General features: G+C 59.3%; 55 protein-coding genes and 3 pseudogenes (1 of these 58 cut by a window edge). 29 read left to right on the top strand and 29 right to left on the bottom strand.

All coding sequences use genetic code 11. The features are described 5' to 3' along the window. On the bottom strand, positions 1-391 hold the start of the coding sequence (locus ABLU50_RS14375; protein WP_087832841.1) for an NAD(P)/FAD-dependent oxidoreductase. The gene continues 866 nt to the left of window position 1, outside the view; only the first 391 of its 1257 coding nucleotides appear in the window; its start codon is at positions 389-391; the stop codon falls past the left edge of the window. A 171-nt stretch (positions 392-562) separates the two neighbouring features. Next, positions 563-1477, bottom strand: coding sequence for a LysR substrate-binding domain-containing protein (locus ABLU50_RS14370; RefSeq protein ID WP_087832840.1), 915 nt, complete (start codon positions 1475-1477; stop codon positions 563-565). Between the two features lie 488 nt (positions 1478-1965). On the opposite strand from ABLU50_RS14370, the gene ABLU50_RS14365 reads away from it, so the two are divergent. The 4 genes from ABLU50_RS14365 to ABLU50_RS14350 are packed head-to-tail and all read left to right on the top strand — an operon-like array spanning position 1966 to position 5976. After that, positions 1966-3486 carry an amino acid ABC transporter permease/ATP-binding protein gene (locus ABLU50_RS14365; protein WP_023318097.1) on the top strand — a complete coding sequence of 507 codons (1521 nt, stop codon included), beginning with the start codon at positions 1966-1968 and terminating at the stop codon, positions 3484-3486. 26 nt (positions 3487-3512) lie between these two features. Continuing rightward, on the top strand, positions 3513-4385 hold the full coding sequence (locus ABLU50_RS14360; RefSeq protein WP_017898740.1) for a phytanoyl-CoA dioxygenase family protein: 873 nt from the start codon (positions 3513-3515) through the stop codon (positions 4383-4385). A gap of 23 nt (positions 4386-4408) precedes the next feature. Beyond that, entirely contained in the window at positions 4409-5239 is an 831-nt protein-coding gene (locus ABLU50_RS14355) for an ABC transporter substrate-binding protein (protein ID WP_087832839.1), read from the top strand. 5 nt (positions 5240-5244) lie between these two features. Continuing rightward, positions 5245-5976: a class II aldolase and adducin N-terminal domain-containing protein gene (locus tag ABLU50_RS14350; RefSeq protein WP_017898742.1), complete on the top strand. Its 732-nt coding sequence runs from the start codon at positions 5245-5247 to the stop codon at positions 5974-5976. Between the two features lie 18 nt (positions 5977-5994). Here ABLU50_RS14350 and ABLU50_RS14345 read toward each other — a convergent pair whose 3' ends face one another. Then, positions 5995-6885: an oxidoreductase gene (locus ABLU50_RS14345; RefSeq protein WP_032455923.1), complete on the bottom strand. Its 891-nt coding sequence runs from the start codon at positions 6883-6885 to the stop codon at positions 5995-5997. A 123-nt stretch (positions 6886-7008) separates the two neighbouring features. Then, complete coding sequence (locus tag ABLU50_RS14340) at positions 7009-8508, bottom strand: aldehyde dehydrogenase family protein (RefSeq protein WP_048294657.1); 1500 nt, start codon at positions 8506-8508, stop codon at positions 7009-7011. Between the two features lie 235 nt (positions 8509-8743). On the opposite strand from ABLU50_RS14340, the gene feaR reads away from it, so the two are divergent. Next, on the top strand, positions 8744-9646 hold the full coding sequence (feaR, locus tag ABLU50_RS14335) for a transcriptional regulator FeaR (protein WP_087832838.1): 903 nt from the start codon (positions 8744-8746) through the stop codon (positions 9644-9646). On the opposite strand, the gene ABLU50_RS14330 is transcribed toward feaR, so the two are convergent. Genes ABLU50_RS14330 through ABLU50_RS14320 form a run of 3 tightly spaced genes read right to left on the bottom strand, consistent with a single transcriptional unit; the run spans position 9647 to position 12799 of the window. Continuing rightward, entirely contained in the window at positions 9647-9970 is a 324-nt protein-coding gene (locus ABLU50_RS14330; RefSeq protein ID WP_004204018.1) for a YdbL family protein, read from the bottom strand. A 7-nt stretch (positions 9971-9977) separates the two neighbouring features. Continuing rightward, positions 9978-10163 carry a YnbE family lipoprotein gene (locus tag ABLU50_RS14325; protein WP_049093723.1) on the bottom strand — a complete coding sequence of 62 codons (186 nt, stop codon included), beginning with the start codon at positions 10161-10163 and terminating at the stop codon, positions 9978-9980. Continuing rightward, positions 10160-12799 (bottom strand): YdbH family protein, encoded by a 2640-nt coding sequence (locus tag ABLU50_RS14320; protein ID WP_087832837.1) that lies wholly within the window; start codon positions 12797-12799, stop codon positions 10160-10162. The genes ABLU50_RS14325 and ABLU50_RS14320 overlap by 4 nt, the downstream gene beginning before the upstream one ends. Positions 12800-13005: 206 nt before the next feature. Here ABLU50_RS14320 and ABLU50_RS14315 point away from each other — a divergent pair, with 206 nt between their 5' ends. The 3 genes from ABLU50_RS14315 (at position 13006) to hslJ (ending at position 15208) form a co-directional block, all read left to right on the top strand. Next, on the top strand, positions 13006-13506 hold the full coding sequence (locus ABLU50_RS14315; RefSeq protein ID WP_004204015.1) for a DedA family protein: 501 nt from the start codon (positions 13006-13008) through the stop codon (positions 13504-13506). Positions 13507-13654: 148 nt separating this feature from the next. Further along, the gene (locus tag ABLU50_RS14310; RefSeq protein WP_004204014.1) at positions 13655-14644 is read left to right on the top strand and encodes a 2-hydroxyacid dehydrogenase; all 990 of its coding nucleotides are present in this window, start codon (positions 13655-13657) and stop codon (positions 14642-14644) included. A gap of 123 nt (positions 14645-14767) precedes the next feature. Then, complete coding sequence (hslJ, locus tag ABLU50_RS14305) at positions 14768-15208, top strand: heat shock protein HslJ (protein WP_004204013.1); 441 nt, start codon at positions 14768-14770, stop codon at positions 15206-15208. 31 nt (positions 15209-15239) lie between these two features. Here the strand turns inward: hslJ and ABLU50_RS14300 are convergent, their stop codons facing one another. Beyond that, positions 15240-15503, bottom strand: a complete 264-nt coding sequence (locus tag ABLU50_RS14300; RefSeq protein ID WP_004140155.1) for a DUF333 domain-containing protein — start codon at positions 15501-15503, stop codon at positions 15240-15242. A 361-nt stretch (positions 15504-15864) separates the two neighbouring features. Between ABLU50_RS14300 and nifJ the strand changes: the two genes are divergently transcribed. Continuing rightward, positions 15865-19392, top strand: coding sequence for a pyruvate:ferredoxin (flavodoxin) oxidoreductase (gene nifJ, locus ABLU50_RS14295; RefSeq protein ID WP_087832836.1), 3528 nt, complete (start codon positions 15865-15867; stop codon positions 19390-19392). A gap of 357 nt (positions 19393-19749) precedes the next feature. Next, the gene (ompK37, locus tag ABLU50_RS14290) at positions 19750-20874 is read left to right on the top strand and encodes a porin OmpK37 (protein WP_087832835.1); all 1125 of its coding nucleotides are present in this window, start codon (positions 19750-19752) and stop codon (positions 20872-20874) included. Here ompK37 and ABLU50_RS14285 read toward each other — a convergent pair. Next, complete coding sequence (locus ABLU50_RS14285; RefSeq protein WP_160326403.1) at positions 20862-21020, bottom strand: hypothetical protein; 159 nt, start codon at positions 21018-21020, stop codon at positions 20862-20864. The genes ompK37 and ABLU50_RS14285 overlap by 13 nt on opposite strands. Between ABLU50_RS14285 and ABLU50_RS14280 the strand changes: the two genes are divergently transcribed. From ABLU50_RS14280 to ttcA, 3 genes are all read left to right on the top strand, one after another. After that, positions 21019-21231 carry a KTSC domain-containing protein gene (locus ABLU50_RS14280; protein ID WP_048294652.1) on the top strand — a complete coding sequence of 71 codons (213 nt, stop codon included), beginning with the start codon at positions 21019-21021 and terminating at the stop codon, positions 21229-21231. The two genes, ABLU50_RS14285 and ABLU50_RS14280, sit on opposite strands and share 2 nt — an antisense overlap. 81 nt (positions 21232-21312) lie before the next feature. Next, entirely contained in the window at positions 21313-21747 is a 435-nt protein-coding gene (gene uspF / locus ABLU50_RS14275) for a universal stress protein UspF (RefSeq protein WP_017898748.1), read from the top strand. Between the two features lie 233 nt (positions 21748-21980). Further along, positions 21981-22916 carry a tRNA 2-thiocytidine(32) synthetase TtcA gene (gene ttcA / locus ABLU50_RS14270; protein WP_069603594.1) on the top strand — a complete coding sequence of 312 codons (936 nt, stop codon included), beginning with the start codon at positions 21981-21983 and terminating at the stop codon, positions 22914-22916. Positions 22917-22961: 45 nt separating this feature from the next. On the opposite strand, the gene dbpA is transcribed toward ttcA, so the two are convergent. From dbpA to zntB, 3 genes are all read right to left on the bottom strand, one after another. Continuing rightward, on the bottom strand, positions 22962-24335 hold the full coding sequence (gene dbpA, locus ABLU50_RS14265; RefSeq protein WP_087832834.1) for an ATP-dependent RNA helicase DbpA: 1374 nt from the start codon (positions 24333-24335) through the stop codon (positions 22962-22964). Positions 24336-24349: 14 nt separating this feature from the next. Beyond that, positions 24350-24544, bottom strand: coding sequence for a hypothetical protein (locus tag ABLU50_RS14260; RefSeq protein WP_071592553.1), 195 nt, complete (start codon positions 24542-24544; stop codon positions 24350-24352). Positions 24545-24861: 317 nt separating this feature from the next. Continuing rightward, positions 24862-25845, bottom strand: coding sequence for a zinc transporter ZntB (gene zntB, locus ABLU50_RS14255; RefSeq protein ID WP_004203984.1), 984 nt, complete (start codon positions 25843-25845; stop codon positions 24862-24864). 278 nt (positions 25846-26123) lie between these two features. Between zntB and ABLU50_RS14250 the strand changes: the two are divergent. From ABLU50_RS14250 to ABLU50_RS14240, 3 genes and pseudogenes are all read left to right on the top strand, one after another. Then, positions 26124-26867, top strand: a pseudogene (locus ABLU50_RS14250) (DeoR/GlpR family DNA-binding transcription regulator). Further along, positions 26830-27948, top strand: coding sequence for an oxidoreductase (locus ABLU50_RS14245; RefSeq protein WP_117434977.1), 1119 nt, complete (start codon positions 26830-26832; stop codon positions 27946-27948). Before ABLU50_RS14250 ends, ABLU50_RS14245 begins: the two are co-directional and overlap by 38 nt. A 236-nt stretch (positions 27949-28184) precedes the next feature. Continuing rightward, on the top strand, positions 28185-28379 hold the full coding sequence (locus tag ABLU50_RS14240; protein ID WP_004203980.1) for a hypothetical protein: 195 nt from the start codon (positions 28185-28187) through the stop codon (positions 28377-28379). Positions 28380-28491: 112 nt separating this feature from the next. Here ABLU50_RS14240 and ABLU50_RS14235 read toward each other — a convergent pair whose 3' ends face one another. Next, positions 28492-29241: a hypothetical protein gene (locus tag ABLU50_RS14235; protein ID WP_087832833.1), complete on the bottom strand. Its 750-nt coding sequence runs from the start codon at positions 29239-29241 to the stop codon at positions 28492-28494. 250 nt (positions 29242-29491) lie between these two features. Beyond that, on the bottom strand, positions 29492-30871 hold the full coding sequence (locus tag ABLU50_RS14230; protein WP_087832832.1) for an amino acid permease: 1380 nt from the start codon (positions 30869-30871) through the stop codon (positions 29492-29494). Between the two features lie 334 nt (positions 30872-31205). On the opposite strand from ABLU50_RS14230, the gene ABLU50_RS14225 reads away from it, so the two are divergent. The 3 genes from ABLU50_RS14225 (at position 31206) to ABLU50_RS14215 (ending at position 33789) form a co-directional block, all read left to right on the top strand. Beyond that, positions 31206-31685, top strand: coding sequence for an Lrp/AsnC family transcriptional regulator (locus ABLU50_RS14225; protein WP_023318081.1), 480 nt, complete (start codon positions 31206-31208; stop codon positions 31683-31685). A gap of 251 nt (positions 31686-31936) precedes the next feature. Further along, positions 31937-32551, top strand: coding sequence for a YitT family protein (locus ABLU50_RS14220; protein ID WP_004176405.1), 615 nt, complete (start codon positions 31937-31939; stop codon positions 32549-32551). Positions 32552-32589: 38 nt separating this feature from the next. Next, positions 32590-33789 (top strand): amino acid aminotransferase, encoded by a 1200-nt coding sequence (locus tag ABLU50_RS14215; RefSeq protein ID WP_087832831.1) that lies wholly within the window; start codon positions 32590-32592, stop codon positions 33787-33789. Positions 33790-33817: 28 nt separating this feature from the next. On the opposite strand, the gene ABLU50_RS14210 is transcribed toward ABLU50_RS14215, so the two are convergent. Genes ABLU50_RS14210 through ABLU50_RS14200 form a run of 3 tightly spaced genes read right to left on the bottom strand, consistent with a single transcriptional unit; the run spans position 33818 to position 36304 of the window. Continuing rightward, positions 33818-34486 (bottom strand): methionine ABC transporter permease, encoded by a 669-nt coding sequence (locus ABLU50_RS14210; RefSeq protein ID WP_004203975.1) that lies wholly within the window; start codon positions 34484-34486, stop codon positions 33818-33820. Beyond that, the gene (locus ABLU50_RS14205; RefSeq protein WP_048294638.1) at positions 34479-35492 is read right to left on the bottom strand and encodes an ATP-binding cassette domain-containing protein; all 1014 of its coding nucleotides are present in this window, start codon (positions 35490-35492) and stop codon (positions 34479-34481) included. The genes ABLU50_RS14210 and ABLU50_RS14205 overlap by 8 nt, the downstream gene beginning before the upstream one ends. Before the next feature lie 8 nt (positions 35493-35500). Next, on the bottom strand, positions 35501-36304 hold the full coding sequence (locus ABLU50_RS14200; protein WP_004203972.1) for a MetQ/NlpA family ABC transporter substrate-binding protein: 804 nt from the start codon (positions 36302-36304) through the stop codon (positions 35501-35503). A gap of 220 nt (positions 36305-36524) precedes the next feature. On the opposite strand from ABLU50_RS14200, the gene ABLU50_RS14195 reads away from it, so the two are divergent. Then, a complete protein-coding gene (locus ABLU50_RS14195; protein ID WP_087832830.1) occupies positions 36525-37700 on the top strand; it encodes an aminotransferase class I/II-fold pyridoxal phosphate-dependent enzyme in 1176 nt (391 codons plus the stop codon). Positions 37701-37719: 19 nt separating this feature from the next. On the opposite strand, the gene ABLU50_RS14190 is transcribed toward ABLU50_RS14195, so the two are convergent. From ABLU50_RS14190 to ABLU50_RS14180, 3 genes are all read right to left on the bottom strand, one after another. Then, on the bottom strand, positions 37720-38079 hold the full coding sequence (locus ABLU50_RS14190) for a hypothetical protein (protein WP_023318077.1): 360 nt from the start codon (positions 38077-38079) through the stop codon (positions 37720-37722). A gap of 205 nt (positions 38080-38284) precedes the next feature. After that, positions 38285-39196, bottom strand: a complete 912-nt coding sequence (locus tag ABLU50_RS14185; protein ID WP_087832829.1) for an NmrA/HSCARG family protein — start codon at positions 39194-39196, stop codon at positions 38285-38287. Then, positions 39196-40059 (bottom strand): MBL fold metallo-hydrolase, encoded by an 864-nt coding sequence (locus tag ABLU50_RS14180; protein ID WP_176391542.1) that lies wholly within the window; start codon positions 40057-40059, stop codon positions 39196-39198. Before ABLU50_RS14180 ends, ABLU50_RS14185 begins: the two co-directional genes overlap by 1 nt. An 87-nt stretch (positions 40060-40146) precedes the next feature. Here ABLU50_RS14180 and ABLU50_RS14175 point away from each other — a divergent pair, with 87 nt between their 5' ends. Next, positions 40147-41070, top strand: coding sequence for a LysR family transcriptional regulator (locus ABLU50_RS14175; RefSeq protein ID WP_087832827.1), 924 nt, complete (start codon positions 40147-40149; stop codon positions 41068-41070). Between the two features lie 21 nt (positions 41071-41091). On the opposite strand, the gene ABLU50_RS14170 is transcribed toward ABLU50_RS14175, so the two are convergent. Next, positions 41092-41997, bottom strand: coding sequence for a LysR family transcriptional regulator (locus ABLU50_RS14170; protein WP_087832826.1), 906 nt, complete (start codon positions 41995-41997; stop codon positions 41092-41094). Between the two features lie 138 nt (positions 41998-42135). On the opposite strand from ABLU50_RS14170, the gene ABLU50_RS14165 reads away from it, so the two are divergent. Together ABLU50_RS14165 and ABLU50_RS14160 are read left to right on the top strand one after the other, a co-directional pair. After that, positions 42136-43065 carry an aromatic alcohol reductase gene (locus tag ABLU50_RS14165; protein ID WP_087832825.1) on the top strand — a complete coding sequence of 310 codons (930 nt, stop codon included), beginning with the start codon at positions 42136-42138 and terminating at the stop codon, positions 43063-43065. Positions 43066-43096: 31 nt separating this feature from the next. After that, on the top strand, positions 43097-43303 hold the full coding sequence (locus ABLU50_RS14160; protein ID WP_060655790.1) for a DUF1471 domain-containing protein: 207 nt from the start codon (positions 43097-43099) through the stop codon (positions 43301-43303). Positions 43304-43353: 50 nt separating this feature from the next. On the opposite strand, the gene ABLU50_RS14155 is transcribed toward ABLU50_RS14160, so the two are convergent. After that, entirely contained in the window at positions 43354-44232 is an 879-nt protein-coding gene (locus tag ABLU50_RS14155; RefSeq protein WP_323084165.1) for an AraC family transcriptional regulator, read from the bottom strand. Between the two features lie 158 nt (positions 44233-44390). Here ABLU50_RS14155 and ABLU50_RS14150 point away from each other — a divergent pair, with 158 nt between their 5' ends. Continuing rightward, positions 44391-45146, top strand: a complete 756-nt coding sequence (locus ABLU50_RS14150) for an SDR family oxidoreductase (RefSeq protein ID WP_087832824.1) — start codon at positions 44391-44393, stop codon at positions 45144-45146. A 4-nt stretch (positions 45147-45150) separates the two neighbouring features. Here ABLU50_RS14150 and ABLU50_RS14145 read toward each other — a convergent pair whose 3' ends face one another. Continuing rightward, a complete protein-coding gene (locus tag ABLU50_RS14145) occupies positions 45151-45744 on the bottom strand; it encodes a TetR/AcrR family transcriptional regulator (protein WP_087832823.1) in 594 nt (197 codons plus the stop codon). A 73-nt stretch (positions 45745-45817) separates the two neighbouring features. Here ABLU50_RS14145 and bdcA point away from each other — a divergent pair, with 73 nt between their 5' ends. Beyond that, positions 45818-46531 (top strand): SDR family oxidoreductase, encoded by a 714-nt coding sequence (bdcA, locus tag ABLU50_RS14140; protein WP_004203956.1) that lies wholly within the window; start codon positions 45818-45820, stop codon positions 46529-46531. Between the two features lie 492 nt (positions 46532-47023). After that, positions 47024-47590, top strand: coding sequence for a DJ-1/PfpI family protein (locus ABLU50_RS14135; RefSeq protein WP_087832822.1), 567 nt, complete (start codon positions 47024-47026; stop codon positions 47588-47590). 141 nt (positions 47591-47731) lie between these two features. Here the strand turns inward: ABLU50_RS14135 and ABLU50_RS14130 are convergent, their stop codons facing one another. Then, entirely contained in the window at positions 47732-48493 is a 762-nt protein-coding gene (locus ABLU50_RS14130; protein ID WP_087832821.1) for an SDR family oxidoreductase, read from the bottom strand. A gap of 108 nt (positions 48494-48601) precedes the next feature. On the opposite strand from ABLU50_RS14130, the pseudogene ABLU50_RS14125 reads away from it, so the two are divergent. Both ABLU50_RS14125 and ABLU50_RS14120 read left to right on the top strand, forming a co-directional pair. Further along, positions 48602-49515: pseudogene (locus tag ABLU50_RS14125) on the top strand (LysR family transcriptional regulator). A 302-nt stretch (positions 49516-49817) separates the two neighbouring features. After that, entirely contained in the window at positions 49818-50006 is a 189-nt protein-coding gene (locus ABLU50_RS14120) for a hypothetical protein (protein ID WP_004183775.1), read from the top strand. Between the two features lie 71 nt (positions 50007-50077). Here ABLU50_RS14120 and ABLU50_RS14115 read toward each other — a convergent pair whose 3' ends face one another. From ABLU50_RS14115 to opgC, 5 genes are read right to left on the bottom strand one after another with little or no spacing between them, the layout of a single operon-like run. Then, entirely contained in the window at positions 50078-50521 is a 444-nt protein-coding gene (locus ABLU50_RS14115) for an ATP-binding protein (RefSeq protein ID WP_087832885.1), read from the bottom strand. 19 nt (positions 50522-50540) lie between these two features. Continuing rightward, positions 50541-50879, bottom strand: coding sequence for an STAS domain-containing protein (locus tag ABLU50_RS14110; protein ID WP_023289382.1), 339 nt, complete (start codon positions 50877-50879; stop codon positions 50541-50543). Continuing rightward, positions 50869-52083, bottom strand: coding sequence for a SpoIIE family protein phosphatase (locus ABLU50_RS14105; protein WP_069135675.1), 1215 nt, complete (start codon positions 52081-52083; stop codon positions 50869-50871). Before ABLU50_RS14105 ends, ABLU50_RS14110 begins: the two co-directional genes overlap by 11 nt. A gap of 8 nt (positions 52084-52091) precedes the next feature. After that, positions 52092-52991, bottom strand: coding sequence for a hypothetical protein (locus ABLU50_RS14100; RefSeq protein ID WP_048294582.1), 900 nt, complete (start codon positions 52989-52991; stop codon positions 52092-52094). A 10-nt stretch (positions 52992-53001) separates the two neighbouring features. Next, positions 53002-54219, bottom strand: coding sequence for an OpgC domain-containing protein (gene opgC, locus ABLU50_RS14095; RefSeq protein ID WP_087832820.1), 1218 nt, complete (start codon positions 54217-54219; stop codon positions 53002-53004). A gap of 276 nt (positions 54220-54495) precedes the next feature. On the opposite strand from opgC, the pseudogene ABLU50_RS14090 reads away from it, so the two are divergent. Next, positions 54496-54840 (top strand): annotated as a pseudogene (locus ABLU50_RS14090) (cellulose synthase); the annotation flags it as partial. Positions 54841-54889: the final 49 nt, after the last annotated feature.

Here is a 54889-nt window from a genome sequence, read left to right as displayed (position 1 = left end):
CGATCCGCTGCGCCTCAATCACCCCCTGGGAGGTGTCGACACGAAAGCCCGGTCGCCCGGCGAGGCGTTCGGCGCTGTACACCTCCACCCCGGTACGGATCGGCGCATTGAAGCTGCGGGCATAGGCGGCAAAATAGTCCGCAACCTGCTCTTTGCCGACAAAGCTATCCGGCGGGCAGTCCGGGAACACCATCCCCGGAAACCGATCGTGCCAGGCCGGGCCGTTGGCCACCAGCGAATCCCAGCGCCCGCTGCGCCAGGCCTGGGCAATACCCTGTTTCTCCAGCACCAGGTGGGGAATATCCAGCCGGGTCAGATGCTCGCTCATGGCGACGCCCGCCTGCCCCGCGCCGACCACCAGGGTATCGATCTCGGTTATCTGTTCAGTCATTTCTCTATCCTTCAAGCTCAGTTGCCGACGAGGTCGCCGGAATTGACGGCTTTCAGGTTATTTAACTGTGACGAATTGGTAAAATATTATAAAACGATCGACTGAATAGAATTTTACGAGGCTGAGTGACGACAAAAAAAAATAACGCCTGCCGGATCGACAGGCGTTATTTCAGCCGTGAGAGGGGGTTAATTCGATACTGCGGCAATAATCCATAAACAGTTGCGTTGGCCGCGTCGGCTCATTATTAGCGAGATGCGCCATAATTAAGGTTGAGGCGGGCATATCGTCGGCAATATCCCGCTGCACCACCCTTTCACCATCGTAGGTCATATCGCAACAAGGCCGGGTGACCAGCACCGAAAAACCGAGCCCCTGACCGACCATACAGCGCACCATTTCGATAGAGGGTGAGCTGTAAGCTACTTCCGGGTGATAGCCTTTTTCCTTAAAGATGGAGATGAAATAATTTTTGCTCGGGACCGCATCAAGGAGGATCATCGGCTCGCGGCTCAGCTCCTGCAGCGTCACCTGCGCCTTTTGCGCCAGCGGATGCGTGGCGGGCAGCAGCGCGTAGGGTTTATGCGGGGCGTTAAGCCGTTCTTTATTGATCGAGTGGCCAAGCTCCAGATCGTAGACCAGCGCCAGGTCAAAGCGGCCGCGGTGCAGGCCATGCATCAGCTCATGCTGTTCGCCGTCATACAGATGCAGCGTAATTTCCGGATAGCATTTCTTAAATCCAGCCACCAGCTTCGGCATATACAGCGGAGCTACCGATTCAAAGCAACCGATGGAGATCATGCCAGAAACCAGCTCTTTATCCGCCCGCGAATTCTGCTCAAATTCCCACGACAGGCGCAGCAGCTCCTTCGCTTTATCGTAGATCCGCCGACCGCTGGAGGTGAGCGAGACGCCCTGCGCGTGGTGGCGAATAAACAGCTGCTGGTCGAAGGTGCTCTCCAGATTCTTAATGGCAATGGAAATCGACGGCTGCGCAATGTGCAGCTGGCGGGAGGCCTCGGCGATACTCTCCGTCTCCACCACGGTGACGAAATATTTGAGCTGCTTCAGGGTAAATCGGTTCATAGCATCACCATTGATAAAATATGGTCCGGCGCACGCAGGAAATAGTTTTCCCCTAAGTCCCAAGCAATCCGCGTGCCACCCGCGAAAAATGGCGGCGCATTGCCCGCCAGGGGGCGATATTATTTATTCTCCTCCCTCGCCGGCACGGTTTATTTCCGCTTTTGCACCATCATGCAACACGCTGCACATTGAGCAGGCAGCGGTCGCCCCAGTTTCGCGCAAAATAACCTGCCTGCATAAAATATCGTTATTCAATTGCAGCTATTGTTTTTAAATTGTTTACGCAAAGTATCCTGATAATCACTTTAAATTCCATATCGTTAATAACGCTGTATAGTTTTTTTAAACTTAAAGACCAAAAATTTACTAATTGCCTCTGAAAGCATCCTGCCAGCATAGTGTATTCGCACGATGAACACCGGCGGCTCCCCATTAATGCACAGCCGAGCCGCTTTCATTTAGGTTAATTATGACGAGTGAAATAGCCCATGACGTTTAACTGGAACTACATGTTAAGCCTGCTCAGCGATGCCGATTTTTGGTGGGCCACCTGGACCGTCATTAAATTAAGTCTGCTGACCTGGGGCTGCAGTATTGTGCTCGGATTTATTCTGGCGCTGGCTAAACAGTCGCCGCGCGGTTGGTTATCCACCCCTGCCCGGCTGTATATCTGGTTATTTCGCAGTATGCCGCTGCTGGTCCTGCTGATTTTTGTCTACAACATGCCGCAGGCGCTGCCCTCCTTCGCGCCGGTGCTGAACGACCCCTTCTGGGCCGGCCTGCTGGCGATGGTCCTCAGCGAAGCGGCCTATATCGCCGAGATCCATCGCGGCGGGCTGCTCTCCATCCCCCGCGGGCAGAGTGAAGCCGCGCGGGCCCTGGGTTTACGCTACGCCGGGATCCAGTGGCGGGTGATCATTCCCCAGGCGCTGCGCGTCGCCCTGCCGGCGCTGGCCAATGAGTATATCGCCATCGTGAAGCTCAGTTCGCTGGTGTCGGTGATCTCCCTGACCGAAATATTGATGGTCGGCCAGCAGCTCTACTCGCAGAACTTTCTGGTCATGGAGACCATGACCGCCGTGGCGTTTTATTACATCTTTATCGTCACGGTGTTCGATTTTCTGCTGAAACGGCTGGAGAACTACCTCGATGTCACCCGACGCGACACCGCCCGGCCGGTGGATGCCGAGATGCAGCAGTTGGCGACCGCCCGTCGCCCGGCGATGGCGCGCAGCGTCTCCCAGGGCCAGGAGCCGGCGCTGCAGGCCTCTAAGCTGCATAAGGCCTACAACAATGTCGAAGTGCTGGGGGCGGTGAGCCTGCAGATCCAGCCCGGCGAAGTGGTCTCGGTTATCGGCCCGTCGGGCTCGGGGAAAACCACCCTCATTCGCCTGCTAAACGGTCTTGAGCAGATCGATAACGGCGAAATTCAGATTAACGGCCAGCCCTTTATTCATCTCGACCGTCAGGGGCAGCAGAAGCCGCGCTTTATGGAGAATGCCGAACACCGTTTGAATATCGGCATGGTGTTCCAGAGCTTCAACCTGTTCCCGCATCTGACCGTGTTCGGCAATCTACTGCTGGCCCCGCGCTATCACCATCTGGCAAGCGATGCGGAGCTGCGCCAGCACGCCTGCGAGCTGCTGCACAAGGTGGGCATGCTGGAACACGCCTGGAAGTATCCGCACCAGCTCTCCGGCGGTCAGCAGCAGCGGGTGGCGATCGCCCGCGCCCTGATGATGCGTCCGCAGATCATGCTGTTCGATGAGCCCACCTCGGCGCTGGATCCGGAAAAAGTGAATGAGGTGCTGCAGGTTATCGAATCCCTGGCCCACGAAGGCATCACGATGGTCATCGTCACCCACGAGATGAACTTCGCCTTCAAAGTGTCTGACAGGATCGTGTTTATGGAGAAAGGCCGGGTGGTGTGCGATGACACGCCGCAGGCGATGCGCAGCGGGCAACACCCGCGGGTCGAGGCCTTTCTGAAAGATGTTTCTCTGGCTTAACTACCGGGACGTGAAGAGGAAAAACTATGATTGCGCAGTGGCAAATTGAGCAGTTTCATCAGCAGGGTTATCTGGTGGTCGAAGGGGTGCTTTCCGCCGCCGACATCGCCACGCTGCAGAGCGATTTCGACGGCTGGGTTGAGGAGAGCCGCCGTCACGCGACGGCGTGGGGAGAAACCCTCGACGGGCGGCCGCGTTTCGATATCGAACGCGACCATGCTCCCGACCATCCGTCGCTGCGCCGGGTCGCCTCCCCGACGGAGATCTCCGAGGCCTATCGCCATACTGCGCTGAATTCGCGGATGGCGACCATTGCCGCGCAGCTGATCGGCGGCAACGGCACCCGTTTTCACCACAGCAAAATTAACTCCAAGCTGCCGCACACCGCCACCGAGGTGAAATGGCATCAGGATTTCCTCTTCACCCCGCACAGCAATGACGACATTATCACCGCCCTGCTGATGGTCAGCGAGGTGACGCCGGAAAATGGCCCGCTCAATGTGGTGCCGGGCAGCCATCAGGGGCCGCTGTGGTCCCACTGGCAGGAGGGTCGCTTCACCGGGGCGGTGGATGACGAGGTGGTGACGGCTCACTGCCAGCAGCCGCAGGCCTGTTTTGGCCCGGCGGGCTCAGTCTGCTTTATGCATACCCGCCTGCTGCACGCCTCCAGCCCCAACGAAACCGCCCTGCCGCGCACCCTGTTCATCAGCGTCTACGCCGCCGAGGATGCGCTGCCCTTCGGCGAAAACCCGCTGCCGAGCCGCCATGCCGGCCAGCTGGTGGCCGGGGAAGAGAGCGGTCTGGTGCGCAGCACCAATAACCAGCTTCGCCTGCCGCAGAAGCCGCGCGGCGCTTCGTTTTTTGTTCAGCAGGCCGGTGCCGATCGCGCCAGCATGTAATTCGCCCACACTCCGGAGGTTTTATGACACGCTATTTAGCACCACGCCCGCTGGCTCTGCTGCTCTGCGCAGCGGGGGCTCTGACATCCCTGAACGCGCTGGCCTTCCAGCAAAGCGGCAAGATCACCGCCGGTTCGGACATGACCTTTTTCCCTTACGAGTACATGGAGAACAACAAACCGGCGGGGTTTGATATTGAACTGCTCGACGGTCTGGCGAAGAGCATGGGCCGCGAGGCGGTGAATATCGACACCCGCTTCCCCAACCTGATCCCCGGACTGCAGGGCGGGCGCTTCGATATCACCAACTCGTCGATGTACATTACCGCCGAGCGCCTGAAGGTGATCGACATGGTGCCGTACCTGAAAAGCGGGGAAGCGATCCTCGCCCGCAAAGGGAGCGACTACCAGCCCAAGACGCCGGAAGACTTCTGCGGGCATAAAATCGGCTCGATGGGCGCCACCTCGTGGCTGGCGCAGTTGCAGAAGCTTTCCGCCGACTACTGCGTGAAGAAAGGGCTGAAGCCAATTGCGCTGAGCGTCTATACCACCGACCCGCAGACCACCCAGGCGCTGCTGTCCCGCGCAGTGGATGCGCAGATCACCGACGCCGCCGTGGCGCGCGGGGTGGTGGAAAAGCTGGGCGACCGGGTGGCGATCTCCTCTGACACCCTGATCTATCCGGTGCTGAACGGCTTTGGCGTTAAAAAAGGCAACACGGAGGTGAAAACCGCCCTCGAACAGGCGCTGAAAAAATACAGCGCGACGCCGGAATATGCCGCCTTGCTGAAGAAATATCACTTCCAGGCGCCGACGGCAGAGGATCTGCAGACCCTGATGCCGAAAGCGGAGTAATGCCCATGCGCGATTCCGATGAAGAGCAGATCCGCATCGACCTGGCGGCCACCTTTCGCATCATTGCCCATCTCGGCATGCATGAGGCGGTGGCCAACCATTTCAGCGCCGCGCTCTCCGCTGACGGGAAAACGTTTTTACTCAACCCGAAGTGGAAACACTTTTCGCGCATCCGCGCCAGCGATCTGCTGGTGCTGCACGCCGATGATGAACGTTGCGCCGCGCGACCTGACGTCGATGCCACCGCGTGGGCCATTCACGGGCAGATCCATCAGCGACTGCCCGACGTGCGGGTGGTGCTGCATCTGCACCCGGTGTACACCACCAGCCTCGCCTGTCTGGCGACGCCGCAGATCCTACCCATCGACCAGAACACGGCCCGCTATTTTAAGCGGGTCGCCGTCGATACCCTGTACGGCGGGATGGCGGACACCGCGGCAGAAGGCGCACGGCTGGCAGGGCTGCTGACGGATAAACGCCGTCTGCTGATGGGCAACCATGGGGTGCTGGTGACCGCTCCGACTATCGGCGAAGCGTTCGACGATATCTGGACCCTGGAGCGCGCCTGTCAGATCCTGATCACCGCCTGGTCAACCGGCCAGCCGCTGAAGGTGCTGTCGGACGCGGTGGCGGAAAAAACCGCCCAGGACTGGGAGAAAATTGCCGATTTCTCCCGGCAGCACTTTGCCGAGATGAAGCAGTTGATGATCGACCTCGATCCCTCCCTGGTGGATTAACCCCGCGCCAGCCCGGGGTCAGCCCGGGCCGTCGCTGGCCGCCGCCAGCAGCGGCACGATGATATCGCTGAGCGGCGTCGGTATACCGTGTTGACGCCCGCGACGCTGTACCACCCCGTTACGAATATCCCACTCCAGCGGTCGGCCATGCAGGCGATCGATCAGAATAGAGGTGCTTAAGTCGGCAGGCGCCCGATGAAAGCCGGCGATGATCTCCTCCGGCACACTGTCGCTCAGGACGGCCCCTTCCGCCCGCGCCACCTGCAGGCATTCGCGCAGATAGGCCAGTCCGAGGGCGGTGATCTCCTCCCGGGCGAACATCCCGGCGCGTCGTCCGGTCAGCACCATCAGTCCGGCGACGGCGTTCTGCAGCAGTTTACGCCAGGCGACGCTGGTAAAATCCGCCGCCAGCTCCACCGCGCAGTGGGTTCCCGCCAGCGCCTGCTGCACCCGCTCCGCCCCCGGCAGATCCGGCAGCGTCAGTCGCGGCGCGGCGCGCAGCCAGACCGAAGCATCGGCGTCGCGCTGCGCCGGAAACCAGACCACCGACGGCAGCACCGTCGCGCCGCCGGTCAAAGGGGCAAACTGCTGGCGCTGCTCGACGCCGTTTTGCAGCACGCACACCACGGTGTCTGGCGAACACAGGGCCGCCAGCCACGGGGCGATGGCCTCCGTCTGGGTGGCCTTCACCGCGACAAACACCAGGTCGAAGGGGGCGGCTATCGCCGTCGGGTCGGTGAGCACCGGGCCGGGCACCACGATCTCACCCTCATCAGTGCGCAGCACCAGCGACGAATGGGCAGTGCGCCCGCAGACCACCGGCGCCCTCCCCACCGCAAACAGGGCGGCGGCGATCGTGGTGCCGATGGCGCCGGGACCAATTAGTGCAACTTCAGGAAATGCAGTCATGCCGAAGTCCTCCTCATCATTCTCCGCCCTGCGCGGGCAAAGATTGCCCTTCACAGTAGCGAGAAAGAGCGGAGGTCGGCAAGCGGGACGTCGGGAAAGCGATGCGCCTTCCCCGACGGAGGGCTAGTAACGCACGCAGACGGATTTAGTTTCGCACCAGCCGTCGAGCCAGTCCGGGCCGAAATCGCGACCGGTGCCGGACTGCTTCATGCCGCCGAACGGCAGGTTGGCGTCAATCAGGGTATGACTGTTGACCCATACCGTCCCGGCCTGCAGGCGATCGGTATAGTTGAGAGCCTGGGTCAGGTCGCGGGTCCAGACGCTGGCGGTCAGGCCAAAATCGCTGTCATTGGCCAGGCGCAGCGCCTCCTCGCCGTCGGCCACCCGCACCAGGTTCACCACCGGGCCAAACACCTCCTCGCGGGTAAGGCGCAGCCCGGCGTCCGGGTTGACCACCAGCGTCGGCGGAATATAGTACCCCCCGGCATCCGGCCCGGCGCTGCCGCTGATAAGCTCCGCCTTCTGCTGTCGGGCCTCTTCAAGGTAGGCCGCCACCTTGTCGCAGTGGGCCCGGGAGACCACCGGGTTGATCTGCGCCGTCTCCAGCATCCCCGGCCCTACCTGCAGTGATTTCACCGCCTGCTCGAAGCCGCTGACCAGGGTGTCAAACAGCGGCGCTTCAATGTAGATCCGCGAGCTGGCGGCGCAGACCTGCCCCTGGTTAAGGAAGCTGCCGGTCATCAGCCCCTCAATGACCCACTGGGGATCGGCGTCTTTAAGCACAATCGCCGGGTTCTTGCCGCCCAGCTCCAGCGTCACGCGGGTCAGGCGGTCGGCGGCCACCCGCGCAATCTGTTTCCCGGTGGCCGTCGAGCCGGTAAAGCTCACCTTCGCCACCTGCGGATGGGCGGTCAGCGCCGCACCGCAGCCGGCACCGCTGCCGGTGACCACGTTGAACACCCCGTCAGGAATGCCCGCCTGGGTCGCCAGCTCCGCCACCCGCAGCAGGGTCAGCGGGGTGGTTTCTGAGGGTTTAATGACGATCGAACAACCCGCCGCCAGCGCCGGCATCACCTTCCACATACCGATCATCAGCGGGAAATTCCACGGAACGATGCCCGCCACTACCCCCACCGGCTCTTTTTTGGTCCACGCCTGATAACGCGCCCCTTGCGGGAACGGGATCGAGACGTCCAGCGTCCGGCCGCTGATTTTGGTAGTCAGCCCGGCGGTGTAGCGCATCCAGTTCAGGGTGCAGCCGACCTCGAAGGCGCGGGAGATGGCGATGGATTTACCCTGTTCAAGGGTTTCCAGCTGCGCCAGCTCCTCGCCGTGCTGCTCCACCAGATCGGCAAAGCGCAGCAGGATGCGCTCGCGGTCGGCCGGGGTGCGCCCGGCCCAGCGGCGGTCGACGAAGGCACGCCAGGCGGACATCACCGCCCGGTCAACATCCGCCGGGCTGGCGTCGGCGGTGGTGGCGATTGCCTGCCCGGTGGCCGGATCCCAGACGGTTAACCGGTTTTCGCTCTGCGCGGCGCAGGGGGCGCCGTCGATATACAGGCCATGCTGACGGTCTAAAAACTGCTGGACGCTGGCAAGCAGCGCTATCTGAGAGGTGGACATACCCTTTCCTTATTCTTCGCGGATAGTGCTTTCAGTCTATGTCCGGTTGGCGGCTGGCGCTTTTTTCTCTGTGACATTCGTTTGCGCCGCTGTGACAGTCGCCGCAATTCCGTCGCCTGCCCTGACAGAAATGTGCCGCAGGTAATAGTTCTTTCATATACCCGTCATCGCGCCCTTGCCTGAGGCGGCATAAATGCAACAATGCAGAAACATTATTATTACAGGAGAAGGGCGAATGATGACCACGGCTGAGGGGGGGCTGGCGTACCAGCGCTGGCTGGCGACGATCAATCAGGTCTGCGGCCATTTCGCCGCCCGGCCGGTGGAGGGCCGCTTTCACGGCGAGATTGACGCCCGCTACGCCGGCAGCCTCAAGGTCAGCACGGTCACCGCCGCCGGCGTCAATCTCTACCGCACGCGCAATGAGATAAAACGCGATAACGACGCCTGGTTCTATACCGTGTTTCAGCTCGCAGGCGAAGCGGTGATCGAACAGGACGATCGCCAGGTGACCCTGGCGGCGGGGGATATCACGTTGATCGATGCCGCCCGCCCGTGCTCTATCGTCTGGCAGCAGACCTCGCGTCAGGCTTCGCTGCTGCTGCCGCGCCAGCGGGTGGCGCCGACGGGCGAGATAGTTACCGCCTGCCGGCTGGATAAGTCTCTGCCGATGGTACAGCTCAGCCAGCGACTGCTGCTGGAGAGTATGGGCGGCACGGCGCTCTCCGCCAGCGAAAGTGAAGCGGCGCTGGAGGCGATCGCCTGCCTGTTGCGCCCGGTGCTGCGCCAGCGTGAGCCGACCCCGTCCCGGCGGGACAAGCAGTTTCAGAAGATAATAGCGTTAATCGACGCATCCATTCAGTCGGAGCATCTGCGGCCGGAGTGGCTGGCCAGCGAGATGGGAATGTCGGTGCGCAGCCTCTATCGGCTGTTTGCCGACAAAGGGCTGGTGGTGGCGCAGTATATTAAGAACCGGCGGCTGGATCTGTGCGCCCGGGCGTTACAGAACGTCCACGATGACGAAAAGCTGGCGGGGATCGGCTACCGCTGGGGATTCAGCGACCATAGCCATTTCTCCACCGCCTTTAAGCAGCGCTTTGGCGTCTCGCCGGGCGAATACCGCAAGCGCTGCCGCTAATTATTTGCGCAGCCACTGGCCGTTTAGCCCCTGAACGTACTCGCCGGGTTGAGCGCGGGCCACCAGCTTCTGTCCGGCCATTTTCGCTACCTCATCCACCGGCAGATTGTTGTCATCCGCCAGCTGCTGGTAGCTTTCACTGCGCGCGGCGTTGATCTGTTTCACCAGCGCCAGCGTCTCTTTATCCTGACGCAGCGGCGCCAGATAGCCGTTCAGCGTCTCCCCCACCCGCCCCTGCTGGCGCGCTTCGCTCAGGGTTAACGCCAGCGCGGGCGCGCTGAGCAGAGTCAGCGCCAGCGCCGCGGTTAACAGTCGTTTTCTCATCGTCGCCTCAGAACAAATCGCTGCGGGATTTCAGCAGGTTTTCCACATCCTTATCGACCTTGATATGGATCTCATGCTCAATTTTGACATTCATATTGATGGTGATGGGCTCTTTCGACGCCGCAATTTCGATACGCGGCGTACAGCCGGCGAGCAGCATCGACGCCACCACGGCCAGTAACAGCTTCTTCATTTAAGTTCCTTACATGTCTTACCGTCCGTACAGTGCCGCACGGGCAGCGTGGCATTCTGCTCAAGCCACGCCTGTAAATTGTCGCCAAAGCGTAAACTGCGCCACAGATCGAAAATATTCTCCTCATGAGCGTAGTTTAAATGCACGGTACTGCTTTTCCCGTCCACCCGGCTGGTGCCGTTGATGGCGGCCTTAAGCGTCAGCACGCCCAGATTGTTCAGGTTAATCTGCGTCGATGAACGGGAGATCTCCATATAGCGCAGCCAGTTGATCGCCGCCCCGGCGGAGACGTTGTCCGCCACCAGCGCATCGGCGGTGTCTTTATCCAGCCGCAGGGTCATCGGTCCGTCATTGCGCAGCCAGCCGTCGTGGATAATCCATTGATTGTTCTCCAGCCACAACGGCAGCGCGCCGCTCACCGCCCCGGACATGGCGAACTGCTTCACCTTGACCGCGCTGGTCAGTTCGCTGCTGGAGATGTGCTGCAGACGGATCAGCGCCGGGTCGCGCTGCGGCATGCGCAGCTGCAGCAGGGTCAGCTTGCCGCCTAACAGGTCGACGCTGACGTCGCTAAGCTGCAGTGGATTGGCCTCGCTCCACGGCCAGGTGCCCTGCAGGTCCGCCGTCAGGTTGCGCGCGGTGACCTGGTTGACGATTTCGCCAATGCGTAAGGAGACCGGACGGCGGGTGCCCAGCTGCCAGTGGCCGTCGCTGAAGCGGAACGGCAGGACGAAGTCGACGCCGTTGATCTGGTTATCCGGCATCCAGGCGCTGCCGCCCTTCAGGACGCCATGGCCGCCTGCCTCAAATCCCTGCCCGGCTGCCGCCGAGAAGGCCACCTGCGCATAGAGTGTGCCTTCGCGCAGGTTCATCTTCCAGTCCGGCGGCACCAGCGGCTGGAATACCGTCAGCGACTGTTTTGGCCACCACGCCTGGCCGCGCAGCCGTTCGCCATCCCAGCGCCCGGTCAACCGCACCGGGCCAATGGTATCGGCGTGCAGCGCGCCGGTGAACTGGAACCACGTCGGGTCCCGGCCGTCGAGGGCGAATTTCAGCGTCGATGCCGGAAGATAGCTGCCGCCGGTGAAGGTAGTTTTTGCCGCATCCAGCGACAGCGCGCCGGTCAACCGAGGATGCTCAGCATCGCGCAGCCAGCGGATCGGCTGCTCGAGGGTCAGACGCGGCGTGCTGACCCGCATCGTGCCGTACTCGAGCTTGTCGAAGCCAGTGGAGAGGCTGCTCAGCGTAATGGCATTGTCCCGCCACTCACCGCTGCCCTTCACATCCCAGCGCGCCTGCATCGGGGTGAAATGCCCCTCGCCCCAGTAGCGCCACTGCCAGCGGCCGCTGTCGGGCAGAAAATCGTTCGCCAGACCGTCCAGATGCAACGTAAAGTCGCCCATCTGCTGCTCATGGGCGCGGAGGATCGCCTGCAGGCGGCCATCGACGCCCTGCTGCGTGACCTTTACCCCGGCCAGCGGCCAGCGAATTTCGTCAATGTTCAGCGCGTCGATCACCCGCCCGCGCGAACGCAGCAGCGCCCCGGGGTGAAACGCCAGCTGCGGGCTGACCAGCGACCCGCTGAGCTGGGCCGGCAGCGCGGCGTAAAAGATCATCTCCCCCAGCTTGGCCTCGCCGGTGAGTCGCAGCGGCAGGTCGCTGTTATCCATGCTCAGCTTGCCCGGGCCGATATTCAGCACCGCGTTGCCTTTTCCGGCATGCCCCTCGGTGAGAACATTCAAGCGACCGCTGACGATCATCTGTTCCGTACCCTGCTGCCAGTTACCCACCGACAGCGCCACGCGGCCGCTCAGCGGATACGCCTCGTAGCGGGTGCGCCAGCGGCCGTCGCTGATGGTGATCCGCTCCGGAGTGATCTCCCACGGCAGGTCGAGAATGGGCTCCACCTCGCCGCGCGGGGTGACCAGCAGCTGGCCGCGATTATGCTGCCACGTCAGCTCGGCATCGATCCATTCCGCAGTCTGCGGGAATTCGAAGGTGCCCTGCATCTGGCCATCGACCGGCAGGCCATCCGGCACCAGTGGCAGATGGAAGGTCCCCACCAGCTTCACCGGCGGCTGATCGTCAGCCAGCCGGGCGCTGAACTGGCTGACGGTAAGCGCCTGGCCGCGCAAGCGCGCCTGCAGGCTCAAATCGTTACCGGCAAAGCCGATATCCTGCTGCGCAGGGGTCAGTGACATCACCAGCCGCCCCTGCCATTTTTCCCACGGCGACAGCCGCAGGTTATCAATAGTTAACCAGCTGTAGGGCAGCATCGATTGCCATTCGGCAAGGGTGCGCGGCGATCCGGGCGTGGGATCGCTGGCCGGGAGTTTGCTCAGGCAGGCGCTGTTGATGTCCAGTTGGCCAATATGCAGCCGCCAGCGGCTGGGGCGCGAGAGACGGGCATCGGTCACCCTGGCGAGTTCACACTCGCCCACCAGATAGCGCAGATCGGGGATCAGCAGGGCGGAACGCGTAAGACGCGGGCTCTCCTGCATAGCGATATGAGTGCCCACGGGCAGCCAGATGCCCGCCAGCGTCGGCACCCAGTGGGTCAGCGTCAACAGCAGGGTTAGCGGCAGTAACACCAGCGCTAACACCAGCGCGATGGCGGCTTTATATTTACCCTTCATGGGCAGTTAATATCCTGATTCAACATAAGTAAAAGCCGAAAGGCGCCCATTGTGACACGTTCGACCAGTGAGTGAAAGTTTGCGACCTGTTAAAGCATAGTTGCCAGGCGCTATCGCGGCGCGGCGATCGGCCGTCACCATTTAACTTTTGTTTAAGCACCCCCTGCCACACTCCAGAAAGATAGGTATTGCTTGCGGGAGAGACGGTGTCGTTAATTATCTCGCTCATTGAGAGCGCACAGGGCCACTATCCATTGGTATTACTGATGGTTTTCTTGCTCACTTTCACTAAATCCTGCGCGCTGGTGTCGCTGGCCATCCCGGGCACCTCCGGCCTGCTGCTGCTGGGGACATTCGCTTCCGCCAGCCTCGGTCATTTCCTGCTAATGTGGTCCAGCGCCAGCCTCGGCGCCATCGGCGGATTCTGGCTCTCGTGGTGGTTGGGCGTTCGCTATCGTCACCGCCTTACGCAGTTACGCTGGCTGACCGCCGAGCGGCTGGCCCGCAGCCGACTCTTTTTTCAGCGCCGCGGGCTGTGGGCGGTCTTTTTCAGCCGCTTTCTCTCTCCCCTGCGCGCCACCCTGCCCCTGGTCAGCGGCGCCAGCGGCCTGCCGCTGTGGTCGTTTCAGCTGGCTAACGTCAGCTCCGGTCTGCTGTGGCCGTTTCTGCTGCTCTCCCCCGGCGCTTTAAGCCTGAGTTTGTGGTAAAAAAAACTTTGTCTTTCAAAGAGATTCCTCAAATCCGCGATATGCTCTAGAATTAGGATAAGCACCTGCCATTTAAACTATTTTTTAATAATTGTACGATTATTTTAAATATGCTACCGTGACGTTATAATCACTGGAGAAAAGTCTTATGAAAATCGCGGTTTACAGTACGAAGCAGTACGATAAAAAGTACCTGCAGCACGTGAATGATACCTACGGCTTTGAACTGGAATTCTTCGACTTCCTGCTGACAGAGAAAACCGCCAAAACCGCCAACGGTTGCGAAGCGGTATGCATCTTCGTCAATGATGACGGCAGCCGTCCGGTGCTGGAGGAGCTGAAGGCCCACGGCGTGAAGTATATCGCCCTGCGCTGCGCCGGGTTTAACAACGTCGACCTCGAGGCGGCGAAAGAGCTTGGCCTGCGCGTCGTGCGCGTCCCGGCCTACTCGCCGGAAGCGGTGGCTGAGCATGCGATCGGCATGATGATGTCGCTTAACCGCCGCATCCACCGCGCCTACCAGCGTACCCGTGATGCTAATTTCTCCCTGGAAGGCCTCACCGGTTTCACCATGTATGGCAAAACCGCCGGGGTGATCGGCACCGGGAAAATTGGTGTGGCGATGCTGCGGATCCTCAAAGGTTTTGGCATGCGTCTGCTGGCGTTCGACCCGTACCCAAGCGCCGCCGCGCTGGAGTTGGGGGTGGAATATGTCGACCTCGCCACGCTGTACAAGGAGTCGGACGTGATCTCCCTGCACTGCCCGCTGACCGACGAAAACTACCATCTGCTCAATCGCGGGGCATTCGATCAGATGAAGGACGGAGTGATGGTGATTAACACCAGCCGCGGCGCGCTGATCGACTCCCAGGCGGCCATCGATGCCCTGAAGCACCAAAAAATTGGCGCGCTGGGGCTGGACGTTTATGAGAACGAACGCGATCTGTTCTTCGAAGACAAATCCAACGACGTGATCCAGGATGACGTCTTCCGTCGCCTCTCCGCCTGCCACAACGTGCTGTTCACCGGCCATCAGGCGTTCCTCACCGCCGAGGCGCTGATCAGCATTTCGGAGACCACCCTGGGCAATCTGCAGCAGGTCGCCAACGGTGAAACCTGCCCGAACGCTATCGTCTGATTCCTTTCCCTTTTGTGCTCCTCTCCCCGGGGGGAGCACATTCAGATAATCCCCACAGATCCCCGCTGCGATACCGTTACACTGGCTTTGTTTTATTAGTAATGTGAATGTTTTGGAGTGAAAATGAACAAATTTGCGGCATTACTGGCGGCAGGGTTGCTGCTGTCCGGCTGTGTCTATAACAGTAAGGTGTCCACCGGCGCGGAACAGCTACAGCATCATCGTTTCGTGCTGACCAGCGTCAACGGCCAGGCGGTAAACGCTGGCGACCGGCCGCTGGAGCTGAGCTTCGGCGAGAAGATGGCTATCACCGGCAATATGTATGTTTCGGGCAATATGTGCAACGGCTTCAGCGGGGAAGGTAAGGTGTCGGACGGCGAGCTGAAGGTCAAATCGCTGGCGATGACCCGGATGCTGTGCCACGATGCCCAGCTTAATACCCTTGATGCGACCATTGGTAAGATGCTGCGCGAGGGCGCGCAGGTCGATCTGACGGAAAACCAGTTGACGCTGGCGACCGCCGACCAGACGCTGGTCTATAAGCTCGCCGACCTGATGCACTAGTCGGCGTTTTGAGCCCGCTGCGGGGCTGCCATTAATAGCCGCAGCTTCCGCCCGCCAGCGCCTGCTCGCTGCAGCGTTTACCGTTCGGCAGCGCGCACATGCCAATCGCTGAACCATCGAGCTGACGAGCCACCGATAACGAGCCGCCTATCATGGCGCAGTTGGCCTGACCGGCGTCGCTCATCGCCGCCCGCATTCCTGGCGTGACGTGCGCCGCCGTGGCCTGCTGAACGGGTTCACTACTGCACGCCGACAGCAACAGCGCCGCACACCCCACTAACATCGCAGCTCGCATTTTCTCTCCCCTCAGAAACGTCTTAAAAAGCAAACCCAAGAATAATAGGCAGCGTGGCGCGCGGCGTCGAGAGGTGAAGTACGTATTTATGCGTCTCATTAACATTTTCTAGCAAATTTCTGCGTAAAGGTTGATCTGCACCGGGATAGTCACCGGGCGATGGCTCGCCTTCACGTCCAGAAAAGCTATTTTCTCCGCGAACTGCGCAAAATATTGATCTGGTCACGGGTAGCCGTCGTATTGAGGACACAAATGCAAAAATGGCGGCGCCAACGGTTTGCTAAACTACCTCTTATATAATTACAGGGCGCGTCGCGGTTTCACGCGTCCATTCTTTTGCGCAATGTAAGGGTGTCTTCATATGATTACGATTGATGGTAATGGCGCGGTCGCTTCCGTCGCGTTTCGCACCAGTGAAGTTATCGCCATCTACCCGATCACGCCCAGTTCAACGATGGCGGAACAGGCTGACGCCTGGGCCGGCAATGGGCTGAAAAACGTTTGGGGCGATGTGCCACGCGTGGTCGAAATGCAGTCGGAGGCAGGCGCCATTGGCGCCGTACATGGCGCGCTGCAGACTGGCGCCCTCTCCACGTCCTTTACCTCATCGCAGGGCCTGCTGCTGATGATCCCCACGCTGTACAAACTGGCCGGCCAGCTGATGCCGTTTGTCCTGCACGTCGCCGCCCGCACTGTCGCCACCCACGCGCTGTCGATCTTCGGCGACCATTCCGATGTGATGGCCGTGCGTCAGACCGGGTGCGCCATGCTGTGCGCCAGCAGCGTTCAGGAAGCGCAGGATTTCGCGCTGATATCGCATATCGCCACGCTGCAAAGCCGGGTGCCGTTTATTCATTTCTTTGATGGTTTCCGCACTTCGCACGAAATCAACAAAATCGCCCCGCTGGCGGATGACACGATTCGCGCCCTGCTGCCGCAGGAGAAAATCGCTGAGCATCGCCAGCGCGCGCTTAATCCGGAACACCCGGTGATCCGCGGGACCTCCGCTAACCCTGACACCTACTTCCAGTCGCGGGAGGCCACCAACCCGTGGTACGACGCGGTTTATGATCATGTCGAGAAAGCGATGGATGACTTCGCCGCCGCCACCGGCCGCCAGTACAAACCGTTTGAGTTTTACGGCCATCCGCAGGCGGAACGCGTGATCGTCATTATGGGCTCGGCCATCGGCACCTGCGAAGAGGTGGTCGATGAACTGCTGAGCCGCGGCGAGAAAGTCGGCGTCCTGAAAGTGCGCCTCTATCGCCCATTCTCCGCCGCCCACCTGCTGGCAGCGCTGCCGGAGAGCGCCCGGGCGGTGGCGGTGCTGGATCGCACCAAAGAACCTGGCGCGCACGCGGAGCCACTGTATCTCGACGTGATGACCGCCCTGGCGGAAGCCTTTAACCGCGGCGAGCGCGAGACGCTGCCGCAGACCATCGGCGGCCGCTACGGTCTCTCTTCCAAGGAGTTCGGTCCGGAATGCGTGCTGGCGATATTCCATGAGCTGCAGGCCGCCCAGCCGAAGCCGCGCTTTACCGTCGGTATCTATGACGACGTGACCAACCTGTCGCTGCCGCTGGGCGAAAATACTCTGCCGGCAGAGGCCAAGCTCGAAGCGCTGTTCTACGGCCTCGGCAGCGACGGCAGCGTGTCGGCCACCAAAAACAATATCAAAATCATCGGCAATTCCACCCCGTGGTTCTCCCAGGGGTACTTTGTCTATGACTCGAAGAAGGCGGGCGGCCTGACCGTCTCCCATCTGCGGGTCAGCGAAAAGCCGATTCGTTCTTCGTATCTGATTTCGCAGGCCGATTTCGTTGGCTGCCACCAGCTGCAGTTTATCGATAAATACCAGATGGCTGAGCGGCTGAAGCACGGCGGCATTTTCCTGCTCAACACGCCGTACAGCGCCGATGAAGTCTGGTCCCGCCTGCCGCAGGAAGTGCAGGCCACCCTGAATCAGAAAAAAGCGCGTTTTTACGTGGTCAACGCGGCGAAGATCGCCCGCGAATGTAGCCTCGGGGCGCGCATTAATACCGTGATGCAGATGGCTTTCTTCCATCTGACTCACATCCTGCCTGGCGACAGCGCGCTGGCGGAACTGCAGGCGGCCATCGCCAAAAGCTACAGCAGCAAAGGCCAGGAGCTGGTGGAACGCAACTGGCAGGCGCTGGCCCTGGCCCGCGAGTCGCTGGCGGAAGTGCCGCTGCAACCGGTGAATGCCAACAGTCCGAACCGCCCGCCGGTGGTCTCCGACGCCGCGCCGGATTTCGTCAAAACGGTCACCGCCGCGATGCTGGCCGGTCTCGGCGATGCGCTGCCGGTCTCCGCCCTGCCGCCGGACGGCACCTGGCCCATGGGCACCACGCGCTGGGAGAAACGCAACATCGCCGAAGAGATCCCCATCTGGAAGGAAGCGCTATGTACCCAGTGCAACCACTGCGTCGCCGCCTGCCCGCACTCGGCGATCCGCGCCAAAGTGGTCGCACCGGAAGAGATGGAGAACGCCCCTGCCAGTCTGCACTCGCTGGACGTCAAGTCCCGCGATATGCGCGGGCAGAAATACGTACTGCAGGTCGCCCCGGAAGACTGCACCGGCTGCAACCTGTGCGTGGAAGTGTGCCCGGCAAAAGATCGCCAGAATCCGGAGATCAAGGCCATCAATATGATGTCCCGCCTGGAGCATGTGGAAGAGGAGAAAGTGAATTACGATTACTTCCTCAACCTGCCGGAAATCGACCGCAGCAAACTGGAGCGTATTGATATCCGCACTTCGCAGCTGATCAGCCCGCTGTTTGAATACTCCGGCGCCTGCTCCGGCTGTGGCGAAACGCCGTATATCAAACTGCTGACCCAGCTGTATGGCGACCGGATGCTGATTGCCAATGCCACCGGCTGCTCATCCATTTACGGCGGCAACCTGCCCTCGACCCCGTACACGACCGACGCCAACGGCCGCGGCCCGGCGTGGGCCAACTCGCTGTTTGAGGATAACGCTGAATTCGGGCTCGGCTTCCGCTTAACCGTCGATCAACATCGCCAGCGCGTGATGCGCCTGCTGAGCGAATTCGCCGACCAGCTGCCGGCAGAGCTGAACGCGGCGCTGCATGCCGAGGCGACGCCGGAAGCGCGCCGTGAACAGGTGGCGGCCCTGCGCCAGGCGCTGACCGGCGTGCAAGGCGCTGAAGAGCTGCTGACCGATGCCGACGCGCTGGTGGAGAAATCCGTCTGGCTGATCGGCGGCGACGGCTGGGCCTACGATATCGGCTTCGGCGGCCTGGATCATGTGCTGAGCCTGACGGAAAACGTCAACATTCTGGTGCTGGATACCCAGTGTTACTCCAACACCGGCGGCCAGGCGTCAAAAGCCACCCCGCTGGGGGCGGTCACTAAGTTTGGCGAGCACGGTAAACGCAAGGCGCGCAAAGATCTTGGCGTCAGCATGATGATGTACGGTCATGTCTATGTGGCGCAGATTTCGCTGGGCGCGCAGCTGAACCAGACGGTGAAAGCGATTCAGGAAGCGGAAGCCTATCCGGGGCCGTCGCTGATCATCGCCTACAGTCCTTGCGAAGAGCATGGCTACGATCTGGCGCTCAGCCACGATCAAATGCGTCAGCTGACCGCCACCGGCTTCTGGCCGCTCTACCGCTTCGACCCACGTCGGGCGGAAGAAGGCAAGATCCCGCTGGCGCTGGACTCTCGCCCACCGTCAGACGCCCTGGCTGAGACGCTGCTCAATGAGCAACGCTTCCGTCGCCTGAATGCGCAGCAGCCGGAAGTGGCGGAGCAGCTGTGGAAAGATGCTGCCGCCGACCTGCAGAAACGCTACGACTTCCTCGCCCAGCTGGCTGGCAAAGCGGAGAAATCACCGAGCGAGAGCTAAGGTTATTTTCCATCCCGCAGCCATAAAAAAAGCCCGAACATGAAGTTCGGGCTTGTCGTTTTACCGATAACAAAATCATTCCGCAGAATGCGACGGCAAATAAAAATGCTTGGCATGACAATAAAGGCATATAACGCTCGAATAATACGCGATCAAACTAACCATGTATAATTTTTATTTTGTATATTAGTTGAAGATGTATTCACCATAATTATCACCATTACTTCAGTATTATTTTATTTAGAATTTACTTATATCGTAACAATTGAGTCTTACCATATCTCAGACCGCTCCTTTAGCATGAGTTCACTTCCTTCCCGGAAGCTAAAACATAAAAACAGTTAAAGGAATTTCTTCATGAAAAGAAAAGTACTGGCCCTCGTTATTCCGGCTTTATTAGCCGCTGGCGCCGCACATGCGGCGGAAATTTATAATAAAGACGGAAATAAATTAGATGTCTATGGCAAGGTAGACGGTCTGCACTATTTCTCCAGCGACTCGAAAAAAGACGGCGACCAAACTTACGTTCGCTTTGGCTTTAAAGGCGAAACCCAGATCAACGATATGCTCACCGGTTACGGCCAGTGGGAATACAACGTTCAGGCCAACAATACCGAAAGCGCCGGCGATCAGGCGTGGACCCGTCTGGCCTTCGCCGGTATCAAAGTGGGCGATTACGGTTCCTTCGACTACGGTCGTAACTACGGCGTGCTGTACGACGTCGAAGGCTGGACCGATATGCTGCCGGAGTTCGGCGGCGACTCCTACACCTATGCGGATAACTTTATGGCAGGCCGCGCCAACGGCGTCGCGACCTACCGTAACAGCGACTTCTTCGGTCTGGTAGACGGTCTGAACTTCGCCCTGCAGTATCAGGGTAAAAACGAAGGCCAGAACGCCCAGGACATCAACGTCGGCACCAACAACCGCAGCAGCAACAGCGATGTTCGCTTTGACAACGGCGACGGTTTCGGTCTCTCTACCTCCTATAACTTCGGCATGGGCATCAGCGCGGCAGCGGCCTACACCTCATCTGACCGTACTAACGACCAGATGACCCAGACCAACGCCCGTGGCGATAAAGCTGAAGCCTGGACCGCTGGCCTGAAGTACGACGCCAACAATATCTACCTGGCGACCATGTACTCTGAAACCCGCAACATGACCCCTTACGGCAACGACGGCGTGGCCAACAAAACGCAAAACTTCGAAGCCACCGCTCAGTATCAGTTCGACTTTGGTCTGCGTCCGGCTATCTCCTATCTGCAGTCCAAAGGCAAAGATCTCTATAATACCGGCAGCTACGCCGATAAAGATCTGGTCAAATATATGGACGTCGGCGCCACCTATTACTTCAACCGTAATATGTCCACCTACGTTGATTACAAAATCAATCTGCTGGATGACAACGACAGCTTCTACAAAGACAACGGTATCTCTACCGACAACATCGTCGCGTTGGGCCTGGTTTACCAGTTCTGATGCGCCAGCCCGCCGGTTCCGGCGGGCTTTCTCTCTCTTTGCATCGCACCAGCTAAAACAAAACAATATATCCCACCGCTTAAAATAAGCGTCCGTTTAGTGATATAGTCGTGCTCAGTCAGTGCCTGCCCGAGGACGTCCATCATGCATCATCACCCGGTAAAATCTTCCCGAATTATCTCTGTCGCCTATGATGACGCCTCCGCCACGCTGGAAATTTGTTTTTATCACCAGCCGCCGTTGCAATATACCGGCGTTCCACCGCGTATTTTTCGTGACTTTTTACAGGTGGTGTCAAAAGGTCGCTTTTATGACGGCGTGATAAAGGGAAAATTTCCCGAACACAAGCCACGTTAATGTCAAAGTGTGACTGCGGTCATGATACAAAACGTGCCATAATGCCATACAATATGAGGGGATACTTAAACAGGAGGTTTTATGAGCAGAATGATTCTTGTCCCCATCGATATCTCTGATAAAGAATTTACTGAACGCATTATCAGTCACGTTGAATCGGAAGCGCGGATTGACGACGCGGAGGTCCATTTCCTCTCCGTTATCCCTTCCCTGCCTTATTATGCCTCACTGGGAATGGCCTATACCGCCGAACTGCCTGGTATGGATGAGCTGCGTGAAGGAACGGAAACGCAGCTTAAAGAACTCGCGAAACAGTTCTCTATCCCGGAAGATCGGAAACATTTTCACGTTGCCGAAGGATCGCCAAAAGATAAGATCCTGGCCCTCGCCAAGTCGCTACCCGCCGACCTGGTGATCATCGCTTCGCACCGGCCGGATATCACCACCTATCTGCTGGGCTCCAACGCCGCCGCGGTGGTCCGCCACGCCGAGTGCTCGGTGCTGGTCGTCCGCTAGCGCCATAGCCCGCCGCCCGGCGGGCTGTTTATTTTTACTTCTGCTCCACCAGCTTGCCTGCCCGCAGCGGAAAGTGCCGGAAAGATGCTGACATTCCGCCCCTGAATCCGTACCATACACGCCACGGTTGTCTGTCAGACCTCATTAATTGCTACGCGCCAGCGCCACGTTGCCCAGCGGCTGGCACAACGCGTGCTCTTCTGATGCCACACTATGAATTGAGCCACTATTACATGCTGCAAAATCAAGAAATTAGTAAAAAAGAAAAATACAACATCGATAAGCTGCAGAAACGTCTGCGCCGCAACGTCGGTGAGGCGATCGCCGACTTCAATATGATTGAAGATGGCGACCGCATTATGGTTTGTCTGTCAGGCGGCAAGGACAGCTATACCATGCTGGAGATCCTGCGTAACCTGCAGAAAAGCGCGCCCATCTCCTTCTCGCTGGTGGCGGTGAACCTCGACCAGAAACAGCCTGGGTTCCCGGAGCATATTCTGCCGGCGTATCTTGAGCAGCTGGGCGTTGAATATAAGATTGTTGAAGAGAACACCTACGGCATCGTCAAAGAGAAGATCCCGGAAGGGAAAACCACCTGCTCGCTGTGCTCTCGCCTGCGTCGCGGCATTCTCTACCGTACCGCCACCGAACTTGGCGCCACCAAGATTGCCCTCGGCCATCATCGCGACGACATCCTGCAGACGCTGTTCCTGAATATGTTCTACGGCGGCAAAATGAAAGGAATGCCGCCGAAGCTGATGAGCGACGACGGCAAACACATCGTTATCCGCCCGCTGGCCTACTGCCGCGAAAAGGACATCGAGCGCTTCTCCCAGGCCAAGGGCTTCCCGATCATTCCTTGCAACCTGTGCGGTTCGCAGCCTAACCTGCAGCGCCAGGTGATCGCCGATATGCTTCGCGACTGGGATAAGCGTTATCCGGGACGCATTGAAACCATGTTTAGCGCAATGCAGAACGTGGTGCCTTCGCACTTGAGCGACGTTAATCTGTTTGATTTTAAAGGCATCACCCACGGCTCCGAGGTAGTGGACGGCGGCGATTTAGCGTTTGACAGGGAAGAGATTCCCCTGCAGCCTGCCGGCTGGCAGCCGGAGGAAGAGGACGCCCGGTTGGATGAGCTGCGTCTGAACGTAGTGGAAGTGAAGTAACCTGCAAGCGTCTCAGGCCGCCGCCTGAGACGCGCTATTCTGCCCTTACTTCAGCAGTCGTACGCGGCAGGCTTTGCCTTTGATCTTGCCGTTTTGTAACTGCTTATACGCCTTCTGCACCATATTCTGGCGGATCGCCACATAGACGTGGGCCGGGTGGACGTTAATTTTGCCGATATCGGCGCCATCAAATCCCATATCACCGGTCAACGCCCCCAGCACATCCCCCGGGCGCATTTTCGCCTTTTTTCCGCCGTCGATGCACAGCGTCGCCATCTCCGCCGTCAGCGGCGTAATAGCGTTGCCCGCCGGCGCCGGCAGCCAGTTGAGGGATAACTGCAGCATGTCGGCCAGAATGGTGGCGCGCTGCGCCTCTTCCGGCGCGCAAAAGCTGATAGCCAGACCTTGTTCGCCGGCGCGGGCGGTACGGCCGATGCGGTGCACATGCACTTCCGGATCCCAGGCCAGCTCGAAGTTCACCACCAGCGCGAGAGATTTGATGTCCAGGCCGCGGGCAGCGACATCGGTCGCCACCAGAACCCGGACGCTGCCGTTCGCGAAGCGCACCAGCGTTTGATCGCGGTCGCGCTGCTCGAGGTCACCGTGCAGCGATAATGCGCTCTGCCCGGCGGCGTTGAGCGCATCGCAGACCGCCTGGCAATCGCGCTTGGTATTGCAGAACACCACGCAGGACGCCGGCTGATGCTGGCTGAGCAGACGCTGGAGCAGCGCAATCTTATCGTGGCGGGAAACCTCAAAGAACTGCTGTTCTATAGCCGGTAACGCATCGACGCTGTCAATCTCAATCGTTTCCGGATGACGCTGCACCCGGCCGCTGATCGCCGCGATTGCCGCAGGCCAGGTGGCGGAAAACAGCAGCGTCTGCCGGTCAGCCGGCGCGAAGCGGATCACCTCGTCGATGGCGTCGCTGAAGCCCATGTCAAGCATGCGGTCCGCTTCATCCATCACCAGGGTCTGCAGCGCGTCGAGAGAGACCGTCCCCTTCTGCAGATGATCGAGCAGACGGCCCGGAGTGGCGACGATAATATGCGGGGCGTGCTGCAGTGAATCGCGCTGGGCGCCAAACGGCTGCCCGCCGCAGAGCATCAAAATCTTGATGTTCGGCAGGCAGCGCGCCAGACGGCGCAGCTCGCCGGCAACCTGATCGGCCAGTTCCCGGGTCGGACACAGCACCAGCGACTGGGTCTCAAAGCGCGACGGATCGATATGATGCAACAGACCCAGCCCGAAGGCGGCCGTTTTTCCGCTGCCGGTTTTTGCCTGCACGCGCACATCTTTCCCCGCGAGGATCGCCGGCAGGGCGGCGGCCTGAACCGGCGTCATCGACAGATAACCCAGCTCGTTAAGGTTGGCTAATTGGGCGGCAGGTAAAACAGTCAGGGTAGAAAAAGCGGTCACAATGTATTCTCGTATTAAAGGACAGACGATCTGCAGGCGCGTATCCTCGCAGATCTCCGCGCCTGATGCGACAATTTAATCGGCTCTTCATCAGGCGGCGGATCGGGCTGCGGCTGCGGACGCGGTCGTGGATCGGGTAAAGGAACCGGATCGTTCGGCTCGGGCGAGATGGGGATAGACTGGGCTGTCAGCCCTGAAGCGTAATGCATAGTGGCCTCCCGGAAAGTGATACGGGCGTACCCGCAGGCGTAAACGGCCTGAAGACCGTCGGGTGTCTTAGTAAGCGTAGAAGCTGGTCAGGAGAGCGCAAAAAAAAAGCCGACTCAACAAAGTCGGCGTCGTACGAATCAATTGTGCTATGCAGTAATTCAAAAAAGGAAGTAAGACAATATGGAGCGCAACGCCCATCGCTTGACGTTGCATTCACCTGCGAGAGAGATATTGCCCTGAATGGGTAGAGGGTTTATTGATTTCGCTCAAACATTGCCGGGTTTTCCCGGCATCATCGCTGCTAAAAGGCGATTCTTTACAACCATTTACTGCGATGTAACCACCATGCAACACCACCGATGACAACGACTAACATCAGGCAGAAGAGGCTAAACCCCAGATGCCAGCTGTTGCCAGGGATCCCGCCGAGGTTGACACCGAACAGGCCGGTTAAAAAGGTGCTGGGCAGAAACACCATCGCCATCAACGACATCGTATAGGTCCGCCGCGCCAGCGACTCCTGCATAATCTGGGCGATCTCATCGCTCATGATCGCCGTCCGGGCGATGCAGCTGTCGATCTCATCCAGCCCGCGCCCCAGCCGCTCGGCGATATCCTGCATCCGCCGCCGCTGATCGTCGCTCATCCACGGCAGGCGCTCGCTGGCCAGCCGGGCGTAAACATCGCGCTGCGGCGCCATATACCGGCGCATCACGATCAGCTGTTTACGCAGCAGGGCAAGGAAACCGCGCGGTGGCACCTGCTGATCGAGCAGGTCGTCTTCGAGGTCGATTATTCGGTCGTGCAGTTGTTCAATAAACTCACTGGCATGATCGGTCAGCGCGTCGCAGACTTCCACCAGCCAGCTGCCGCAGTCCGTCGGCCCATTGCCCTCCTTCAGGTCGCCCAGCACATCGTCGAGCGCCAGCACTTTGCGCTGACGAGTGGAGACGATCAGCCGCTCATCCATATAGAGACGCATCGCCACCAGCTGGTCTGGGCGTTCATCGGTGCTGCCGTTGATGCAGCGCAGGGTGATCAGCGCCCCGTCGCCGATCCGCGTTACCCGTGGTCGGGTGCTCTCGCCTGCCAGGGCATCGCGCACGTTATTGGGCAGTAGCGGGGTGGCCGCCAGCCAGTCGGCGCTGTCGCTATGGGTATAGTTGAGATGCAGCCAGCAGGGCTTCTCTTTGTCGATAATATCGTTATCGGCGAGCGGCTTCACGCCCCCCTGCCCGTCGAGCACCCACGCGAAGATCGCGTCCGGTATCTGCAACTCCGAGCCTTTAATCGCGTCCACTCAACCTCCGTTAATCCATGCCTGTCACATTGCACGCACTCTGTATAAGGTACGCGAAAGCGCGCTTTTTCGCTGTTTATTGCCCGGTGAAAGGGGCTAATCGCTTCATTAAAAAGCGCTTTCCCCCGGGCCGCGCCCACCTTCCTCATTTAACGTTAAAGTGTAGTGAAATCAAGTTCTTCAGGTTTTGCGCGCCTCAGTGCGACTTTTTGCGGTTTATTTTGCGACTTTATGCTGTATTATGCCGCTTATTGCGTCAACTTGCGGAGTCTCTCGTTATGCACAAGCTCGCCCGACAAAAACACATCCTCGACCGGCTAAGTGAAACCGGTCAGCTGAGCATCAGCGAACTGGTTGATGCGCTGCAGGTGTCGGCCGATACCATACGCCGGGATCTCAGCGAGCTGGAAAACTAGGGCGTACTGCAGAAAAGCCACGGCGGCGCCATCGCGCTTAACGTCCCGGCGATGACGCGCCAGGGAAGAAACGCCCTGCTCCCCGGAACCAAGCAGCGTCTCGGCCAGCAGGTCGCCGCGCGCATCCCCTCCGGCTCGACGCTGTTTCTCGACGCCGGCAGCACACTGCTGGCCGTCGCTAGCCAGCTGAAAGGCCCCATGACCGTGATCACCGCTTCGCTGGATATCGCCCAGCTGTTTAGCGACCGCGCCGATATCCAGCTCATTCTGCTTGGCGGCCAGTGGGACAGTGAGCAGCGGCTGTTCGCCGGCAGCGCCACGCTGTCGCTGGTGGCGCGCTACCGCGCCGATATCGCGATTCTCGGCGCCTGCGCGTTGCATGCCGAGCTTGGACTGAGCGCCAGCCAGGAGGCCGATGCCGACGTAAAACGCGCCATGCTCGCCGCCAGCGCGGAACACTGGCTGGTGGCGGACCATACCAAAGTCAACCATTGCGAACCCTGGCTGGTGGCCGGTCTCAGCGACATTCACCATCTTTTCCTCGATCGTCCCTGGCCTGAGCTGGGGGATGACCCTGCCCTCTCTGTACATATTGCTGACGCTTAACAACGCGGAGAACCTGATGAGTAACAACACGATAAATATCGCCCTGATTGGCTATGGCTTCGTCGGTAAGACCTTCCACGCGCCGCTTATCCGTTCGGTGCCGGGCCTGAACCTGGCCTTCGTCGCCTCGCGTGATGAAGAAAAAGTCAAACGCGACCTGCCGGACGTCACGGTGATCGCCTCCGCGGAAGCGGCGGTCCAGCATCCGGATGTCGATCTGGTGGTCATCGCCTCCCCCAACGCCACGCACGCGCCGCTGGCCCGCCTGGCGCTGAACGCCGGCAAGCATGTGGTGGTGGACAAACCCTTTACCCTTGATATGCAGGAGGCCCGGGAGCTGATCGCCCTGGCGCAGGAGAAACAGCGCCTGCTCTCCGTCTTCCATAACCGCCGCTGGGACAGCGACTATCTCGGGATCCGTCAGGTTATTGAGCAGGGCGTCATCGGCACGGTGAAACATTTTGAGTCCCATTTCGACCGTTTCCGCCCGGAAGTCCGCGTCCGCTGGCGCGAGCAGAACGTCCCCGGCAGCGGCTTATGGTTCGATTTGGGCCCGCACCTGATCGATCAGGCGCTGCAGCTGTTTGGTCTGCCGCAGTCGGTACAGGGCAACATCGCCACCCTGCGCGACGGCGCGGAGATCAACGACTGGGCGCATGTGGTGTTAAACTACCCGGCGCATAAAGCGATCCTGCACTGTAGCATGCTGGTCGCGGGGGGCTCCTCGCGCTTTACCGTGCATGGCGATAAAGGCAGCGTTGTCAAAGCGCGGGCCGACCAGCAGGAGAGCCAGCTGCTGGCGGGTGTGGTACCGGGAAGCGCCGGCTGGGGTCAGGATGATGACAAGCTGGTGATCTATGACGCCTCGCTGCAGGCCCAAACTCAGCCTACTCCGCCGGGCGATCAGCGCCAGTACTATATGCAGATCCGCGACGCGCTGAAGGGCCAGATCGCCAATCCGGTGCCGCCGGTTGAAGCGCTGGCGGTAATGGCCGTTCTGGAAGCGGCGGTGCGTTCCGCGGAAAGCGGCGTGGCGCAGACCCTCGACCTGACCGCCGACGAGCGCAACGCGCTGCGCTAAGCCTGTCGCTACTCCGGTTATCTGCGCGGCCCGCAGGTAACCGGGTCACCGCGCTGACTCCAGAAATAATCACTGCCTGTCAGCAGATTATCCTTTCTTTATCCTGCCTTTTTGCGTAAAGCACCGCTGGAAATTTCAGCCAATTGGGAGGAGGATAGAGAACAGATCGATCGTGATGAGAAAAAGGTTGCTGACGCTGTGGACGCGGTGACCGCAATACCGGACAGGAGAAGCTCATGTACTACACGTTAGGAGATACCACTCTCCATTTTTATCGCTATCAGTGCAAATTTTACGTCGCCCACTGGGAAGGAGGGAACGTGATGGACGAAAAATTTAAACCGTTTATCGAGCAGATCACTGAGAAGACCGGGCTGGACGCGAAGCGCGTCGAGACCGCCGCGCGCGATTATTTTACTAACGTGGATTAACAGGCAGCCTGTTGCTGTATACCAAAGGCCAGGCCGACGCGCCTGCCGTTGATGTTTCCCCTTCCGCCGCCAGGGATCTCGTTGCCGCTGGCGGCTTTTCTTCCTGCCGGCGCTAAACGGTGGTCAGTTTTGCAAGGATCGCGGCGAAGGTGTCGCTGACGTTATCGCCGGCGAGCATTTTTTTGCGCAAGGTGATACTTCTGCCTGTCGACGGGATGAGCAGCCGGACTTTCGCATCATGACTGCCGCGCTCAGCGAGAACTACATCGCGCAAAGGAATAATGTAGGTGTCGGCATAGAGACCCGGCGTAAATATCATCGACTCGCCGCTGACGCCAATCACCACCCGATTCTGCAGACGATAGCCGTTGCACAGCGCCAGAATACCGGCGGCAATAAATACGCCGCCAATACCCATGCCAATCATTAAGATAATTATCCCGGCGATGAGCGCCAGCGCTCCCTGCGGATAAAAAGCGGATGCATTAAAGGTTAATAGCTGGTGATTATCGTCGCGGCCCATCGCCCCGGTTGTTGACCGCCACGGGGTAAAACCGGCGTTAATCCGCGTTTGAAAGCTGAACAGGCTGCCGACCAGAAAGATCATACTGATGGGGATCATCACGATACCGCCAATAAAGGCCAGCACAATGGCCAGATAAGGATAGCGGCCAGACAGCATAATGCTGAGCACCTGAACCACCACGGCGATAAACAGGGCAAGAACCAGCCAGGACCACATGCTGTCCACCCGACTATGGAAATTCAGTTGTCCTTCATCGAGTAATAAATTACGCGCGACAAAACAGATAATAATATTGACGAACAGGCCAATCCAGGCCAGCTTGTGCACATGCTTCATACCCTACTCCATTATGTATTTTACCATTCCATTTCCAGGCATTATAAAATAAAGACTTAATGCCGGCTGGATAGTAGCAAAGCGGTACACAAGATCAATAAAAAGCGCGCGGTCACCTCACATTCTCATTTATATTAAGCGTGATATTGTTAGTTATCATTTATCGTAATTATATAAACCATCCTATATATTGGCGCTATATGTTTTCAGCGCAATAATATCGCCCTGCCGCCTGGCAGGGCGTCGCAGATTAACGCTCCTCCAGCGCCGCCACCGGCTCCGGCGCGCTTTTCCTGCGCAGCAGATAGCCTGCGGCAAGGATCAGCAGCCATACCGGGATCAGGCAGACGGAGATGCGGATGTCCGGGGTCAGATACATCACCCCGAGGATCCCGGCGAGAAACAGCAGACACAGCCAGTTTGTCAGGGGATAAGCGAAACTCTGGAAAGCCGTTACCTTCCCGGCACGCTGCATCGCGCGGCGGAACTTAAGATGAGTGATGCAGATCATCGCCCAGTTGATGACCAGGGCGGCCACCACCAGGGCCATCAGCAGGGCAAAGGCTTTCCCGGGCATCACATAGTTAATCACCACGCAAAGCGCCGTGGCGACGGCGGATACCGCCAGGGCGGTCAATGGGCTCCCGCGGTGGTTCACTCGCAGCAGCGCACGCGGGGCGTTGCCCTGCTGAGCCAGGCCGAACAGCATCCGGCTGTTGCAGTAGACGCAGCTGTTGTAGACCGACAGCGCGGCGGTGAGCACCACCAGATTGAGGGCGTTGGCCACAATATTGCTGTCAATGGCGTGAAAGATCAGCACAAAAGGGCTTCCCCCTTCCACGACGTTCCGCCACGGGTAGAGTGACAACAGGACCGCCAGCGACCCCACGTAAAACAGCAGAATCCGGTAGATCACCTGGTTGGTGGCTTTGGGAATGGTTTTATGCGGCTCATCGGCTTCCGCCGCGGTGATCCCCACCAGCTCAAGCCCGCCGAAGGAGAACATGATCACCGCCATGGCCATCACCAAGCCCGTGATACCGTTAGGGAAAAATCCCCCGTCCTGCCACAGGTTGGCCACCGTCGCCGCCGGGCCGCCGTGACCGCTAAATAACAGATAGCAGCCAAAGGCGATCATGCTGATGATAGCGGCCACTTTGACAATCGAGAACCAGAACTCCAGCTCGCCATACACTTTGACGTGCGTCAGGTTGATGGCATTGATCGCCACGAAGAAGATCGCCGCCGACAGCCAGGTGGGTACCTCCGGCCACCAGTACTGAATATAGATCCCCACCGCCGTCAGCTCCGCCATGCTTACCAGCACGTACAACACCCAGTAATTCCAGCCTGACATAAACCCGGCGAAGGGCCCCCAGTAGCGGTTGGCGAAATGGCTGAACGAACCCGCCACTGGCTCCTCTACCACCATTTCGCCAAGCTGACGCATGATAAAGAAGGCGATAACCCCGGCGATGGCGTATCCCAGCAGGACCGAAGGGCCTGCCATACGGATCGTTTGCGCAATACCTAAAAACAGTCCAGTGCCGACCGCCCCCCCGAGGGCAATCAACTGGATGTGGCGGTTTTTTAACCCGCGTTTTAACTGATGCTCTTGCTGCGTTGTCATCTCTGACCTGCCCCTGTCTGTAAAAAGTCACTTTCGCCGGTAGCAACTTTCAGGCCAGCGGATCGCCGCGCAGCGGCAGACAAAAAGTAATACATTGAATTATATTAAAATATTGTTTTCACATCAGTTCCGGTAGCTGCTCATCGCGGCGCTGACCTGGCGCATCACACGCGAAAACTGGTCAGATTACGCACAGATCATGAGAAAAAGAGCAGCTTAATGCATGAACCTGACCCATTTTGGTGCATACGCTTTGCCGCCGTCCGCCCAGGCTTCACGCCAGGCAAAAAACTGTTAGGCTGTTAGTCACTTTTACGTTCCGCTAGTGGCCACTATGTACAACATCGACGACTATGATCTGAAAATTCTTACCCTGCTGCAGGCCAATGGCCGTTTAACCAATCAGGAACTGAGCGAGCTTATCGGCCTGTCCGCTTCCCAGTGTTCACGCCGGCGTATCGCCCTTGAACAGGCGCAGCTTATCCTCGGCTACCATGCGCGTCTGGCGCCGGATGCCGCCGGGCAAGAGATGCTTGGCCTGATTGAGGTGCGTCTGCTGAATCACACCCCGCAATGCGTGGAGAGCTTTCATCAGATGCTCAGTGAAGTGGACGCCATTCTGGACGCCTGGAAAACCACCGGCGACGCCGATTATCTGCTGCGGGTAACGGTCCCGGACCTGCCCGGTCTGAGCCATTTGATCAGCCATATTCTGGCGCAAAACAAAGGGGTGGCCCATCTGAAAACTGCCGTTGTGCTCAACCGCCTGAAAGAGAACGGCCAGCTGATGCCGGGCACGCCCCCGCTGCGCTGAACCGGAGCACAGCGCCCTGCGTTGGTGCAGACGCGGGGCCAGAAAATGCATGTAAAACGGCGAATTCGCACAACTCACGCATACAGAAACCATGACACGCACGATTCGTGCAATTTTCTCTTCCTGTCAGAACAACAGGTTAGGCTTAACCACGGCTGTTTTTTCCGCAAACGATCGCCCGGGCACGCTCCTCTGGTGCGATTTTTGCAAACAAGCGCTTATCCTTGTTAACGAAAAGATAGTGCTTATTTATGGATAACGTCCTTTCCCCTGAAAAACTGACCCACACCTGGCTGGAGGATGCCCTGGCGCTGCTGTTCGGCACGCTAATGATCTCCTTTGGTATTATCCTGTTTCGTCAGGCCGGTGCCCTGACCGGCGGGACGGCAGGCATGGCCTTTCTGATCCACTACGCCACCCACCTGCCGTTCGGCGTGGTTTTCTTCGCCATTAATCTGCCCTTCTACTGGCTCTCCGTCCGGCGGATGGGCGCCGCCTTCACGCTGAAAACCTTCTGCGCGGTCGGACTGGTGTCGCTGTTCTCCGACCTGCACGGCTACTTTATCCATGTCGATCGCCTGAACCCCTATTACGCCACCCTCTTCGGCAACATCATGGTCGGTATCGGCTTTGTGGTGCTGTTCCGCCATAAAGCGAGCCTCGGCGGCGTCAATATTCTGGCCCTCTATCTGCAGGATAAAAGCGGCATCCGCGCCGGTAAATTCCAGATGGTAGTGGACGCCTGCATCGTCACCGCCTCGCTGTGGGTGGTTAGCCTGCCGATGCTGCTGGTCTCTGTCCTCGGCGCCGTGATTTTGAATTCGATTATCGCCATGAACCACCGCCCCGGACGCTATGCGGTGTAATGGCTTCACCTTTAACGGTCATTTCAGGAGTAACCACTGTGTTCCAGAACGTCGACGCCTACGCGGGCGATCCTATCCTGTCGCTGATGGAAGCCTTTCAACAGGATCCCCGGGCAGACAAAGTTAACCTCAGCATCGGGCTGTACTATAACGAGCAGGCCATCATTCCTCAGCTGGAGGCGGTCCGCCAGGCCGCTGACCGGCTGCAGAGCCAGTTGCAAAAGGCCAGCCTCTATCTGCCGATGGAGGGACTGGCACCCTATCGCCGCGCGGTCCAGACGCTGCTGTTTGGCGAACATCATCCGGCGTTGCGTACCGGACGCATCGCCACCATCCAGACGCTGGGCGGCTCCGGCGCGCTGAAGGTGGGCGCTGATTTTCTCAAGCGCTACTTCCCCGACTCCGCGGTCTGGGTCAGCGATCCGACCTGGGAGAACCATGTGGCCATCTTTGCCGGGGCGGGCTTCGAGGTGCATACCTATCCCTGGTTCGACAGCGCCACTCGCGGGGTCAATTTCCCCGCCATGCTTGCCGCCCTCCAGCAGCTCCCGCCCCGCAGCATCGTGCTGCTCCATCCTTGCTGCCATAATCCGACGGGGGCCGATCTCACCCCCGAGCAGTGGGATCGGGTGATTGAGGTGTTGATCGCCCGGGAGCTGATCCCGTTCCTCGATATTGCCTACCAGGGCTTTGGCCGTGGGCTGGATGAAGATGCCTATACCATCCGCGCCATCGCCAGCGCCGGGCTGACGGCGCTGGTTAGTAACTCGTTCTCGAAGATTTTTTCGCTGTACGGCGAGCGCGTCGGCGGCCTGTCGGTGGTCTGTGACAATGCCGATGCCGCCGGGCGCGTGCTGGGCCAGTTGAAAGCCACCGTGCGCCGCAACTACTCCAGCCCGCCGGGGTTTGGCGCCCAGGTGGTGTCGCAGGTGCTCAACGATCCCGAGCTGAATGCCCTGTGGCAGGAAGAAGTGGAGGCCATGCGCACCCGCATCAGCGCCATGCGCGTCGCGCTGGTGAAATCCCTGCAGACAGCCCTGCCGGCGGAGGATTTTTCCTATCTGCTGACCCAGCGCGGCATGTTCAGTTACACCGGCTTTAGCGCCGATCAGGTAGACGTTCTGCGCGAAGAGCACGGCATCTATCTGATCGCCAGCGGTCGGGTCTGCGTGGCCGGGCTCAACCGCGGCAATATTGCGCGGGTAGCCAGCGCCTTCGCCGCGGTATGCGCACGCTAGCCGGGGCAACCCCGGCGCGGATTAGCGGTTATTCGCGACGCAGCCGGCGAGCCAGGCGTGTACCCAGCGTCTGAATAAGCTGGACAATAACAATCAACACCAGGGCGGTGGTGAGGGTGGCAAAGGCGTCGAAACGCTGATAGCCGTAGGTGATCGCCAGATCGCCGATCCCGCCGCCGCCCACCGTTCCCGCCATGGCGGTCGCGCCAAGCAGACCGATGGTCGCGGTGGTAAGGGCCAGAATCAGCGACGCCGCCGCCTCCGGCAGCATAAAGTGCCAGACGGTCTGCAGAGGGGTAGCGCCCATGGCGTCTGCGGCCTCAAGGATCCCCTCATCCACCTCCAGCAGCGAGCTCTCCACCAGCCGGGCAATATAGGGGGCGACAAAAACGATCAGCGGCACGATGGCCCCCGCGGTGCCGATAGTCGTGCCCACCAGCAGCCTGGTGAAGGGCAGGATCACAATCAGCAAAATGATAAACGGCAGCGAGCGCAGCACGTTAATCAGCGGATTCAGCGCCTGATGCACCACCGGGTTGGCCACGATGCCGCCGGGACGGCAAACCACCAGCACAATTCCCAGCGGGACGCCGATCAGCGCGCCAAAGCCCAGTGAGATGGCGACCATAATCAGGGTATCATGCAGCGCCAGCAGAAACTGCTCGCCGGTAATGGCGGTATCAATCAGATCAAACATGGGTGATTTTCACTCCTGCGTCGGCCAGATGGGTGATAGCGCGTTCGGTTTCGTCAGGCTCGCCGAGGAGTTGCACAATCATAAATCCCAGTATCCGGCCCTGAACTTCGGACATGCTGGCAAACAGGATATTCACCTCGACAGCATACTCGCGGATCAGGTGGTTAATGATCGGCTGCCGGGCCGTCGCGCCGATAAATTCGAGGCGTAAAGCCCGGGCGCCGTTATCGCGCTGCAGGAGCGACGCCACCCGCTGCGGCAGGCGATCGTGCACCACCGACTGCACGAAACTGGCGGTGACCGGATGCTGCGGCTGGGCAAAGAGATCGAACACCGTCCCCTGCTCAACAATGCGCCCGGCCTGCATCACCGCCACCTTGTTACAGATTTTCTGGATCACTGACATTTCATGAGTAATCAGCACAATGGTGATGCCATAGCGGCGATTAATCTCCTGCAGCAGCAGTAAGATCTGTACCGTGGTGTGGGGGTCGAGCGCCGAGGTGGCTTCATCGCACAGCAGCACCGACGGGTTGGTGGCCAGCGCCCGGGCGATACCGACCCGCTGCTTTTGCCCTCCCGATAGCTCATTAGGGTAGCTGTGCATTTTGTCGCTCAGGTCGACAAACGCCAGCAGCTCCGCAACCCGCGCCTGGATAAAGGCCTTGTCGCGGCCCTGCAAAATAAGCGGGATAGCGATGTTATGAAATACCGTTTTCGAATTCAGCAGATTAAAATTCTGAAAGATCATGCCGATATCTTTTTTGATCGCCTGCAGGCGCTGGCCGCTGCAGTCCTGTAGCGGCTCACCGTTCAACACCACCTCGCCCTCGCCCGGCGTTTCCAGCCGATTAATCAGCCGCAATAAGGTGCTTTTTCCTGCGCCGCTGTAGCCAATAATGCCGAAAATATCGCCCCGGTCGATACTGAGATTAATATCCTGCAGGGCCAGAACTGGATGCCCTTTTCTGGAAAAGGTTTTACTGACATGGCGAAATTCTATCATCGCGTTATTCATTTTAAATAATCAGGCAGCAGGTAACCATCATACTGCGGATGGCTGAGAATATATTTTTTGAAATCGGCAGAGTGATAGCCGTCGATAATATCTTTGGCAAACTGCGCCTTCTGATTTTTACCGGCAACGGTTACGACGTTAATAAAATGGCTGGTGGCGGCCTCCAGCTTTAATGCTGAGGTGAGCGCCATGCCGCTGGAAACGGCGAAATTGCCCTGAATCAGGCCATAGTCGACATCCGGCAGCGCGCGAACCTGCTGGGCATTGTCCATCTCCTTAAGCACGATTTTATAGGGGTTAGCAACGATATTGCGCTGGGAAAAGGTGGCGGGATCGCTGTCCGGTTTAATCTTCACCCAGCCCAGACTTTCCAGCACCAGCACCGCGCGATATTCGTTCGACGGCTGGTTTGGCACCGACACCACCGTGCCGGCTGCCGGGGTGCCCAGGGTGGTCAGTTTGCCGCCATACAGGCCCATCGGCGGTGTGGGTACCTGCACAATGCCCACGTTATCGGTCCCCAGCCGCTCATTGATCGCTTTCAGGTATACCGGATGCTGCATAATATTCGCTTCGATATCGCCGCGGGCTACCGCGTCATTGACCTGAATACCGTCGCTAAAATCTTTATATTCGATTTTATACCCTTTACTCAATAAATAGGGGGCGACCCCTTTTTCAAATTGCTCTTTATACGGCCCGGGATTGAAGCCGATACGAATAATTTGATCTGCGGTGGCGTAAAAAGAGGTAGCGGATAACAGGGCAAGCGTCATCCCGAGCGCAACTGACTTGTTCATAAGGTATTTTCCTGGAAGGTTGGCGATATTGAGCGATTAAATCACAGCCGCAAGAGGGTTGTAAGCCAGAACGCCGGATTTCCTTTTGCTTATTCCTCATAACCTTTTGCCATCCCGACATATCCTAAAAATAATCATCCTTTGCAGATATTGTTATTTAGCCAGGCGCCATAAATCCCTTAAAGATGGCAGATTATTGATGACGTAAACCGGGAAAATTATGCCTGATTTTGCTGCTTCACCGCTGGTGGACGCCCTGGAAGAGAATCTGTTCAGCCTGCTGGAAAACCTGGCCGCGGAGGTCAACACCGACATGCTGCCGTTAATCGACCTCTCCAGCGGCAGTCCGGATCAACCCACCCCGCCGGAAGTGATTGACGCGCTGCAGAGCGCCATTCATCGTCGTGAAAACCATGGCTACCCCTCATTCTGGGGCAAGCCGCAGGTCCGCGAAGCGATCGCCCATTTTTATCGTCGCCAGTATGATGTGGAATTCGATCCGCACAGCGAAGTCGCGGTATTTCAGGGCTCGCATATCGGTATTGGCGGCATCCCGCGGGCGCTGCTCCGTCCCGGGCAATACCTCATCTCCACCGATCCCTGCTATCCCATTTATCGCTCAGCGGCGCTGCAGTCCCAGGCGACGTTTTATGGCCTGCCGCTAAGGGCTGAGAACCATTTCCTGCCGGATTTTAACGACCTCCCCCGGGAGGTGGCTGACAAGGCCGGGCTGGTGGTGCTTAACTATCCGCATAACCCCACCGGCGCCCTCGCCACGCCGGCGCTGTTCGCCAGCGCCCTGCAGTTTGCCCACCGTCACCAGGTGCCGATCCTGCACGATTTTGCCTATGCGGCCATCGGCAGCGCGGCCAGTGACGCGCCGCTGAGCCTTTTCTCTCAGCCCGGCGCGAAGGCGTGGGGAGTGGAAACCTACACCTTCTCCAAGACCTTTAATATGGCCGGCTGGCGCTTCGGCTTCGCGGTCGGCAACGCCTCGATTATTCGGGCATTTAAAAAGCTGCACACCCACAGCTACAGCACGGTGTTTGGCGCGATTCAGGATGCGGCGATCGCCGCGCTCAGCCTGCCGGCAGAACGGATTACGCAGCTGACAGCGGCGTATCATCAGCGCCGGGAGTGGGTTCTGCGTCGACTGGCCGCGCTGCGCTGGCCGGTTCGTACCGCACAAGGCACGTTCTTCCTCTGGCTGAGCGTGCCGCCCGGGTACCGTTCACAAGAGTTTGCCCGCCTGCTGCTGCAGGAGGCGCATATTCTGGTGGCGCCAGGCACTGGTTTTGGCGAAGGGGGCGAAGGGTTTATCCGCATCAGTCTGACGGCTGGGGACGACGCGCTGAGCAACGCGCTGGACCGTCTCGCCCGGCTGGCGCTGTTTTAGCGCCCGCCTCGCGGGGCCGTTACACCTTCAGGTAGCCCGCCATGCGTTGAATACGCGCGGCGGAATAGTCATAGCAGGCGCTGGCGGGTTTACCCAGGACGCGATATTTGGCGCCATTGTAAAAGGCGGTCTTATTCTCCTCTTCCAGAAAGCGCCGGGAGACGGTGTCGCTGAAAATACGGTCGCCATCCGACTGCGGTTGATAGCGGCTGGATTTGACGCTCTCCCACGCCACGCCGATCGGCTTATGGTCATAGCCGGTCATACAGAACAGCCGGTTGGAGGCCAGCAGATCGGCCTCGATGGTTTTAAATTCCGCCGCCGTAGCGGCGCAGGTCATGCTTAACAGGCAGGCCGAAGCCCATCGGTAAATTGTCATTATTCAGGCGATCCCAGAGTGTTTCCTCCATTGTAAGCGGCTGAAAATTCCGGATGTTCGCTTTTACCTATCGTTGTGCGTGAAAACCGCTTAAAATTTCACAATCGTACTCCTCGTGAGTTGTCTTAACGACCTGTAGGCCCTCCCTGCGCAGGTCATCACGCCGGCCAAACACCGAGACGCCGGCGCAGAGGAGGTATCGCCTTTAACGATTAAACGCCCAGCTGGCCCCGCTGGTCAGCGCCCGCTCAAAGGCGGGACGGCCGGGGCCCGCCAGCCAGCCGGCGAAGGTGTGCAGCTGCGGGTGCAGCTGGCGCAGGGCGTCGAGGTCGGCATGGCCCGCCAGCCGCCCGTCGTCCACCAGCCCGGTCAGCTTGTGCAGAAATGGGCTGGCGGCCAGCACCTCGTCGGAAAATCGCGAATAGGGGATCGGCCGTCCCGCCGCCGCGGAGAATAACGCCTCCAGCTGGCGACCGGTCACGCTGTCGCTGGCGATCTCGAAGGTCTTGCCGGCAAACCGCGCCGGCGCGGCAAAAATCGCCGCGACAAGCTGGCCGATATCCTCCACCGCCAGCACCTGCATCCTCCCCTCCGGCAGCATAAAAAAGTGAAAATGACCTTCATCAAGGCCAAAACCGGGCATCACCAGCAGCTCCATAAAGGTGGCGGGCCGCACGATGGTCGCCGCCAGCGGCAGGCGGCGGATATGCCGTTCAATTTCCGCCTTGGTGTCATAATGCGCTACCCCGGTCGGCGTCTCCCCCGCCGCGCTGCCGGAGCTGTACACCAGATGCTTCACCCCGCACTCGACGGCGAGGTCGGCGATGGTTATCCCGTAGCGTACCTCCTGCTCATCGGTCACCGTCCCTCCCGGCGAACTGGGCTGGACGCTGAAGACGCCGTCGACCCCGGCCATTGCCGATCGCATTGCCGCCCGGTCTTCAAAGGTACCCACCACCAGCTCGGCTCCCCGTGCCGCCAGCGCGACGGCCCCGGCGGAGAAAGGATCCCTGACCAGCGCCCGAACCCGCCAGCCGCGGTGCAGCAGCGCCCCCGCCACCGAGCCGCCCTGCTGACCGGTGGCGCCAAAAACCAACACGCTTTGCGTATTATTCATCACTGTTTCCCCTCGTCTGCAGATGGTTGTCCGGCGTCTCGCCAGCGATTCTCCCCTGGCCTGTCTTCCTCCAGCCAGCCGCAGGAGGATCCGGGGAAATGGCCGGTGAACCATTGGGCATGATGGCTTGCGCACCATGCCATCATCTCCCGTCGCGAGCGTTCCGCCTGCCGGGGATCGCCGCAGAACGCCGAGTTCCAGTGCGGATGGGTAAACTGGCGCGGGGAATGCAGAAGATCGCCGGAGAAACAGGCGTAGTCATCGCCAGAGGAGAGGATCAGCGCGGCATGGTCAGGACTGTGGCCGGGGGTAGGGATAAAGGCGATCCGTCCGCCGACCTGCGGCCTGGCCGCCACATCCACGGTCTCCAGCTGGCCGGCCTCGATCACCGGCAGCAGGCTGTCGAGCCACAGCGCCCGGTAACGTTCGCTGTTCTTCACCCGCGTCAGCTCTTTTGCCGAACACAGATAGCGCGCGTTGGGAAACAGCGGCGCCCAGCGATCGTCCTGCCAGACGGTATTCCACCCGACATGGTCGGTATGCAGGTGAGTCAGTAGTACCAGGGTCACCTCCTCCGGGTTCACTCCTGCGGCGCGGAGATTCTCCAGATAGGGCGTGTTAAGTTGATGATAAAGCGGATTGCCGCCGCGTTCCCGGCCGTTACCCGTGGCGGTATCGATAACTATCAGATCGTGGGGGGTCTGTACCACCCAGCTGTGGATCGATAGCGCGATTGGCTGATTATCGGCGTCCGCCTCCGTCGCAGGGAACGCTGCGGGATAGAGCGCCGCCGGCTGCAGGCTAATCTCGCGCTCCGGAACTTTGAATATCAGGCTGTCGCCTGTCTGGTAAGTTTGCATCACTCCCTCCGCGCGCATTGCGCTGGTTGATTTATCGGGGTGATATTCACTATGCTGCCGGGATAACCCACATTCAAATTGATTATCATAATGAAGAAAATCATTGAAAATGATTTTAGTCGTATCGATCTGAATCTGTTGACGGTCTTGATGGTGCTGTACCGCGAAGCCAGCGTCACCCGCACCGCAGAGGCGCTGCATCTTGGCCAGCCGGCCATCAGCGGGGCGCTGAAACGGCTGCGCGAGATGTTTGACGATCCATTGTTCGTGCGCAGCGCCAGAGGCATGCTGCCGACGCCGCGGGCGCAAGCGCTGATGACCGAGCTGCAGCCGCTGATGGAACACCTGCATTCGGCAATGTTTGGCGCCGGGGAGTTTTCCCCCGCCAGCGCCCAGCAGCTTTTCCGCGTCGGCCTCAGCGACTGGAGCGAACACTGGCTGATGCCCCAGCTGTTACCCGGACTGATGCAGGAGGCACCCGGGGTGTCGCTCCAGACACTAGCCGCCGACCCCTTCCAGGTACGCCAGCTGTTGGAAGAGGATCGCATTGATGTCGCGGTATCCCTCAACAAACAGAGCCGCGGGGAGATCGTCAGTGAACCGGTGATGAGCATGGGGGTGACCACTCTCTGGTCGCCACAGCAGATCCCCTGCCGCGGGCCGTTGTCGGTGAGCGACTTTGTCGCCTGGGAACATGTGATGGTGGCCTATCGCGAAACCGGCCACGGGGAAATAGACCGCCAGCTCGCCAGTCAGGGACTCGCGCGGCGCGTGCGCTTTGCCACGCAGAATTTCTCCACCTTTCCCCTGCTGCTGACCACCCTGCCGCTCTTCGCCACCGTCCCCCAGGGACTGGCGAAGCGCTGGCAGGCGCAGTATGCCCTGCGCGCGGACGCCCCGCCGGTGGCCTACCCGGAATTTACCCTGTGTATACTGCGTCACAAACGCCGGGCGCAGGATCCGGCGCTGAACTGGCTGATAGCGAGGATAAAACAGGCCATGCGCGGACCATAGCGGGAGCGAATACCACCGACATCAGGCCTCGCTGAGCGGGGGTTGCAGAACGCGTCTGCTCCAGTCATAAAATGCGCGTACCGCCGGCGGCAGATAGCGGTTTTGCGGATAGACCAGCGACAGGGGAAGATCAGAAGCGGCCTGCTCCAGACAAGCGACCAGCGCGCCGCTCTGCAGATAAGGTTGCGCCAGATAGCTGGCGACGCGGATCAGGCCCAGCCCCTGAACGCCGGCCTGGATATAGGCATCGGTATCGTCGACCACCAGCGTCTCCTGCATGCGGATCGCGCAATCGCCGTCATCGAGGGAGAAAAGCCAGTCGATGGTCCGCCCGGTACGGTGGTTCAGGTAGCCCACCGCCCGGTGCTGGTGCAGATCGACGATGCTCTGCGGCCGGCCGTGGGCCGCAAGCCAGGCCGGCGAGGCGAGGACCATCCAGCGGTAGCGGGCCAGAGGACGCGCCACCAGGGTGGTGGAATCTTCGATTTGTCCGCTACGGATCACGCAGTCGAATCCCTCCTGGATAATATCTTCCACGTTGTCGCTTGAGCAGAGGATCATCTCCAGGTCAGGATACTGCTGCAGAAACTCGCCGATCCTTGGCAATACGCAGTGCCGGGCAAGAGATTGCGGCATCCCCACCTTGAACCGCCCGGCGGGCTGGGCCGAGCGGCCGGGAAAGGAGGCTTCCATCGCCGCCATCTCGGCCAGCAGCCGTTTACACTCCGCGTAATACCGGCGTCCCTCGGCCGTCACGCTGAGCTTGCGGGTGGTGCGCTGAAGAAGCTGCGCCCCCAGCCAGGCCTCCAGCTCCTTCACTACCCGCGACACCGTTGAGCGCGGCTGCCCCAGCACCTCCGCCGCCCGGGCGAAGCTGTGGGCATCCACAACCGCAACATATAACTGCATGGCATCCAGTCTGTCCATTTCGTTCTCCACTGGCGGTTATTATCCCATTAAGACGAACAGTCTAACCCGAAATCCTGTTCTTATCGAATGATGCCCTCCCCTCTACACTGAGCCTGTAGCCAGTCAATACAAGGCTTAACTGAGTAAGGAGTTAAAATGAAATCTGATAATCTTAACCACGAGGAAAAAGTATTGGTGCTGGGAGCGGGACAACTGGGCGCCGCCGTACTGGATGCGCTGGTACCTGCGGTGATCCAGCGCAAGGGCGCGGTCTCGGTTATCGTCTCGCCGGCGGCCTGGGATGAAGCCGGCCAGCTGCGGTCGGCAAACCACCGGGCGCTGGCCGACGCCGGGGCCACCTTTCTCGCCGTCGACATTGCCGGTAGCGGCATGGAGACGCTGGCTGGTCAGTTTAGCGGATTCACCACCGTGATTAACTGCATGGGCTTTGTCGCCGGTCCGGGGACACAGCTAAAAATTACCCGCGCGGTGCTGGCCGCCGGAGTGCCCCGCTATTTTCCCTGGCAGTTTGGCGTCAATTACGATGTGGTCGGCAAAGGCAGCGGCCAGCCGGTGTGGGACGAGCAGTATGATGTCCGGACCCTGCTGCGCGCGCAGCAGGCCACGGAGTGGGTCATTGTCTCCACCGGCATGTTTACCAGCTTTCTCTTCGAGCCAGACTTCGATGTGGTGAATTTATCCACCCGAACCGTTCACGCCCTTGGCGGCTGGGACACCCAGGTGACCGTCACCTCGCCGGCGGATATCGGCCGCCTGACCACCGCGATTTATCTGCATCAGCCGCGGATCGTCAACGAGGTGGTGTTTGTTGCCGGCGAAACGACCTCTTACCGCCAGCTGGCGGAAACTGTGGAACGCGTGACGCAGCAGACGTTCAGCAAAGCCGTTCACACCCTGCCCGCCCTGCTGGACCAGCTGCGGACGGACCCGGATAACGCCATGCTGCGCTATCGCGCTGCCTTCGCCCGGGGGGATGGCGTGTGGTGGCCGATGGGCGACACCTGGAATGCCCGCCACCATCTGCCGACCCAGGACATTGCCGGCTGGCTGCAGGCCGCGCGCTGAATTTCTCTCACAGGACAGAATGAAAATGAAGATGAAAAAGTTAATTCCACTGATCGTATTGAGTTGCCTGCTGCCGCTGGCGGTCAACGCCAGGACCATCACTGCCACCGGCGATACCCTGGACAACGCGGAGAGCAAAATTCGCCAGCAGGCCGCCCGCGAGGGCGCAACCGCCTATCGGATCATTGAGGCGCGAATGGGCAACAAAGTGCATATTACGGCGATACTCGACAATTGAACCACCGCTACCCGGCTCAGGGAGGAGCCGCCGCCATCCCGCGCGCCAGGTCAGGCGCTTATTTTTTCCCGTCGGCGATCGCGGCCCGGCGGCGCACCGTACAGGCGAGCGTATTCCCGGGTGAACTGCGACACGCTGATATAGCCCACCTCCCCGGCCGCCTGCGCAATGCTCATGCCTTCCGCCAGCATCAGGCGGCGGGCGTGGATCAGGCGCAACTGCTTCTGAAACTGCAGGGGCGACAAGGTGGTCATGGCGCGGAAATGACGGTGAAAGACAGAGACGCTCATGCCGGCGGCGTCGGCCGGCGCGTCGACGCTGACTGGCTGCATAAAATCCCGGCGCAGCATCGCCACCGCCCGGCGGATCCGCGCCGAATGGCTGTCTACAGCGCCCAGCGCCCGGATGGCTGGCCCGTGAACGCTCTGCAACAGCCAGTAATGCAGCTCCCGCCGCAGCCCTTCGCCTAACACCGCCAGCGCCCCCGGTTGATCAAACAGCCTTGCCAGCCGATAAGCGGCGTCCGTCACGTCAGCATTCATCGGTTCGATACCGACGCGGGGCGCCTCATCCGGACCAGATGGCCCGGCCTCCTGCAGCTCGCGCAGGATAGCCAGGTCCAGCTCCAGCACCAGCGCGTAATAGGGAAAGCGCTGACTGGCCTCGGTGATCTGGCTGGTGGTGGGAACATCGGCGGCTATCACCATCGCCTCCCCCGGACCGTAGTCAAAGCTTGCCAGGCCGGTGGTCACGCTTTTGCGCCCCTGCAGCAGCATGGCCACCAACGGCCTGGCGATGGCCGCCTGCAGATCGCCGGGGTGCAGGGCCCGCACCAGGGTGATGCCGGGAACCGGGGTAACCGCCACCCCGCTGCTATCGACATGAGCATCGGCATACCGGCGGCAGAGAGCGAAGAGTTCGTCGCGCATAAGATCCTTTCAGGCAAGTTTTAAAGCCTGAGTATGCGCTATTTCCCGCCAGAGGGGTGTGTATGGAGAGGAATGGGCAAAAAATAACAAGGATTGGGCAACCCGGTCTGGTAGGCACCCCCTATTGTAAGGACTCCACACACCAGAGAGGATCGAACATGACTAAGATTGCACTTATCACCGGCGCCAACCGCGGCCTTGGCCGTCAGACCGCACTGGATATCGCCCGCCAGGGTGGGGACGTTATCGTCACTTACCGCGGCAATATTGAACAGGCGGAAGCGGTGGTGGCCGACATTCACGCTCTCGGCCGCAAGGCCATCGCCCTGCCGCTGGATATGGCGCAGACCACCCGCTTTCCGGCCTTCGCCGACAGCCTGAGCGCTGCGCTGGCCAGCATCTGGGGACGGAACACCTTCGATCATCTGATCAATAACGCGGGACACGGCGAATTTGCCCCGCTGGCCGAAACGCGCGAGGCCCAGTTCGACGGGCTGTTTAACGTCCACGTCAAGGGGGTGTTTTTCCTCGTTCAAACCCTGCTACCGCTGCTGGCTGACGGTGGACGGATCGTTAACTTCTCTTCCGGACTGACTCGCGTCTCATATCCTGGCTTCTCCGCCTACGCTGCGGCCAAAGCGGCCGTGGAGATGCTGAGCGTGTACATGGCCCGCGAGCTGGGCGGGCGCGGCATCACCGTCAATACCATCGCCCCCGGGGCTATCGCCACCGATTTTGGCGGCGGGCTGGTGCGGGACGACGCGGGGGTTAACGCGCAGTTTGCCGCGATGACGGCGCTGGGACGGGTGGGCGTTCCCGAGGATATTGGGCCGATGATCGCCAGCCTGCTGCGTGACGATAACCGCTGGGTAACCGCCCAGCGGATCGAAGTCTCGGGCGGACAGACCATCTGACCACTCAGGCCGGCAGGATGTGCGCCAGCGCCACGCCTGCCAGCCGCACGGTCTCCAGAAGACGCGGGAGGCTATCCCCCTCCCGCGCTTTCGCCGACAGACCAAGCATCAGCGTATCCATATAGTCAGTCACCCGCAGCGCATCCTGCGGGTGATGGCGGGCGATATACTGCTGGATTTTGGCCCTCGCCGCAGCATGCCATTCGCCTGCCGCCACCCGAGCGTCGGCATCCTGACAATGTCCCCCCTCCAGCACCAGGCAGCCGGCGGCGGCCGGATCGGCTACATAGCGGCGAGCCGCCTCCTGCAGCACGGCGATGAGCGACGCCGCCACCGGCTGGTCGTCCTGCAACAGCGTCTCTATGGGGATGGCCCCGGTCTGGCTGTAGCGCTGCAGGACGCGGGTATACAGGCCAAGCTTGCTGCCGAAAGCGGCATAAAAGCTTGGGGGGTTGATGCCGAAAGCCTGGGTCAGATCGGCCACGCTCACCGCGTCGTAGCCTCGCGCGTGAAAGAGGCGCTGAGCCGTTTCAATAGCCTGTTCCGCATTGAACTGACGGGGGCGCCCCGGGGTACGCCCTTGTTTTGTAGTGGTCACTATATTAATCCTTGACAGCCTGTTTTGCCGCAGCATATTGTAATCATCACTACAATATCATGAGGTGCGGGATATGACAGCGTTTCACAACAAATCAGTGCTGGTTTTAGGTGGAAGTCGGGGAATTGGCGCGGCGATCGTCAGGCGCTTTGTCGCCGACGGCGCGTCGGTCAGGTTCAGCTATTCCGGTTCGCCGGAGGCGGCCGAGCGGCTGGCGGCGGAGACCGGCAGCACGGCGGTGCAGGCGGACAGCGCCGATCGCGATGCGGTGATAAGCCTGGTCCGAGACAGCGGCCCGCTGGACGTGTTAGTGGTCAATGCCGGGATCGCCATTTTTGGCGATGCCCTGGAGCAGGACAGCGATGCCATCGATCGCCTGTTCCGCATCAATATTCATGCCCCCTACCATGCCTCCGTGGAAGCAGCGCGCCGGATGCCGGAAGGCGGGCGCATTATTGTCATCGGTTCGGTCAATGGCGATCGCATGCCGGTGCCGGGAATGGCGGCCTATGCGCTCAGCAAGTCAGCCCTGCAGGGGCTGGCGCGCGGTCTGGCACGGGATTTTGGCCCGCGCGGCATCACGGTCAACGTCGTCCAGCCCGGCCCAATTGATACCGACGCCAACCCGGAGAACGGCCCAATGAAAGAGCTGATGCACAGCTTTATGGCCATTAAGCGTCATGGCCGACCGGAAGAGGTAGCGGGCATGGTAGCCTGGCTGGCCGGTCCGGAGGCGTCGTTTGTCACAGGCGCCATGCACACCATCGACGGAGCGTTTGGCGCCTGATGACCCACGGCGGCGGCGCGCGCTTTGCCACGCCGCTGTCCTGACGTCATGGTCCACTGGATTCATCAGGCCAGGCTGTCGATCGCCATAAAATACGATCTTCGGTGAGGATCAGTCTCGCCTCCGGGGGACTGGTGCGCTTTGCGGATCCGTCCCCGGCGCCAGACTTAGATAACAAACCTCTCGCGCCACCGCGCCGCCGGGTGCCTCAAGGCTCAGAATTAAAACCCCTTTTCCATGCCATCCCACAGCTGCTGCTGCACGATATTGCCGCGGCGCTCGCCGTTTTTACTGCAGCGTGGTGTGCCCCTGAACAGGACGCTTTTCTGTGGTAACAGACATTAGCATTGGCGAAAAAGTTGCCGTTACCAAAAAAACATGAACCCGGTTACAAGATGCGCATGCCACCGTCTTCAGCATCCTGAGGAGGTCGCATTCTGCGGATCGCCAGGCTATATCTATGACACCTTTCTCCCACAACGAGTAAAAATAATGAGCAAGAAGATCCTGATGCTGGTCGGCGATTACGCCGAAGATTACGAAACGATGGTCCCTTTTCAGGCTCTGCAGATGATTGGCCACCAGGTCGATGCGGTCTGCCCGGATAAAGCCACCGGCGACTATGTGATGACGGCGATCCATGATTTTGACGGAGCCCAAACCTACAGCGAAAAGCCGGGGCACCGCTTCACCCTGAACGCCGATTTTGCCGCGGTGAAGGCCGAGGATTACGACGCGCTAGTGATCCCCGGCGGCCGGGCGCCGGAGTATCTGCGTCTGAACGAGCAGGTGATTAAACTGGTACAGGCGTTCGACGCCGCGCGTAAACCTATCGCCGCCGTCTGCCACGGGCCACAGCTGCTGGCCGCCGCCGGTATTCTGCAGGGGCGGACCTGCAGCGCCTTTCCGGCCTGCGCCCCGGAGGTGCGTCTGAGCGGCGGGCATTATGCCGATATCGGTATCGATCAGGCGCATGTTGACGGCAATCTGGTCACTGCTCCCGCCTGGCCGGCCCACCCGCAGTGGCTGGCGAAATTCGCCGCCCTGCTGGCGGAGTAACGCATTTTCTCTGACCAGACAAATGGACTATCGCCGCGCTGGTGCTCTCTTGCTTACCGGCCGGCGGTTTTCGAGCGGCCGTTTCCGCTACAGTCAAACCTGACCAGCTCAGCGATACGCTGGCCGGGTTATCTCCTCGACTCAGATGCGCATTCCCCCGGAAACTTCAATGCGCTGAGCATTAACCCAGCGATGATCATCGGATAACAGCGAGGCGATCATCGGCCCGATATCTTCTGGCACCCCCGGTCGGCCAAGCGCCGTCATGTTCGCCACCGCCTGAGCGACCTGCGGGTTATCCCGCACCACCCCGCCGCTGAAATCCGTGGCGATGGCGCCCGGCGCTACGCAGTTTACCGTGATCCCGCGGCCGCCCAGCTCAAACGCCATATAACGGGTCAGGGTTTCCACCGCAGATTTCATGATCGCATAGGGCGCCCGGTTCGCCATCACGATACGGGTCAGTCCGGACGAGATATTCACAATTCGCCCGCCATCCGCCAGCAGCGGCAATAATTTTTGGCTGAGGAAAAAAACCCCCTTCACATGGATGCGATAAAGCGCATCGAACTCCGCTTCGGTAGCGTTCAGAAACCCCATGCCGCTGGCATTGCCGGCATTATTAACCAGGTAATGAAACCGATCGGTCCCCAGCTCCGTCAGCGCCTCCTGAAAGGCGCTGACAAACCCGTCAAAGGTGTCGGTTTCGCCGGCGCTGAAGGGCAGCGCGATCGCCCGCGAGCCCTGAGCTTCAACCCGCGCGACCACATCGTTCGCCTCGGCAAAATGCGCGTTGTAGGTCAATACCACGTTCACGCCGCGCTGAGCCAGCGCTTCAACGGTTGCGCGCCCCAGGCCGCGGCTGCCGCCTGTCACCAGGGCGATTTTTGCGCTATTGTTCATGTTTCCCCCTTTTATCTCTGCTGAAAACATGAGCGATTATAGGCCTCTGAATGCCGACGATAAGACCGCATGGCGCGACAGGATTGTTTTGCCAGCTGGAACAATGCCATGGATAAACTGGATACCCTGACCCTGTTCGTGCGCATCGTCGAACGGGGTTCGTTCAGCGCCGCCGCCGCGGATCTGGGTTTTTCCCGGCCGGTGGCGACTGCGGCCATTAAGGCGCTGGAGGCCAGCCTTGGGGCGCGCCTGCTGCAGCGCACCACCCGGCACGTGCAGCCGACGGCGGAGGGCTCGCTGTATTATCAGCGCTGCGTGTCCATCCTGGCGGCCCTGGAGGAGGCCAACCGCAGCGCCGGGGGGAGCATCTCCGGCACCATCCGGGTGGACGTGGCGGGCAATCTGGCGCGAACCCTCCTGCTGCCCGCGCTGCCGCAGTTTCTCGCCCGCTATCCGGCCATTACGTTACAGATAGGCGAAAGCGAGCGCGACGTCGATCTGGTCCGCGAAGGGGTGGATTGCGTCATTCGCGGCGGCCATCTTCCCGATAGCGAGATGATTTGCCGGCCGCTCGCCAGGCTACAGGAGATCACCTGCGCCAGCCCAGCCTACCTCGCCCGGTACGGCACCCCGCATACGATTGACGGGCTGGCGGGACACGTGGCGATCGGTTTTGTTTCAGCGCGCACGCAGCGTACCTTGCCGCTCAGCTTTACCCTGGGTGGCAGCCAGACCAAGGTCAGTTTGCCCTGTCGGCTGCTGACCTCCGACGCCGACGTCGGCGCCGAAGCGGCAAGGCTTGGCTTTGGCCTGTATCAGGCACCCTTGTCCCGCCTTGAGGCCGATCTGGCATCCGGTGTGTTAACGGAGGTGCTGGCTGATTTTCGCCCTGCGCCGCTGCCGCTCTCCCTGCTCTACCCCAGCAGCCGGCAGCTCTCTGCCCGGGTACAGGTATTTATCGACTGGGTGACGGCGCTGATGAAGGACCCCTGGCGCAGCAGGCATCCGGAAGGCTAAAATAATGTTTGCTATTATTTGCGGCTCGTGCGTTAATCGTTAAGTCGATTTACCAGACGAAAAGTTATTATCTAAGTACGTGTTCTCATCTCCAGGCGTTATCCCTGATACCACCTTCCTTTGAGCAGTCCCGTTAGTATTTTGCTTTTTCTGTAAACAGGCCCTGTCAGCCCCCTGTTGGCTCGTTAAACAAGCCCTCCGACTGACCCCATACCCGGCTTACTCCTAACAAAAATCAGCCGCGTTAATTTCCCTGAAAACGACCATTGTCTTTTCAACAGAACATTACCCATACAAGGTTTACATTATGATTGAACATATCCATTTTAGATGCCCATGCTGCCATGGCTCCCAGTACAGAACGTCCCAGTTTGACGTGACGGAAAAAAATCCCTTTGGTGCAAAATGCATTTTCTGCAAATCGGCCATGATGACGTTAGATACTCTTCGCCCTTATCACCTGGGCGCGCTGTCCACCGCTCAGGCCCAGCCATAAGACGGATGAAGAGGGTGAACGCGGGCGGGAAAATTCCCCCGGGGATTCACCTGGGGGCAAGCTCTGTTCCTTCACCTGACGCGATCGTCGGTGGAATGGCGAAGAACGGCATCCGGCAACGCTTTTATCAGGGTCGTCACATTCTCCCCGGCGCGGGTTTCCACATTAAAATAGTCCACCGCGCGCAGAATAAGCCGCAAACCTCTGCCGCTTTCCGCTAACGGATCGACATCGAAGCGCTCATCGCCACGCGCCAGCGCCAGGCGCTCGGCCGGAAAGACCTCTCCCGCATCAATAAAGCGCAGCGTCACCCGCTCTTCCGTTGCGATAAATTCGACACGAAAAACACGTTGCCGATCCTCATGTAACGCATAGCGAATGATATTGGTGGCCGTCTCACAGACGGCAAGATCGAGCGCGAAGCGCCACTCCTCCCCGACGGGCAGCGGCGCCATTTGTTGAGCCAGCCACGCCGCCAGCGGTGATAGCGAGCTGAGTTGGGCAGGAAAATTCAAGACGTTATTCACGGGCGCGTCACGGATTGAACTGCGCAAGGGCTGAAGTGCGATCCTCGCAAATACGAAAAATACGATCCATCCTGGTCAGGGTAAACATATTGCGAATGCCGGGGTTCAGCGCGCACAGTGTCATTTCTCCTTTACCGTTCATCATTTTCATCAGGGAAACCAGCGTTCCCAAACCGCTGCTGTCGATAAAATCGATTTTACTGAAATCAACAATCAGATCGGTGCGATCTTCGCCTATCTCCTGGGCGATTGCCGCTTTAAAGGCTACCGCGACGGAAGCATCCAGCCGACGCACCGCCGGCGTCAGGATCGTCACCGAGGCCTGCCGTTCGGTTTCAATTTTCATCACTGTCCCCTGTACGTTCAATAATCAAGAGTGAAACATCATCGGCCATCGCCTGGGTCTCCTGCGCGTCGCCACTGCGCCAGCGGATCAGGTGCCGGGCAAACCGCGGCAGCAGCGCGGGCAGCGGCTGCGTCACGCTGTCCTGCAGCCACGCTTGCAAGCGCGCCTCGCCAAACTGTTCACCGCTCCGGTTTTCACATTCGGTGATACCGTCGCTGAACAGGCACAGCCGCTCTCCCGGCGCCAGCGAAAAACTGACATCTGCCCACGAGAGATGGTCTATCAACCCCACCGGCGCCCCGCCGCTGCCGACCGGGCGGACGGTAGCGTCCGGGCTAACGATAAAAGGCGTGGGATGCCCGGCCTGACAGAGTTTGCCCGCGCCGGTCTTCAGGTCGATGACGCCATAGATCAACGTGAAATAGCTGACGATCTCTGTTTCGTCACTGCAAAAACGACCATTGAGGATCGTCACCACCTCGGCAGGCGACGCCGGCTGGTTGTCTGCCGTAAAAAGAAAGCGCTCAACGGCCCTGCCATGCAAAAACTGGCGGGCGACGGCGAGCGACATCATCGCCGCCCCCACGCCGTGTCCGGAGACATCCACGCAGTAAAATCCGAGACGATCGCCCAGCGGGAAGACGTTAAAAATATCCCCCGACACCCAAGCCGAGGGCAGGAAAATCCAGTCGGAGAAAAATCCCTGATGGCGCAGCTGATGAGCCGGGAGAACCGACTGTTGAATGCGCGCCGCCAGCTCCAGATCCTGTTCAATCTGTCGCAGCGCTTCGCTCAGCCGCGCATTGCGCGCGGCGAGGTCGGCCTCGAGAGAGAGGATCCGCGCCCCGGCGTGCAGCCGCGCCCGCAGCTCGCTCTGCTCTACCGGTTTGCTGAGAAAATCATCGGCCCCGGCCTCAAACCCCTGCGTTAAATCGCCAGGGTCTTCGCGGGCGGTGAGCAATATCAGATAAACATAATGACCAAACTGGCGACGGCGAATTTCCCGGCATAGCGTCAGGCCATTCATCTCCGGCATCTCCCAGTCGCTTATCACCAGGCTGACAGGCTGGTTTTCGAGGATCGCCAGCGCGTCGACGCCGTTTTCCGCCTCACTAACGATATAACCCCACTGCGTCAACATTCGGCTTAGCAGCCGACGATAAACCAGCGAATCTTCAACAATCAGGACGTGCTGTGCCGACATCGCGCCTCCTAAATCGGCAAGAACCAGATAAGGCTGATCGTGCCTTCACGAAACTTGCCGCTGCCGCTGTCATGCCCCGGGTAGCGGGTACCGGCATAGTTGGCATACTGCACAGAGAACGATCCCGGCGTATAGCCCGCGTAGCCAAAGCTGTAACTATAATCGCCATTCCACGGCTGCTGCTGGCTGCTGTCCGGATACCAGAAGGCAGTGGCGCGCACAAAAAAATGCTGCTTAAAGGTATATCCACACCCCCCAAGCAGCACATTTTTGTTTTTGCGGATATCGTTACTCTCCAGATCGTAATAACGCGGCACCCAGCTGTAGCCTGCCTGGCAGATAATGGCGTCGCCTTTGTTAATCAATAGTGCATTTTCCATCGGCTTCGGCAGCGAAAATTTATACGCCAGGGTAAATGCCCCCTGCTCAAAATAGGTGTGACGCTTGCTGCCCGAGGTCCAGAAGTGGTTATCGCCATAGTTACTGTAAACCAGGCTGAAGGTGTTGGCATGCCAGTCGTCGTAACCAAAACTATAGCGAAAATCGGCGGTATAGCGGCTGGTATCAGTCACCGGTAAACGGGATGTCACGTTGGCGAACCAGAAGCTGTAGGGCGAGTATTGCAGGCTGAGGTTCAGCGTCTGATTATATTTTTTCTTCTGTTCTGCGCTGTCTGAGCTGTTGGGGACGGTCATCCACTGCTCTTTTAAACCCGAACTAAAGCTCAGCGCTCCCGAGAATACCTTGTCATTCCCGGAAAAAAGCCGTCCCCAGCGGCTGGTAAACACGCCGGCCTGCACCGGTTCACCATTTTTATCACGCAGCGGTTGTGCGTCGTTCTTCTCTGCGCCTTCCGCACCTGCGATGGCGCACCATAGCGCGCAGGCCAGCATATATTTCTCCCGCATTTGCCCTTCCTTAGTTAGGTATCCAGCGTGCGGCGACGCGGTATTTGGCCATCAGCCACAGAACGCCCAGCGCGGCGGCATGGATCAAGGTGTTCTCTATCCACGCCTGGCGCCACAGATCGAAGGTGACCAGCTGGCTTACGGCGAGCACGATGTAAACATGCAAAATAAAGGTGTAGAGCGAACGCTGCCCGAGCGGGATCAGGAACCAGCCTGCCAGCCGGTTAAGGGGGCGCCAGCACCAGGTCAATAGCAGATAAATGGTGACCATCAGACTGATATCATTGAGGATCCGTACCGGACCGAGGCCGTTTTTCGCCGCCCAGGTATGGTAAAAGGCGTTAAAATCCGCCGGCGGGATTACGTGCATCAGCAGCGCGGGCGGCATAAAAGGATTGGTATGGTTCTGGGCGACAAACGCAAGGATAAGCGCGATGAACACCAGCGCCGCCACGGCGACTTTGCCGGGCGGCGTGCGGGCGAAAGAGATCAGTTCCGCTTTGTACCAGCCGCAGCACATGCCCAGCACAAAGATAAATTGCCAGGCCAGCAGGGGAAAGGCGAATTCAAATTCGCAGGGCGTGACCCATATCGGCCAGTGTTGCCAGCAGCCGTATATCAGCAGCGAGGCGCCCAGTAATGGGTAGACGTGACCCTTTTGCAGCATTCCCAGAAACAGCGGGCTGAGCAATAACAAAAAAATATAGAGTCCGAGGATCTGCGTCTGATGCGGGCCAATCTGCAGATAGAGGATAATGTTAAACCACGTCTCTTTTATTTGCGGGGTGAGCGGATAGAGCGACCAACTGGTCCCGGAAAAGCGGTCGGTAAAATGAGTGACTTCATAGACATTAATATAAGGCAAATATCTCAGCAAAAGAAAAGAGACAATAATAATAATATTAACCTGATATATTTTCCATGCGCGAAGATAAAGCCCCCAGCTCACCGTCAGTAATACTGCCTTTTGTAATCTGACACGATTTAGCATCCCTAACATGAAGCCGGACAGGATCACAAAGCCCTCGGCACCGGTGGTCAAACCAAATCGTTCCCAGCTGAAAATATTAAATATCGACATCACTTCGGTATGCGCCACCACCATCATCACAAGAGCAATACCGCGCATAAAGTCGATACGCAGGTCGCGATTCCCGGTCAGAGAGTAACGCCAGGACATTGATTTATAAGTTTCTTTTTGCGAAATCGCTGAAGCAACCTGGCTCATTAGGGATCCTGCCGTCTACCCTGCAACATTTATTACAAATTATTTAGATAGTGTAGAATGGGCTATCTTGCAATGTTCGTTTTATAAATTCCGCCGGCGTGCATCACACTATGTTAAGTCATCCCGGTGACTATCAGTTCGCGCTGTTGAAATTTTTGCGCCACCATCTACACTCACTTTACTGTTATTTATAAGCCCCTGTGCGTTTTGCAGAACGCCCCCAATCGATAACAGACCTGTCATTCAAACTCAGCGCGGAATCAGGATATCCTTGCTATGGATTTTTATTTTTCCCGTTTTGAACATCGCCGACCGCCTGAACCGCTCAGCACCCCGCGCTGGGTGAGAATGATTTGGCAGGTATTAGCTGTGGCCGCCCTGGTTCTTGGCGCTAATTATATTTACTGGCGCTGGACCGCCTCCTTAAACACGGACGCACTGTGGTATGCGATCCCTCTGGTGCTGGCGGAAACCCTGGCATGGATTGGCACAGTTCTGTTCACCATTAATTTATGGCAGGAAAAAGATCCTCCGCCAGGGGTCCCCCCGACGGAGATCAACGACTGTCTGCGCGCGGATGAAGCGGTGGAGTCGAGGCCGATTAAAGTCGATCTGTGGCTTTGTTGAATAAATCGAACTTTTGCTGAGTTGAAGGATCAGATCACGCATC

Origin of the sequence: Klebsiella sp. GG_Kp173, from assembly GCF_040062415.1 — a bacterium.
Lineage (GTDB): Bacteria > Pseudomonadota > Gammaproteobacteria > Enterobacterales > Enterobacteriaceae > Klebsiella > Klebsiella quasipneumoniae.
The sequence above is the reverse complement of the archived record's forward strand: the minus strand, read 5'-3'. Positions and strand labels throughout refer to the sequence as shown.

What these genes read in the sequence shown, in the direction of transcription:
- ABLU50_RS14325 (WP_049093723.1), bottom strand. Translation starts at nt 10,163, where the DNA reads ATGAAGAAGCTGTTACTGGCCGTGGTGGCGTCGATGCTGCTCGCCGGC.
- ABLU50_RS14350 (WP_017898742.1), top strand. Translation starts at nt 5,245, where the DNA reads ATGCGCGATTCCGATGAAGAGCAGATCCGCATCGACCTGGCGGCCACC.
- ompK37 (WP_087832835.1), top strand. Translation starts at nt 19,750, where the DNA reads ATGAAAAGAAAAGTACTGGCCCTCGTTATTCCGGCTTTATTAGCCGCT.
- uspF (WP_017898748.1), top strand. Translation starts at nt 21,313, where the DNA reads ATGAGCAGAATGATTCTTGTCCCCATCGATATCTCTGATAAAGAATTT.
- ABLU50_RS14360 (WP_017898740.1), top strand. Translation starts at nt 3,513, where the DNA reads ATGATTGCGCAGTGGCAAATTGAGCAGTTTCATCAGCAGGGTTATCTG.
- ABLU50_RS14260 (WP_071592553.1), bottom strand. Translation starts at nt 24,544, where the DNA reads ATGCATTACGCTTCAGGGCTGACAGCCCAGTCTATCCCCATCTCGCCC.
- ABLU50_RS14330 (WP_004204018.1), bottom strand. Translation starts at nt 9,970, where the DNA reads ATGAGAAAACGACTGTTAACCGCGGCGCTGGCGCTGACTCTGCTCAGC.
- ABLU50_RS14370 (WP_087832840.1), bottom strand. Translation starts at nt 1,477, where the DNA reads ATGAACCGATTTACCCTGAAGCAGCTCAAATATTTCGTCACCGTGGTG.
- ABLU50_RS14105 (WP_069135675.1), bottom strand. Translation starts at nt 52,083, where the DNA reads ATGTCGGCACAGCACGTCCTGATTGTTGAAGATTCGCTGGTTTATCGT.
- ABLU50_RS14205 (WP_048294638.1), bottom strand. Translation starts at nt 35,492, where the DNA reads ATGATAGAATTTCGCCATGTCAGTAAAACCTTTTCCAGAAAAGGGCAT.
- ABLU50_RS14355 (WP_087832839.1), top strand. Translation starts at nt 4,409, where the DNA reads ATGACACGCTATTTAGCACCACGCCCGCTGGCTCTGCTGCTCTGCGCA.
- ABLU50_RS14100 (WP_048294582.1), bottom strand. Translation starts at nt 52,991, where the DNA reads ATGCGGGAGAAATATATGCTGGCCTGCGCGCTATGGTGCGCCATCGCA.
- ABLU50_RS14230 (WP_087832832.1), bottom strand. Translation starts at nt 30,871, where the DNA reads ATGACAACGCAGCAAGAGCATCAGTTAAAACGCGGGTTAAAAAACCGC.
- ABLU50_RS14210 (WP_004203975.1), bottom strand. Translation starts at nt 34,486, where the DNA reads ATGTTTGATCTGATTGATACCGCCATTACCGGCGAGCAGTTTCTGCTG.
- ABLU50_RS14195 (WP_087832830.1), top strand. Translation starts at nt 36,525, where the DNA reads ATGCCTGATTTTGCTGCTTCACCGCTGGTGGACGCCCTGGAAGAGAAT.
- ABLU50_RS14110 (WP_023289382.1), bottom strand. Translation starts at nt 50,879, where the DNA reads ATGAAAATTGAAACCGAACGGCAGGCCTCGGTGACGATCCTGACGCCG.
- ABLU50_RS14240 (WP_004203980.1), top strand. Translation starts at nt 28,185, where the DNA reads ATGTACTACACGTTAGGAGATACCACTCTCCATTTTTATCGCTATCAG.
- ABLU50_RS14165 (WP_087832825.1), top strand. Translation starts at nt 42,136, where the DNA reads ATGAAATCTGATAATCTTAACCACGAGGAAAAAGTATTGGTGCTGGGA.
- ABLU50_RS14190 (WP_023318077.1), bottom strand. Translation starts at nt 38,079, where the DNA reads ATGACAATTTACCGATGGGCTTCGGCCTGCCTGTTAAGCATGACCTGC.
- ABLU50_RS14245 (WP_117434977.1), top strand. Translation starts at nt 26,830, where the DNA reads ATGACCCTGCCCTCTCTGTACATATTGCTGACGCTTAACAACGCGGAG.
- ABLU50_RS14310 (WP_004204014.1), top strand. Translation starts at nt 13,655, where the DNA reads ATGAAAATCGCGGTTTACAGTACGAAGCAGTACGATAAAAAGTACCTG.
- nifJ (WP_087832836.1), top strand. Translation starts at nt 15,865, where the DNA reads ATGATTACGATTGATGGTAATGGCGCGGTCGCTTCCGTCGCGTTTCGC.
- ABLU50_RS14345 (WP_032455923.1), bottom strand. Translation starts at nt 6,885, where the DNA reads ATGACTGCATTTCCTGAAGTTGCACTAATTGGTCCCGGCGCCATCGGC.
- ABLU50_RS14155 (WP_323084165.1), bottom strand. Translation starts at nt 44,232, where the DNA reads ATGCGCGACGAACTCTTCGCTCTCTGCCGCCGGTATGCCGATGCTCAT.
- ABLU50_RS14365 (WP_023318097.1), top strand. Translation starts at nt 1,966, where the DNA reads ATGACGTTTAACTGGAACTACATGTTAAGCCTGCTCAGCGATGCCGAT.
- ABLU50_RS14185 (WP_087832829.1), bottom strand. Translation starts at nt 39,196, where the DNA reads ATGAATAATACGCAAAGCGTGTTGGTTTTTGGCGCCACCGGTCAGCAG.
- ABLU50_RS14120 (WP_004183775.1), top strand. Translation starts at nt 49,818, where the DNA reads ATGATTGAACATATCCATTTTAGATGCCCATGCTGCCATGGCTCCCAG.
- ABLU50_RS14130 (WP_087832821.1), bottom strand. Translation starts at nt 48,493, where the DNA reads ATGAACAATAGCGCAAAAATCGCCCTGGTGACAGGCGGCAGCCGCGGC.
- ABLU50_RS14225 (WP_023318081.1), top strand. Translation starts at nt 31,206, where the DNA reads ATGTACAACATCGACGACTATGATCTGAAAATTCTTACCCTGCTGCAG.
- ABLU50_RS14220 (WP_004176405.1), top strand. Translation starts at nt 31,937, where the DNA reads ATGGATAACGTCCTTTCCCCTGAAAAACTGACCCACACCTGGCTGGAG.
- ABLU50_RS14175 (WP_087832827.1), top strand. Translation starts at nt 40,147, where the DNA reads ATGAAGAAAATCATTGAAAATGATTTTAGTCGTATCGATCTGAATCTG.
- hslJ (WP_004204013.1), top strand. Translation starts at nt 14,768, where the DNA reads ATGAACAAATTTGCGGCATTACTGGCGGCAGGGTTGCTGCTGTCCGGC.
- ABLU50_RS14300 (WP_004140155.1), bottom strand. Translation starts at nt 15,503, where the DNA reads ATGCGAGCTGCGATGTTAGTGGGGTGTGCGGCGCTGTTGCTGTCGGCG.
- ABLU50_RS14285 (WP_160326403.1), bottom strand. Translation starts at nt 21,020, where the DNA reads ATGATGGACGTCCTCGGGCAGGCACTGACTGAGCACGACTATATCACT.
- ABLU50_RS14135 (WP_087832822.1), top strand. Translation starts at nt 47,024, where the DNA reads ATGAGCAAGAAGATCCTGATGCTGGTCGGCGATTACGCCGAAGATTAC.
- ttcA (WP_069603594.1), top strand. Translation starts at nt 21,981, where the DNA reads ATGCTGCAAAATCAAGAAATTAGTAAAAAAGAAAAATACAACATCGAT.
- ABLU50_RS14280 (WP_048294652.1), top strand. Translation starts at nt 21,019, where the DNA reads ATGCATCATCACCCGGTAAAATCTTCCCGAATTATCTCTGTCGCCTAT.
- ABLU50_RS14200 (WP_004203972.1), bottom strand. Translation starts at nt 36,304, where the DNA reads ATGAACAAGTCAGTTGCGCTCGGGATGACGCTTGCCCTGTTATCCGCT.
- ABLU50_RS14150 (WP_087832824.1), top strand. Translation starts at nt 44,391, where the DNA reads ATGACTAAGATTGCACTTATCACCGGCGCCAACCGCGGCCTTGGCCGT.
- bdcA (WP_004203956.1), top strand. Translation starts at nt 45,818, where the DNA reads ATGACAGCGTTTCACAACAAATCAGTGCTGGTTTTAGGTGGAAGTCGG.
- feaR (WP_087832838.1), top strand. Translation starts at nt 8,744, where the DNA reads ATGATGACCACGGCTGAGGGGGGGCTGGCGTACCAGCGCTGGCTGGCG.
- ABLU50_RS14320 (WP_087832837.1), bottom strand. Translation starts at nt 12,799, where the DNA reads ATGAAGGGTAAATATAAAGCCGCCATCGCGCTGGTGTTAGCGCTGGTG.
- ABLU50_RS14235 (WP_087832833.1), bottom strand. Translation starts at nt 29,241, where the DNA reads ATGAAGCATGTGCACAAGCTGGCCTGGATTGGCCTGTTCGTCAATATT.
- opgC (WP_087832820.1), bottom strand. Translation starts at nt 54,219, where the DNA reads ATGAGCCAGGTTGCTTCAGCGATTTCGCAAAAAGAAACTTATAAATCA.
- ABLU50_RS14170 (WP_087832826.1), bottom strand. Translation starts at nt 41,997, where the DNA reads ATGGACAGACTGGATGCCATGCAGTTATATGTTGCGGTTGTGGATGCC.
- ABLU50_RS14340 (WP_048294657.1), bottom strand. Translation starts at nt 8,508, where the DNA reads ATGTCCACCTCTCAGATAGCGCTGCTTGCCAGCGTCCAGCAGTTTTTA.
- ABLU50_RS14160 (WP_060655790.1), top strand. Translation starts at nt 43,097, where the DNA reads ATGAAAAAGTTAATTCCACTGATCGTATTGAGTTGCCTGCTGCCGCTG.